Raw genomic sequence first — 57,671 nt, forward strand, 5'->3', positions numbered from 1 at the left:
GATTGGCTGAGGAATTTGATGATTATTCGACCGAATAAGCGAAGATTTTTTCAAAAAGGTTTGAGGGCTATGGCTGTGATCCAAACAGCTTTCTAATTCCCCTATTTTTTCAACAGTAAAATCAATCAATCTGGGAGGGCGAGGTACACCTCGCCCTCCCTCCCCTCGTAAGTGATTATCATTATCAAGAGCAGGGAGTTCAACAGCTCATTCTCAACAATCCTGTCAATAAGCTGACATCTTGGCGTAGGTTAATGGGGTAGAAATCTTGACTTATCAAGCTTCCAGCTTACTCGTCACCCCTTCAGTACAGAGCCTCTATCTCATAGATTACGCAGCAACTTGGTTTTTAGGGTGCGTCGCGACGCACCCTACAACACTGACTTACAAAACTTCATCACAATCAATCAATCCTTGCGCGGGGGGTTTGGGGGAGACGCTTGTCCCCCAATGGGGGGCTTGGGGGGAAACCCCCCAAACTGGGTTTTTCTACAAACGACTGCTCTTCGCTCAAGTCAGTAACATTCAGCTTAAATGAGGAATCGCTTTCATTGAGAACTAGCTGTAACTTTTTCAACAAGTCATCTGAGGTGTAGGGCTTTTGTAGGAAGGCTTCGACACTATTATCAAGAGTTTGAATTATTTCATGATTCGACATCAGTCCACTGCTAGCAATAATCTTGACCTGCGGATTCATTTTATGCAGGGTGCGAATTGTGGTCGAACCATCCAAAGATGGCATCATCAGATCGAGTAAGACTACAGAGATTTCTTCTTTGTGCTGTGCGTATAAAGCGATCGCTTCGATTCCGTCGTTAGCCAGGAGGACGCGGTATTTGAACGCTTCTAGTAAAGTTTTTATAATCTCTCTAATCGAGGTTTCATCATCAGCAACAAGGATTAATTCCCCATTACCTATAGGTAGAGTATCGACTCTATCTTGTGGGGTTTGGATTTCAGTTTTCTCTAATGCTGGCAAGTAAATCTTAAATTGTGTTCCTTTTCCGACTTGGCTATGAACATTGATAAATCCACCATAGCTTTTAACAATACCCATTACTGTTGAAAGACCAAGCCCTGTTCCTTTGTCAATAGCTTTTGTTGTGAAAAATGGGTCAAAGATTCTCTCAAGTGTTTCCTCAGGAATGCCAATCCCTGTATCGGAGACTGTGAGTACAATATAAGAGCCAACTTTTGCCTCAATATTGAACTTAGTATAGGGTTCATCAATCCAAATATTTTCAGCCACGATGCTAAGCGTTCCGCCATTTGGCATCGCATCCTGGGCGTTAACACAAAGATTCATCAGGACTTGTTGGAGTTGAGTTGGGTCACCCAAAATCGGCCAAAGTTTCTGGGCTGATGTATCTACCTGAATTTCAATAGATTTAGAGAACGTATGTTTAGCAACCTTCTCTACTTCTAAAATTAAGTGAGCAACTTGTAGGATTTTGCGATCGCCAGCCATCCCTCTAGCAAATGAGAGAACCTGCTTTACTAATTCGGCTCCCCGTTTAGCATTCGTTTCCAGTATATTGAGCCACTTTTGGCTTTGCTGATCTTTGAGTTTTTGCTGCAAAAGTTGCACCGTCATTAGAATCGGGGCAAGCACATTGTTCAAGTCATGGGCAATACCACTAGCCAGCGTTCCAATGCTCTCTAGCCTCTGAGCGCGATGAAATTGGGCTTCAAGTTGTTTTTTCTCAGTTACATCTGTATTGACACTCAGGATTGATTTAGGTTGCCCATCTTCATCACGCACTAGCGTCCAGCGTGTCGCAACAACAATTTCCTTGCCAGCTTTTGTGAGTTGATGTAACTCCCCTTGCCACTCACCTTTCTGGGTTAAACTGTTCAGGTTATGTTGCAGTTGAGGCAATGAGTCCCAATATAAAAGCTCTTCAACCTCTTTACCAATTGCTTCTTCTGCCTTCCATCCGTAGAGACGTTCAGCCCCTTTGTTCCAATATAAAATTTGATTTTCTAAGTCTTGAACAAAAATCGCATCCGTTGTGATATCCAGTAGCGCTGCTTGTTCACGAATTTTTTGGTCGGAACGCTTACGTTCTTGAATTTCCTGTTCTAGACGCAGATTTTGCTCTTTTAGTGTTTTAGTCAGTTTCTGGAGACTCAAATGAAGCTGGATTCGAGCTATAACTTCTTCATGCTGAAGCGGCTTAGTGATGTAATCTACTGCACCAAGATTTAAACCTCTGACCTTATCCACTGTCTCGGATAGGGCAGTCATAAAAATTACGGGAACATCTTTTGTTCGTTCATTGGCTTTCAGGCAACGGCAAGTTTCAAAGCCGTCCATTCCAGGCATTAGGATGTCCAATAAAACCAAATCAGGGGGAGCATATTCTACTCTTTCAATTGCCGTTTCACCATCCTCAGCCACCAAAACTTTAAAACCAGAATCAGCTAAAAAATCGAACAGTACCTCCAAATTTGTGGGTGTATCATCGACGATTAAAATAACGCCTTTATTTGTAGTACCAACACTCATTCTTACCTCTTGTATTGTTTGAGAAATTCCACGATTTGTTTCCCTCTACGTCCGGAGTCTTTAGGGAATAGTCTTTCTCTTGCCTCTTCGTAAATTCATTCCAGATTCAAGTAAATCCGTAATTTTTTTTTAAGCTCTGTCTTTCGCACTGGCTTAGCGAGAAAATCATTGCAACTGACTGTTCGACTCTGCTGCTGATCAAACGTTGTTTTCCTCTATATTAGTAATATTAGCGTGGTGGGAAACTTCAGGGAAATCTAAATCCAGAGAGAAAATAGTTCCTTTTCCTAAGGTACTCTTCACGTTCAGTTTGCCATCCATCATCTGGACTAATTGATGGCTTATTGCTAATCCGGTTTCTTTCCTTCTGCCCTTGAGCCTGCTGCCTTCTGCCTTCTTGCACTAGAAAACTTTGCCTGCTCAACTTCTCACAAGTCCCTAGCCCCTGAAACGACAAGTTCTGTTTAATTGTGCCTACTTAATTATCACCACTCAGTCTTTCCTCTGATAGTGTTTAAGAAATTCTAGGACTTGCTTACTTTTAAAGGCTTTGGCGAGTTGACGAAGATGGTTTGTAAAGGGTATCCATTGCGGCTCTAACGCCTCTAGTCTTGTGGTTTGCTCGATGATACCCCTGAGGTCACCTCTCATGGCTAAATCTATTAAAGTATCTAATTCCTTAATAGGGGGAGGTATCAGTTTTTGATTTTGAGTTTCTGAGCTTGAATTAGCCTGATTTGCAGCCTGCCTTTCGTCTCTTGTTTCTTCATAAATCCATTCTAATTTTAAGTGAAGTCGTAATTTTTCTAAAAGGTCTGACTCCCGAACTGGCTTGGGCAAAAAATCATCGCAGCCGACTTCTCGACTCTGCTGCTGATCAAAATTAAAAACGCTAGCGGAGATGGCAATCACTACTACATTTATTAAATCTGGTAACATCCTGAGGCGACGGGTTGCTTCAAAGCCATCCATCACATTCATGACCAAATCCATGAATATTACGTTGGGCTTAAACTCACGCGCTTTATTCAAGCCATCTCGACCATCAATCGCTTCAACAACTTCAAATCCTATAGGCTCTAATAGATTGACTAAGACAGAGCGGTTTGCCCACTTGTCATCTACTACCAAAACCTTCGGCTTAGAACCTTTAAAACCAATGATGTTGCCTTTATGCGTCTTGGCAATATCAGCGCGATGGGGTATCTCAGGCAAATCCAGATCCACCCAGAAAACACTTCCTTGTCCTAAGGTACTCTTTACTTTCAATTCACCGCCCATCATCCGGACTAGTTGACGGCTAATTGCTAGTCCCAGTCCCGTTCCTTCTGTTTTACGCCTATCTTCACCCACCTGCTGGAATGGCAAAAAGATTTCTTCTAATTGCTCTGGTGCAATGCCAACTCCTGTATCTTCTACTTGAAACCGGAGTTTACCCTCCTGATACCCAACTTTGAATGTTATGCTGCCTTCTTCTGTAAACTTGACAGCATTGCTAAGTAAGTTAATTAAAACTTGCCGCAAGCGTTTATCATCAGCTCGAATCGCTTTTGGAAGTGGAGAAAGCGTTTGGTAGAGTAATGAAGTTCCCTTTTGCTCTGCCCGAACCCGACATATTTCAGCAATTCCCTCAAGAAATTCAGGAAAATTGAAATCTTTTGGATAAAGTTCCATTTTCCGGGCTTCAATTTTCGAGAGGTCTAAAATGTCATTAATGAGTGTGAGCAGATGTTCGCCACATTGATGAATGATGCCAATACCATTTTGTTGCTGGTTAGTTAATGTTTTATCTTTTTTGAGAATTTGGGTATAGCCCAAAATGCCATTGAGTGGGGTTCTCAGTTCATGACTCATGTTCGCCAAGAACTCGCTCTTGGCGCGGTTTGCAGATTTAGCGGCGGCTTCGGCTCGTTTGCGATGCCTTGCGGCGGCTTCGCTAACGCGAATTTCTTCCTGTAACTCCTGCGTTCGTTCTTTTACTTTTACTTCTAGTGTTCGGTTAGATTCTTCTAAATCATTATAGAGACGCGCATTCTCAAGCGAAATTGCAGCTTGAGAGGATAAAAGTTGTAAAACTTCCAGCCGCTCTAAGGTGAAGGCGCTAGTGGTTAAGTTATTTTCTAAATAAAGGATGCCAATGAGTTTACCTTGATGCACAATTGGTGTGCATAAAATAGATTTTGGTTTTTTGTTGCTGATATAGCTATCTGTTGTAAATACTCCCTCACTACTAGCGTCGTTCAGTACGACATTCTCCTGAGTGGTTCGCACATAATTGATGATAGATAGGGGGAGCTGCTGACTAGTTTCTATGGGTGTCGATTCCTGTCCCGTTATCTCACCCTGCCCGAAACTTGAGGCTTCTATGATTAATTGCTCGGCTTTCTCTAAAATTAAGAATCCTATTTCGGCTCCAGCATTTTCCATGACATTTCGCATTAGCTTAGTCAGGAGATTTTCGAGAACAATTTCGCCGGAGAGGGCTTGTGACGCTTTGATAACTGCGGCTAAATCCAGAGAGCCGACACTAGCTGTAGTCGTAGAGCTAACTGTCCGGTTCATCTCTAAATCTTGGCTCTCTTGCTTTGGTAATTGAGGAAAAATATGAGGGTATCTTGCTTCTAAATCATTGACTTTTGCCGTTGCTCCCCAGCGAAGATATCCATAGTAAGCATCAGCAAAATAGACCTGAGCTACTTTTTCCCTACCACACTCAAAATAAAACTTTGCTGCCAGTTCATTGATGAGTGCTTCTTCCTGAATATATCCCTGCTCCTTCGCTCCAGCAATAGCTCGGTCATAATAATCCATCGCTTGCCAATATTCACCCAAGACTCGTGATTTCTCTGCCTCTACAAGCTCGTATTTATGCTGAAAATTCATTGGAGCATGGTCTGCCCAGTTTCGCATTTTTTCCTGGTTATTCATCACTTTCCTCAAGAGGTGTTCTTGTTGTGAGTGTGGTGATGATGGATAAATCGCTAGTTGTGCTAAAGAGTCGTAGAAATAGAACAATGGGACAACTAAAGAACCTTTAACACCGTACAAATACTGTTCAGCTTTAATTGCATTTTCTACAGCTTGAGAAAACTCACCAAACAGGTAACACAAAATTAATTTATTAAGAAATACATAATGTGTTGCTGTCCGCTCTTTGGCTTCAATATGAAGTGGTAATAATTGCTCTTCATTGTAAGCCTCACCAATTAAACGGCAAGGATTTTCAGCGAATCCCAATAAGTTTGAAACTGCCTGATGAAATATTTGATGCCACGTTAATGCCGCTTCTTGATGGATGTGTGCGATCGCATCACCATATCTAGCCATTTCCTGTTCCAGGCTTTTTAACTCCGAACCGCTCCAATAGGCGTGTTGACACTTATTAGTTCCTGAATATCCAGTATGTGCTAAATCTCCATTCTCCAATCCGCTGGAGTAGGCATCTTCTAAAAGTGGTAAAGTTTCTCTGACGTGATGTTTCCAGGGTATAATAAACGTTGCAACCTTAAACAACGTCTGGCTTCTAGTCTCATGAACAGCTAAACGTTCTAATAGGTTTAAAGCCAATTGCCCAAATTTATAACTAGCTTCAATATCTTGTAACAACCCGCTGAAAACTACTCCATAATCAGCAAACCCACTAGCTGATAAAGGATTATTTCCATATTGAACGGATAAATTGACTTGCTGGCAAGCCATCAAGATAAATAGTTCAGGTGCAGATTGGTAGGCAGCAGGAACTAAACTGGCTATGAGTCGAAAGGCTGCCAGCTTCTTTGTATCTGTCATTGGCGGCAGATGAATTAAATCGTCTATGCCTTTCCCTGCCAAATTTTCTGTTGTTGTCTTGATAGCTTGCTGAATATCTAATGAAGTCGGTGATTCAGGGAGTTTCACGTCCAGTATGTCCAGAACTTGCAGACCAAGCTTCACGGCTTCGAGTAGTTTTCTTTGAACTTCACAGGTTTTAATTTGTACCTCATAAGTTTTCACTTTATCCAACTGCGTTTTGGCTTGTTGCAGCACTACCGCCGCTAGTTGCTCCATTTGCTCAAAATCACCATTAAGAAATGCTACTTCTGCGGCTTCCTGATGTAGAGCTAAAGTGAGTTCATAACGCTGATGCCAGCTAGAAGCTTGCAGTAGGCTCAAACCCACCTTTAGATAGCGGATAGCAGACTCATAAGCTGTCGCTGCTTTTGCCTTCTGACCAGCTATGAGATTCAGTTCAGCTAGCTCATATTTTTCTAAATCTAAGGTAAGTAAGTCGCTACCGGAATTGAGTTGGTTGACTAAAGCAAAGATATTGTTCTTTCGTTCTTCAATCGTAGTTTTTCGTAGTAGTAACTGACCGATTTTTAGATGAGTTTTTTTTTGGAGCGAATTTGGGATGAGGCAATAAGCCGCTTGTTGCACACGGTCATGCAGAAATTTATAGCCAACTTTTAATTGCTGAATCTGCTGAGTAGGAGAGACTTCTAAGTCAAACGCCAGTGGAATTTTATAAGCCTCAGAAAGAGGTAGAATCAAACCGGATTGTAGTGCTTCCCACAAATCCTTTGCGGTTTCTGACTGAGATTTCTCACTGACAATAGCTAAGATATCTAAAGTAAACTTGTCTCCAATGCAAGCCGCTAACTTCAAGACATTCTGTGCCTTGTGTGACAGCTTTTGAATTTGGCTGACCATCAATTCGACAACATTCTCTGAGATATCAATGTTTTGTAAGCCATCGATGTCCCACTCCCAAGACCCTTGGGTGAAATTAAAATACAACAAGTTTTCCTGGTAGAGAGATTTGAGCAACTGAGTTAAGAAGAAGGGATTCCCTTGAGTTTTCTTAAAAACTAACTCAGCTAATGGCTTTGACTTTTCTAGATCAGTACGGAGAGTATCGCTGATTAATTGCTTAACATGAGTAATCTCCAAAGGTTGGAGAACGATATTATTGACAGCTACACCAGATTTTTGAATTTCCTCTAAGGTCAACATCAGCGGATGAGTCGCACTAACTTCGTTATCTCGGTATGCACCAATCAGCAACAGATATTCACTACCTGAGTCACAGGTAAGTAGTTTAATTAACTTCAGAGACGCTAAATCTACCCACTGCAAGTCATCGAGAAAGAGAACGAGAGGATGTTCTTTTTTCGTGAATACATGAATGAATTTTTGAAATATTCGATGGAATCGGTTTTGGGATTCAGTCGGTCCTAATTGCGGAACCTGTGGCTGAGAACCAACAATGCGTTCAACTTCAGGAATAACATCAATGATAACCTGACCATTAAGACCAAAGGCTGCTAAAAGCTTAGCTTTCCAAACTGCTATTTTGTCATCACTTTCCGTTAACAACTGCTGCATCAATTCTTGAAAGGCTTGAATCAAAGACGCATAAGGAATATTTCGCTTGAATTGGTCAAACTTACCGGAAATAGAATAACCTCGCTTACCCACAATGGGTTTATGTACTTCATTGACTAAAGATGATTTACCAATTCCCGAATAACCGCTGATTAATACCATCTCAGTCGCCCCCAGACTGACTCGTTCAAAGACAGCCATCAAAGTACTAACTTCTCTATCGCGACCATAAAGTTTTTGCGGTAGGAGAAATTGGCTATATAAATCTAACTGACCAATACTGAAGTGGGAAATTTCACCAGACTCTTGTAGCATCTTTAAGCAAGTTTCTAAGTCAGCTTTTAGTCCTAAGGCATTTTGGTATCGGTCTTCAGCCATTTTGGCTAATAATTTCATTACGATGTCAGAAACTGCTTGGGGAATCTCTGGATTCAGTTCTTTTGGCGATACTGATGTTTTTGCAATATGGCAATGAACTAATTCCAAAGGGTCAGTCGCCTGAAATGGAACCTGTCCCGTTAGCATTTCATAGAAGGTAACACCTAAGGAGTAAAAGTCACTTCGATAATCAATTGAGCGATTCATCCGTCCGGTTTGCTCCGGTGACATATAAGTGAGAGTTCCTTCAATCTCTCTGGGATTGCTAATCGCTTGATTTTCTCTGGATAAGCGTGATGAAATGCTAAAGTCGATCAGTTTAACTTGGTTGCTTTGGGTGTTGACTAAAATATTGTGAGGCTTAATGTCTTTATGAATAATATTGTTTTGATGCAACACTGAGAGTGTGGAAGCAATTTTAATAGCAATTTGTAGAAATGATATTGATTTAAATTTATGGGTGTTGATGGTTGTCTTGAGGCTCTCTCCTTCAAAATCTGATAAAATTAGCAATAATGTATTTTGGTAATGGTCTAGGGCTATCGGTTTAATGATTCCTTCTGCGTTAAGAGATTGAAGAATTTTATATTCATGTCTTAAACGAGTGACTTCTTCCAAAGTAGGATATGGAGATTTGAGAGTTTTAATGATTACAGATGTAAAGTCTGTCTCCTTCAATGCACGATAAACACAAGTCGTAAACCCTTCATAAATAGTTTCAATAACGTTATAACCAGCAAGTACCGTGTTCATCGTTGTCTTCTGAGATTAATAGGGGCAAGAGACGATAAGCTAGTAGATTCCCCTCAGCTATGTTGCGAGAGTTTCCAATCGCCACCGCCTTCCCACCGTAAGATTCTCTAATGCAGTCTTCTTTCGATCGCCAATCCCCAGCCTCTGGTTCTTTATTGATAGTCTTCTAGCGGGAAAGGTGTAAAATTAAGCGATCGCATCTACAGCTTACGCTTTCTGCTTCAAGGTGTGAGGATGCGATCGCCTAATTTCAGTAAAGATACTAAAACTTTTACTACTAATCAGCAACACGGGTAAATGCCGATGGTTGCAATTGGCAAAGTAACAAACCAAACCAGCGTTTTGAGTCAGTCCAGACTTTGATTGGTTTTAAACCCTTTGCTTGGAGTTCCTGTTGTATAACATCCAAGTCAAACTTGCGAGAGATTTCCGTCATTATGGTTTCATCAGTTTCAAAAGGAACTGTCAGGTCAATTTCTTCTAATCTAACCTGATGTGTCTTCAAACTTCGCAGATGCATCTCAATTTGATTGAGCTTTTCATTATAAAATGCCCAATGTTTAAAGAGTTGGGTATCAAAATTACCATTAAAGCGTCGGTTCAGATGCTCTAGTATATTCAGATTAAATTCAGCCGTTACTCCCTGACTATCGTTGTAAGCCGCTTCTAACAACTCTTTTGACTTTTGTAAATCAACTCCTAGCAAGAAATACTCCCCAACATTTAGAGCCGTTGTAATCTGTGAGAAAAAGACATCACACTCTTGAGGATTAAGATTACCCAACGTACTACCCAAGAAAAAAATCATTCGCGCTGGTAGTTGAGTGGGTATAAGCTGTTTAAGCGCCAATTCATAAGTGCTAACTAAACCTTGCACTTGAAGCGAAGGATAATCTAATAGCAACTGTCGCGCACTGCTTTCTAGAATTCCGGCACTAACATCGATTGGTAAATAGCGTAATGGATAATCCAGTGCTTCGTAAGCATCGAGCAACAGGCGAGTTTTTGTTGAACTACCACTACCCAATTCTACTAATTCACAAGCACCAGTGATTTGAGCAATTTCACCAGCATACTGCTGTAGAATCGACGCTTCTGTCCGAGTGGGGTAATATTCTGGCAAGTCACAAATTTGTTCAAAAAGCTCGGAACCCCGGTCATCATAGAAATAGTGTGGTGGTAGTGATTTAGGAGTTTGAGTTAACCCTTTAATCACATCATTACCAGAATTGATGTGAGCATCTGAGGAGGCTATAGGATTAACTAACTGTTTAATCTGTAAGCGTTCTTCTGGTTTAGCGTGTTGCTTACGGTAAGTTTCACTTAAGCTAGCTGCACTCTGATTGAGATTTCTCATTGCATTTCTTCCCTACAATTACATTACAAGTTGACTGAAACACCTTGCTTACTAGGTTTCAGCTCAAGCCCTTAACTTGTTTGTTGTCTTTAGCTCAACAGGGTTATGACTCCGTAAAGACTAAATTAACGGTGACTAAACAAGGCTAATTACGCCACAAGCAATTAATACTGCCAGTACAGTGCAAAGCCGAAAAATCTGGCATAAACTTGGATAATACCAAGATAAACATTTCAAAGTATCGTCCATGAGTGGGTTGCTCAACTACCAAAACTAGGCATTTGTCATCAATTTTTCGCCCAGTATCCGGCTATTACTGCATCAAAGCTACCTACTGGAAATCCAGTGCATCTTGATTAAACTGCTGAATATTTAAGAAAGCCTGTTTCGCTTGGTGGGAGAATAAGGTGATAGGGAGCGTCCTCAAAGGTAAGTCTCTAATAAACGCTCTCATTAATGGGGTAATGAGGTGATGGAGAGGCAGGTTGAGGAGTGCAAAAATTCTTAATGAATGTTGCATTGGAAATTCCTACAACTATTTAAAAACCTGTACAGTCATATAACATTTCTGTGTTGATTTATTTCTCTTAAAAATGTTATTTCACTCCTACTTCAAACAAGGAGTTTTTTTGTAAAGCATTCAATAATAATTTATAGTAAATATCGGTATATTTGCATGGTGTGATTAACCTATAGCTATCAGGCTTTGTTTTACAAGGCGGTAGGTTACATCTGTAAACAAAGCTACTTATAGTAGGTACATCACTAGGATTTCAGGTCATATTTATTTTCTAAAGTCTAATTGTATTTAGCGAGGGAAGGACTAAACCCACCATGATGGATTCCAAAATAAATCTGTTGAAATCAAATCTCAGTAATGGGTTTGTAGGCAAAGTCTCAGGGGAATCGCTTGTTGGGAATCAGCTATTGCAATCACAAGTTCCCCAAATTAGTGTACAAGAACTGAAGGAACTACTTGATGCTCGGACAAAAAGTTTAGTGCTAGTGGATGTTCGTAACCCCAATGAACACGAAATTGCTCAGCTTCCGGGGTGGGTTCTCGTTCCTTTTCCACAAATCCAAAATGGAGAAGGCATTGCAAAAATTAAACAATTGCTGGAAGACAAGCGTAATGCTAGCCCAGACAATACTCCTCACTTAATTGTCATCTGTAAGATGGGTGTGCGCTCAGCAAAAACGCTTGCCCTACTTAAGGAAGAAGGAATATCTGGTATTAATGTCACAGGTGGTCTTGACGCATGGAGCCAAGAAATCGATCCAGCGATTCCTCAGTACTCCCTAGAGGATATGTCTCGACCTCAACTCATCCCGGTTAAGTCACGATCTAAAATGCCACTGTTATTGTCTAGTTGTGGCGTTGTCATCGCAGTAGGAGTAGTCGCTTCTGTGTTTGCTGTGCGTCAAGACCCGGATTTGCTTAGACCAGTCATTGAAGCTGGTGTACCGTTAGAGTATGCGTCAGATTTGCCAATTTTGGGGTACGCGGTTCAGGAAGCCAAGGTACCTCAGATCAATGTTAAACAACTCAAGCAGTTGATCGATCGCAAGTCGAAGAATTACGTGCTAGTGGATGTTCGTGACAAAAACGAGTATGACGTTTCTCATCTTCCAGGGGCAGTACTTGTACCATTAACAGACATTGAAAAGGGAAAAGGTACTGCCAAAATTAAGTCACTGCTCAAAGGTCGCCAATTGATAACCTATGGCACATCGAGCAAAGATTCTGCTAGGGCACTAATCTTGCTAAAAAAGGCGGGAATCAAAGGAACTCAAATCAAAGGCGGAATTAAGACATGGAAGCAAGAGATTCAGAAGGCAGAAGTCAGGAGGTAGAGGGCAGAAGGTAACCCACGCTTAGAAACGTGGGATTGAACTCTTGATGCCTTGTTTCTTTGTGCTGTGCATCTCGAAAAGAATAATTATCAAAAGTGGGCTTTAAACCCCACAACTAAAGTTTCACTTGGTGCTTCTTTCCTTCTGCCCTTTACATCCTGCCCTAGAGCCTTTCTTTGTAACCGCTCCATGACACGTAGCGATTAGTTGGCTCCATCAGCATCATAAGCACAGCGAAACCCTGCCAAAATCTGACGGATGCTTGGATAATACCAGTTGCGAAAGCTCGATCGCATTGCCCACGGACGAGTTGCCCAACTACCTCCTTTCAAAACTCGGTGCTGTCCGTCGAAATACACCTGGGAATAGCCTCGATAAGGATAGCTAACGAATCCTTCATAGCCATCAAACCAACTTGATGTCCACTCCCAGACATTCCCTAGCATGTCGTAACAACCATAGGCGCTTTGTCCTGCTGGATACGCATTGACGGGTGTTGTTTGTCGGGTGGTTTGATCATGGTTGCAATGGTGAGTTTGAGGTGATGCTTCTCCCCAAGGGTAGGTACGACGGCACCCAATCTTCGCCTCCCAACTAGCGGCTTTTTCCCATTCTGCCTCTGTTGGTAATCGCTTTCCAACAAAGCGGGCATAGGCATCAGCTTCGTACCAACTAACACCGCAGACAGGGTGATTATCCCAAGTTGGGGCAAATGACCAGTAGAGGGGTTCTTGCACGGGATTCTCTTGCAACCATTGCCATCCAGCCGTTGACCACCATTGAGAATTTTGGTAGCCACCTGCCTCTATAAATACTCGGTACTGTTTGCAGGTAACGGGATAGCGGTCAATCCAGTAGGTATCCAGGTAGACACGATGAAGTACGCGCTCATTATCCAAGGCATCAATAGAGTCGTTCCCCATCTCAAACTCACCTGCTGGAATTTCAAGCATCTCAGTTGGGGGTTGCAAGTCTGAAGGCAAAGGTTTGGCACGTCCCCTCACCCACATCTCCTGATGCCGTTCTAAATGATGCCAGCGTTGTAGTTGCAAAATAAAGGCAATGATTTCACTATGCTGGCTCTCATGTTGAATCAAAAAGCGCCACAAGCGTTCTTGCTCCGCTAAAGGCGCAGTTTCCAGGTAGCTCAATACTTGACTTCTGACAGTATCCAGATAATCGCAAACGTCTGAAAAGGTTGGTAGGTTCTCACGTTCGCACTTGGGTAAACCATCAGCCGCAAACAGCTTATGATATTGGGGAAACATCGGTGCTAAGCCAGCACCACGCTCTAGTATCCAATAGGCTTCAATGAAGGCAATGTGACCTAAATGCCAACCAACGGGGCTAAAGTCTGGATGAGCTTGCCGACGAAAGGCTGTATCATCAATGCCTTCAAAGAGAGCTAGAGTACCGAGGCGACACTGATGCAGGGTAGATGCGATCGCGTCTTTACACGAGTTGATCGATGTAGACTTCAAGATTTTCTCCCACACTGAGAATGCTACTCTCTGGACAACTGTACCAATTACCAGTGAATAGAGGTTCAGAAGCAATAATTACTGCATTTGGGTACATCGGGTCATCCCTCAACCAGTAGAGTGAAGGTGTAGAGGTGCCATGAGCATAGCGACTGGCGATCAGATGATGTCCATCACTGATAACCACATTGGCAGAAAAGCTCACAGAATGGGCTTTTGCTAACTCAGTTAGGGTCATCAATGTTGTTTCTAATGCCTTGGCGATTGTGGTATCTGGCAAGGCTTGCAAAGTGTTGACAATCAGGGCGAAGATGTGTTCAGAGTCAGTAGTGCCGTTGATGGATTGGTAAACAGCATCACTTAGGCGATCGCGTATTGGTCGATACAGTGTCGAACGGAACTTTTCGATATAACCGTTGTGGATAAATAAAAGGCGATTATCCCGAAACGGCTGACAGTTACTCAAATCTAACGCTTGACCTGCTGTTGCACTACGGACATAGCCCAGAACACATCTGGATAAGGCATAACGGCTCAGTTCAGGAAGGTTCGTATCATTCCAAATTGGTAGTAGGTTTTTGTAGGTGAAGGGGTCAGTATCCGCTTCGGTATGATACCAACCAACTCCTAACCCATCGGCATTGACGGCACCAGAAGTCATCTCTTTGGGTTCGTAACTCTGGACAACCAGCGAATGTTCTGGTTTATACAGTAGCTGGTCAAGTTGAATCGCTGGCCCAAGGTAGCCAAGTAATCGGCACATTTTGAAGAGTTTGCTCCTAAATCACAATGAAAATCATCCAAAGGTGGATGTGAGGCGTTAAAACCACAGTAAATAAAGATGCTTGGTTTCTATGAAACGACTTTTCGGAAAGGCTTTGAGTTTATCCCACTGGTGTTGAACCTATCAGAGACTTTGATGTTGTTATTCCTCTCGTTGGAAGCATCCGATGAGAGCAACCCCGCTTGTAGAGTGCAATCAATCGCGCCCCTGAACCACGACAGTTTAAATCTGTTCACTCTCGCGATCTTTACACAAGTTTGTATAAACTGACTACAATTGCTACCTAAGGCATATCCCGCTTCTTGTTTGAGTGAAATAAGAGACCTAACCCCCAACCCCTTTCCTACAAGGGAAGTGGAGTAATACCAATTTCATTAATGACTGCTACAAATCGCGCCTCCTGCTTCCCCTGTCTCCTCTACTCTTTATCTGTCGCAAACATTTTTGAAATTGGTATAGTTGTAGCGGCACGACCTAGAAGGAATAGATTTAGCAGTCCTCGACTGTCCTTTGCATAGCTAGCCAATGCTCAATTTGTTCGTTATCAAGTAGCTTGAGGATGTGGGCAGTAATCTAGAGGTAGAGTAGGGCAACTCAATCTTGTAATTCTCCCTAGTAACATTCATAACTACAGGTGAGATTGTGAAAAATGTTTGACTTCTTTCTGTAATCTTCTCAATCATTGACCGTCGTTCCAGGGATTTTAAAGTACTTATTAGTTTTGAATCAGAGCCTAACTGAATATTATTTCGCAACTCTTCTCGCAAAACTGGAGTGCGCTTCCTCGCTAGATAGCGGATAATCTCCATTTCTGAGACATCTAATCGATTTAACTGCTCAATTAATTTTGCTTGCAAAGGCTCGGCAACAAGTACAGCGTTCCAAGTTAAAAATTCAGATACACTGTGATTAAAAAAATCTTTAATTGTTGAAACAACTGTATTTAATGCTAAAGGATTTCCTCGATAGAGTTGAATGAGTTTTTCCCATTCTTCATCCTTGCCAGATAAACTATTTGCTGCCAATATTTTTCGGGCTTCTTCCGGTAGTAACCCCCTTAGTTTAAATGAGGCAACGTAGGAGGTTTCTTGTTCCAGTAACTCCATTTGTAGGGGTTTTTCCCAACTATTAAGCACCAAACAGCTTTGATGCCGTTCTCGTGCAACCTGTGTCAGGAGTTCGCTGTAATCCTCATATCCTTCACGATACTGTCCAGCATGAGCGCAGCGGCGCATCAGCATTTGAGTGTCATCGAATATCACTAGGCAGCGATGCTGTCGTAGACACTCTATCAAGCGAGAAATTAAAACTTTGGTGTCTTGTTGTAAGTTGCATTGCTGCTGGTTGGACAGAAATTCGATGAGGTTGATAAGCAACTGATTGAGTGGTGGCGAATGGCGTAGCGATCGCCAGATAATGTAGTCAAATTCTCCCTGAATTTCTTGCGCTAGCTTTGCCGCTAGAGACGTTTTCCCAATCCCACCCATACCCAAGATCGTTACAAGCCGACACTGCTGTTCTCCAATCCATTGCTTGAGGATGTCTAGTTCAGTGGTGCGTCCATAGAAAACCGAGTTATCCGGTGCATCACCCCAATCCTGGCGATGCTTAGGAGTTTTGTATCCGGCTGCTTCGAGCCATTTGGAGATGTCTCTCCAATTTTTCAGTGTGTTTGATTCTCGACTCGTGAGTGTTTCGACGTATCGATACAACCCCTTAGTTAGTTCCACGCAGAGGGTTCCAGGTGCCCAATGGAGAGCCGCAGCAATGTTTTTCGGAGAGTGACCGCACAACAATCCTCGCAAGATAGCTTTTCCAACTGGTGTCAGTTTGGTCTCCCTCCCTGTGCCCCTAGGTTTTTGCTCAGCCAGATCTATATACAATTTTTCTAAATTCCAGAGCTTTGCTGCTTCTAGAAATAGCTGATCTTCAAATCGATTGTCGTTAGATTTCATGATGGGGAGTCCTGATTAGTCTCACCGAAAGGCTTTATGCTCTTTTTGCCGGGATGCACCCCTACATGCTAAGTAAGCAAGTTGGTGTAATCACACCTAACTAGAGTTTCTGACTTTGGTATTTATGTCAGAGGTTTAATTGTTAGCAAACATCGTAATCAGCGAGTTGTATTTGTTTTGTGTCTAAAAATAAATTTGTCAACCTCTATAGAGGTCTCCGACCTAATTCAGTAAATTATGCAGCTTTTTACAAAAGTTTATATTTAGAGGCAAGAAGATAAAACATAACCTAATGATCAAGCCTAATAAAGCACTAATGCTAATTAGGTGATTTCATCCTGAGGCATCGTTAATCTAAGAGCGGGATTGAAAAAACCACCAGACCGCTGAGAGGGAACCTCAGGAGCAAGTGAAGTTTATGAAGCAATCAGGCTTTCTAGACACCTAAAAGCTGATTAGAACATCAGAGACAAACTTCTCTTGCCATGCTCTAAGTTCATTCGTTGTTGAGTGAAGGAATGAGCAAGGATGGCATTCTCCAGAGCATTCCCCATGATTTCCTCGATAGGCAACGACAAGCCTAGACGCACGAATTAGTTTCAGGTGTTTTTAATCACTTTCATTGATGGAGAAAAATTATGGTAGTTAATGGTGATTTTGAGACTGGTGCATTAACCAATTGGAGCGTTGTCGGCAATGCAGAGGTGATTGAGGGCGGTGCTTCGATCAACACTGACTTCGGCTCGGCTCCTGATAACGTAGTCGAAAACTTCCTGAACTTGACATCCGGAACTTTAGACAGCATCACAGACCCATTCAATGCCACTAATGGATCAGCGATTGAATCTTCCGCATTCGAGGCTACTGCTGGGCAAATTTTGAGCTTCAATTGGGAGTTCTTGACCAATGAGGGAATAGGAAGCTTCTTCAACGACTTTAGCTTCTTTTCGCTCGATTCACTCTCTGACAGCGAGTCAGCTGATGCCTCTCTCTTAGCCGATACGAATGGAGCATTTGGTTCCCAAACTTCCACCGTCAATTTCGAGGCTGATGGCTATTATCAAATTGGCTTCGGAGTTGTAAACCAAGGAGATACTGCTGTTAGCTCACAACTGCTGCTTGACAATGTGCGTTTTCTTAACACGGGGTTTGAGACTGGTGACTTCACCGATTGGAACACCTTCGGCGATGCCAGCGTCCAGACAGATTTTAATGACACCCTCCCAACTGAAGGACTTTACCAGGCTGTACTCACTACTGACGCTGGATCTATAAGCGATGCCGAGCTTGAAGCCGGACTGGGGTTGATCACTGGAGCTTTGGATGGACTCGGCAATGGAGATGCTACCGAAGGGTCTGCGATCGAACTCACACCAATTGATGTGACAGTTGGGGACACTTTGACCTTTGATTGGGACTTCTTAACAGGTGAGTTTACGGGACCGAACGCCTTCTATAACGATTTTGCTTTTATCTCAATCGTCGATGAGAGCGGAAGCACCTTGTTCACTGATACTTTGGACAGTGTTAGTCTTGGCGCAACACTTGGCTACGAGACTTTCAACTACACGTTCGATACCGCTGGCACTTTCACAGTGAGTTTTGGAGTGTTAGACGTTCAAGATACTGCTGTTGCATCGACACTGCTAGTTGACAACTTGCTACTTTTATAGAGCTGTTGTTGATAGCGTTTGTATCCGTTGCCAGTCATTTTGTAGTGCGGTCATCTTGCTCTCTTTTGGTGAAATAGGGGAGCAAGATGCTTCCACTACTTATATTAATGACAGAATACTGTCTCAGTGTGTAAGCCCTATTCATAATAGATTCGCGATCGCTTTAGCTATCTGCATCAATCCGCAAAGCTGTGAGCATGACCTGTAGTTGAGTATAGATGGTCGAGAACACTCAGCCGTTGTAGTGTTCAGGCTCATGGGAGATGTTCACGATGAGTAATCAAAAACCCTTTACCCCTAAACTTATCCTTCCTGTTGGCACCCAAGTTGTCACTCGTGTTGAGGTGATTGCTTCTGGTGAACTTGTGCATCCTAGTGGAGTTGTTGGAGTTATTGTACAAGCGCCAGTTGACTATTCCCATTCCTATCGAGTGCAATTACCTGATGGTGCTGTTGTTTCCTTGCGACGGGAAGAACTCACTACCCGCAAGCAATGGCAACAGGAAAGTCTGCAACCCGCTTTAGGGTTAGGGGATGATTTATCACTTTACGATTATGTTATTTATCGCTGTGTCGTTGGTTCCAAGGCGTATGGTCTAGATCATGCTGGTTCTGATACAGATCGACGGGGTATCTACTTGCCACCAGCAAAATTACATTGGTCACTCCATGGCATTCCTGAACAACTCGATAATAAGCAAACCGAAGAATGCTATTGGGAAATCCAGAAATTTCTGACCTTAGCACTGAAGGCAAATCCTACTGTTCTAGAGTGTCTTTACACTCCTCTTGTGGAAACTGCAACACCACTGGCAGAAGAACTGTTGTCAATGCGCGAATGTTTCCTCTCCCAACTGGTTTACCAAACCTATAATGGCTACGTGATGTCTCAGTTCAAAAAGTTAGAACAAGACCTCCGTACCAAGGGGGCGATTAAGCAGAAGCACGCAATGCATCTAGTTCGCCTCTTACTCTCAGGCATTGCGGTACTTAAAGAAGGCTTCGTACCAGTGCGGATTAAACAACACCACCAACAACTGCTAGCAATCCGACGTGGTGAGATGCCTTGGGAGGAGGTGAATGCTTGGCGCTTAAGCTTACACCAAGAGTTTGAACGGGTCTTTACAACAACATCTCTACCAGAACGTCCAAATTATGAACAAGCAAATGCTTTCTTACTTAAGGCACGTCGAAGCATGGTGTAGGCTGAATCAAGGCTACACGAAGAGAGCATTAGCGAGCTTAGATGATTACTCTTACGTCAAAAAGCTCTTGGTAGTCTTGCCTATGTTTCGACCCAAGAGCTTTTTCGTTGTAACGTTCACAGTTCACTCCTCACTAGAAGAGAGAATACGGCCTCATTGACTCGCCTGATGCCTATCAGAAGTGGGACATCTTTGTAAACCTCGATAGTGCAAAAGGATACAATCATATTGTGCGATCGCCCAAAAATGAAGCAGGAACACATGACCCATGCTCCTGCTTAAATACTTTATTGGGGTTCGACCCTTAGCCAAGCAAAAAGGCTAAGTGCTTACATTAATTGAGTTGATGCTAAGACAAGTCCCACAGGTGTCCTTAGAGACGTTGAGCGAGAAACTGTCTCTTGTAACTCTGACACTCTTAGTACAACTCTTCTTCTTGGTGGGTCATAATCGTGCAATCAGATTTTGGATAAGCGACACAGGTTAGAACGTATCCAGCCTCAATCTGATCATCATCCAAGAAAGACTGATCAGATTGGTCAATCTCACCCTCAGTTATTTTGCCAGCGCAGGTAGAGCAAGCACCAGCGCGACAGGAATAGGGGAGGTCAAGACCTTGCTCCTCAGCCGCGTCAAGAATGTACTCATCATCGGGAACTTCAATTGTTGTGTTCAGCCCTTCGGCTTCGTTAATCAACGTAACCTTGTAACTTGCCATTTTTGTGATTCCTCTCAGTTGACTTGACACGGCAATGTAAAAACTGTGTCCAGCGTACTTCGCCTGTAGAAAGCTTAGTTTGCCGTGTTCGCTTCATTTCTGATACTACGAGAAAAAGCTTTCATAGATTAGACAGGATTAGGAATGAAAGTGTGAAATCCGTATTAAATTAGTTATCCTTATGACCCAGAGGGAAGCTCGTCTCGTTAAAAGTCACCTTCACAGTAACTCGCAAGCTCAGCTCTGACAAGAGTTTCCCAATTCTTAACCTTCACCGTTTCTTTGCCTAAGCTTTCTATAAATTAGTATTAGTTATGGTTATAGCTAAAATCAATGATTTGTTCTTAGACATGGGTAAGACTTGACGGTAAATGAAAGTTACTCTGGTTTAGACTCTCGACTCAAATCCCGCAAAAGCGACAGAGGAGTAACGTTGAGCCGCCTCGATAAAAGCTGTAATATCTGCCTCTTTTGTATTGAAAGCCGTCACTAACCGGATTGTCGTGAAATGCTCTCCCTGCTTACAGTAGAACTGAAAGCCCTCTGCTAAAAGCTCTGTAATCAAGGTATTAGGAAATTGAACAAAAATTTCGTTGGCTTCAACTGGGTAGCAAAGCTTTACATCCAGTAACTCGGCTAAGCCTTGGGCTAAGTTCCTTGCCATTCGGTTAGCATTCTCCGCATTCCTCAACCACAAATCATCGTTGATGTAAGCCTCTAACTGCGCCGACAAAAAGCGCATTTTCGAGAACAAATGCCCACTGCGTTTGCGGCGGAAGGCAAAGCTTTGAGCCAAGGCTTGATTAAAAAAGACTACGGCTTCAGCACCAAGAGCGCCATTCTTCGTCGCCCCAAAAGAGAGGACATCAACGCCAGCACGCCAAGTTAAGTCAGCAGGAGAACAGCCCAAACTGGCTACAGCATTGGCAAAACGCGCCCCATCCATGTGAAGGTAGAGACTATGGTGCTTTGTAACCTCGGCAATTGCCTGGATTTCATTGAGGCTATAGACTGTTCCAGCTTCAGTTGCTTGGGTGAGGCTTACAGCAGCAGGTTGCACATGATGAACAATCCCAGCACCTGCGCGATCGAGTACGGTTGCTAAGTCAGTGGCGTGAATCTTACCATCAGAGCTAGGAAGTGTTACCAGCTTCGCCCCACCTGTATAGAATTCTGGTGCGCCACATTCATCGACATTAATATGTGATTCAGCCTGACAGTAGATTGCCCCAAAGGGTGGAGTCATGACAGATAGAGCAAGAGCATTGGCGGCTGAACCAGTTGCAACCGGAAAAATTGTCACCTCTTTCTCAAACAGTTCACTGAACTGGGTGGCTAAGCGCTGAGTATATTCATCTTGACCATAAGGCAGCGCTGCACCGTCATTAGCCGCATTCAGCGCTGCCATGATTTCCGGTGATACACCTGTGACATTATCGCTAGCAAAGTTCATGACTTGAGTGTCGTCTCCTGCTGAGTGTGGAGTTAAACTTCCATTATCGAAGCTAAACATTAACCTGAGTTTGACTTACTCGCGGTTCGCTCACAACCTTCTGTGAACTGAGTGACGGATTGCTCAGAGCGATCGCATTTCTCAACTAATTGCCTTTGATATTGCACTAAATCTTGGGTGAAGGACGCACGGTTGTGCGCCCCTACGAAAGTGGTACAAGTTTGGTGGTACAAGTTTGAATTAAGAAGACGAGCGCTTCATCAAGAAATAGTTTTACGTTGTTAGTTCGTCGTGTTCTGGTGTCACGTCGTAAATAATCGCGAATGTCGCGTTTGGGATAAGGCGTTGTAAGATGTTGAGATGAGCCTCAGCATCATTGCGGCGACGAAAACGTGCGACGATGGTTGATTCCAAGTTAGGCAGTGAGCGGATGATGCACCAGGGATTTAGCCGATTAAAGTAGCTCATGCAACCCTCCCGGTGATTCCTACGGTACGTTTGTAGATTTGAGATGCGCGTTGATGGAGTGCAGCACTGATGGCAGCATTTTCTGACGCGACACGAAATGCTTCTGTCGCTTTGGTTTTGTTCATTGGTAACCTAGTAGTAGTAGATTAGACAGCGATCAGCCAAGGAGAAATTACACACTGGGGCGATCGCATTTTTTGGCTGTCGGGTATGACACTCATAGGAGGTCAATGAGAACAGCAATGAGACAAGCGAACCTGTGAACATCCAACAGCTTGCTAGCTAGCAAGTTGGCTGGATAGACATTACGCAATATCAAACGGAGGAGAAGGCATCTGTCCGCTACTCCGGTTTATGTTTAAACATTTATGTTTAATATCTTAGGATGTCCGAGGAGAAAGATCAACTAACGCTAGCGAATTTGCGAAAACGGGCTGGGCTAACTCAGCGCCAAGTTGCAGATGCCCTAGGTATAACCAACAAAACGGTTAGCGAATGGGAGAGAGGCATAGGTGAGCCTCATTTAACCATTTCTGAAACTCAGCGTTTGATGGATGTTCTGCAATGCACATTTGAGGAACTACTGGAGGCGACAAGTCAGTCACCCCAGAAGTAGAAACCTAATCCCCTTTCGCACTACTCTAACTAAGATGAGGCTGCGGGTTTGAGTATGCCATCACTTTAGCATTCACTTCAAAGACTAATTTGGGGCGATCGCCTTTCTAGAAACCTTAAAGCGATCGCTCATCCAATCATCCTGTGAACGACTGCATCAATAGCCGACAATAATTGCCCAAAGACAAACACCCAGCACGACAGCACCTAGATGTTGAGCAAAAAGCGATCGCGTTGGTTGGCAAGCAATTTTTTGCGTGAGAAGCATCGTCAACAGCACGCCCACAATTAGCGTTACACCCTGCAAAAACTCAATTACCGCTGGGTGAGCAACAAGTATCGGTAACCCTTCACCGCTAAAGCCAAACGTCGCCAACGTCACTGGCAAAATTCGTCCACCTTCCCCTAAACCCAATCGCAAATAGTGAGCCAAATTACCAGCCAGCACCAACGGCAAGTACCCATAAGCCAATTCCACAAACGAGCGAGGCTTAGGATTCGGGATTTTGGACTTGAAAGCTTGGATGAGTCGGTAAATTAGCTGTATCCCGCCATAAGCAATTAAAGGAATAGCGGCTGGGATGCATAAGGCTGCAATAGACAAACCGAAGTGGGGCAAAAACTGATCTAAGTCTAGCGATAATCCCAACTCCTGTTGCAACTCTGGTAGGCGATGGAGAAATACGCCACCTAAAAGCAACAATAGCAGCGCCACTTCATAAACACGAGGCACATGGCTTGTCCAAAGTTCAATTCCTGGTGGACGCAGATTCACCTCAACTGAGCGATGAGGACACGCTTTTAGGCAAGTCATGCACAGCACACAGTCCCGGTTATCTTGCAACTGAGCAGGGTGAGAGTACAAAGGACACCCTAGTGTTGCCATTCCTTCACCTTTTTGTGGGCCGCCTTTATAACATTGGTAAGTCGTGCATTCTGCTGAACAAGTACCTTGCTGCGCTCTTAGCTCAGTCATTGATAACTTGGCAAATAACCCATTCATCCCACCAATTGGACAGAGATAGCGGCACCAAAACCGACGCTCAAAGATTGCGGAGAAAATCATTGCCCCCGCCGTAATCAGTAGGAGCAAACAAGCAGACAGATAAGCCGTATTTTCTAAATCCCAGAGTTCTTCCCACAAGAAAATTAAGGTAAATAATCCAAATAAAAACCAGCCTCCCCATTTCTCTGCCGTCTCTCTGGGCCAACGCTTCAACTGCCGGGGCCAAAGCCACAAAGAGAGCTTCTGGGTGACTTCGCCATAAATCATGAAAGGGCAAACCGCGCACCAGATGCGTCCAACGAAGGGAAAACCAATCAGGATTAACGGCCACCACCATGCCCAAAACAGGTTTAAAGTAAAGTTTTCCTGGCGATTTTGGGGGCCAATAAATCCCAGTAAAACAATTAGGGGAAAAAGCCACAACGTTAAGCCGTAGTTGATGCGATCGGGCCACCAGTCACTCCGCAAAAATCGCCTCAAGCGAGGGTAGCCATTGAGAAGATTGAACCGAAATTGTTTTTTCTTGCTCTGAGACGGCCAAACAATTTCTTCTGTTAGTTCTTTTGCTCCAGCCGACTGAACGATCGCACGTTCCACAAGATTTTGTAATTCTCGCAAATTACCTGGAAAATCATACGCCTGTAGCTGGCGCAGGGCTTCTGGAGTGATACGGGGTTTTGGTATTCCCCTCGCTCGACACAAGAGACTGAGATAGTATTCCATCTGGTCGCCAATGTCAGCTTTTCGCACTCGTAGGGGCGGGACTTTGATTAAATGGCCAACATGACGCTCAATTTCGGGCATGGTTTTTTCAGAAACCATGATGATGTGTGCCCTGCAATTGATTACGCTCTCGGCTGGGGCATCTTCTAAACGGGTGACTGGTTTGTAAGTGCCAGTTTCTAGTAGCGTTGCCAGTTGGGGTATTAGCTCAGAGGGAAGTTCCTGAATGTTGTTGAGAATCAACGTCCCTTGTCCGAGAGCTTCTATTAATCCTGGCTTACCACCAGCACGCCCGAACAATTCTGCTCCACTTGCTTGTACAGTACTGCAATCCACTTTAATGATAGGTTCACGTCGGTATGCCGAGCCAAAGTGAATTAGAGCGGCGATATTATCTTTTTCTACTCCAGGTTCACCGAAAATGATGACTGACTTGCGATCTTCTGCGGCTTTCTTAATTTGCTGCCGCAGCCTTACTGCATAGCGACTTTTTCCAATAATTCCGCGTCTAGCTTTGTTGACTAGATAAGGACGCAGGATAGCTTGACGCTCTTGTTCGTAGCTGAGTTGAGAGGACAGTTTGGCTAGTTCAGCCGCCAGTTGTGGCGAAAACGCTTGGGAAATTTCGGGGTATTGTTCGATTAACTCTCGAAATTGCTCAGCCGGTACTACCCATAGATGACACTCGCTACGAGTTATTGTTGTGCGCTGAGCAAGCTGATTTAATAGCAGCTCTTGTAAGTAAATGACTGCGCCAGGGAGCCAACTCACTCCCCAAACAGAACTGATTTGGTTAGTGCGATCGCTTTCGAGTTGTCCTTGTCGGAGAATGTAGAGGCTTTCTACAGGAGTATCTTCAACAACCAGACGTGTGTTGGCTGGCACTACCTGTTCTTCCATAACTTGTGCGATCGCATTCAGTACCTGCACCGATAGAATACCGAGAGCGGTTCGTTCTTGTAGCCAAGTCACCAAGTCTGGAAAGGTCATAGTCAATCCAATAAACCCTGGTTTTAATTTTATCTACAAATAATAACTATCATTAATGAATAAATCCGTTATCAAAGATAAAAAACTCAAATGTTGGAGTTATCTAATCTCTGGGTTCCCTTGTCCCTTTTGGGTCTGATTATCTCGGCAGCTATTTTCTTTAGTCGCAGCAGTTGAACTTTATATAGAGTCCGGCAAGCTTGTGTGTAATATAGCAATTCTCGTTTAGCATGAGGTACATTTAAGTTTCTTGCCAATTCCCAATTCCCAATCTCCGAAAACCCAAAAATTTGTACCCCATCAACCTGAAAACTGCTATATCTAAGATACATCGAGTAAAAATAGTGATAATAAGCCCAAATATAGAAGTAGGGCAAACAAGACTAAGACAAAAGGAGGTGCGAACAAAATTGGAAAGCTCATTTCTTCAAGTAATGTTGGCAAGAATCCATGATAGCAAGTTGTCTCACCGCAAGTATCATAATTAAACAAAATAACAAAGATTTGAAGACCAAGAATTTTTATTAGAAAATCACTATTAATTTTTACCTTTGTTCGTCTTCTTTTTGTGCGAAATGTAGCATTGAAAAACATCAGGATCGTAGTAATGATGTAAAAGAAGCCTGAAAATGCTAAGTAAAAAAAGACTGCTATCCATCCACCTGATGTCATCAAGAAAAGTGGGATACTAATCAAGGCGTAAACTGAATAAAGAAAAAAAACTACCCAAATGTTAGTTTTAATCATTGGGTCTACATCCATTAAAATTGTAAAGACAGCTTCCGTTACCACCATCCTGTCTAAGTACGGGGCGGTAAGGAAACAGTAGTATCTAAAGCTTGTTACCTAATGAATGTTTACCATAGCTGCCACACTCATGTGATATTCAGAGTGCTTCGATTGGCTACGGAAACTTAGTGTGTGGGATTAATGTTCTCGCCAAAAACCGAATAGAGTGACTATCGACTAGTTGTACAAGCCTTACAAAATTTGTTTTGAGCCTGAAGTAAACCTGTTAAAAATTTCAAGAAGACTCCTTGGCTAAGTTCTATGTTTAGTGGTAGCTGCACTCAACCTACTAAGACAGGTCATCATCAGTAACATCCCATCCTAAGGTACTATTTTCGCAAATATGTACATGCTAATACCTACAGATATAGCCAGTACTATCCGGATTCATTTATGAAAATTTATTGATTTTCCTGAAAAGGATGTCAAGGTCACGCGCTCTCTATTACTACTAAGAAGCGGGTACTATTTATTTCTCTTGGTTAAGGATAATGAAATGGTCTACTGATAGAAAAAACAGTAGGTTCTGGGTTGCCTTAGTAGCGGTAGCGAGGATTGCGGCAAATTACCACCAAAGTCTATAGAATCTCAACCATACAGCAGACAAAACCCTTGTTATATTTTTCTCTATTTAAAGTGGCAGTACAGGGAGGAAGCGTGTAAACTAAGGCAAGACTTGCGCCATCAGGATAACGACGCACTACCTAATAGAGTTTAAAAGCTAATTTTTAATACTAAAAATGCCTGCGTAGGTCTTGTGAGTGGAATCAGTAGGAGGAAAAGCAGCAAGTAGTTGCTTCCGATAAACAAGCTCTGAGGATTATGCTTAAGCTAGGGTGCTATGCAGAAATCCCGAAGCCGCTACCAATCCCCATAAGAGGACTGATTGATGAGCGACCCACTAAACAGACAATTTTCAATTGTATATAAGCTAGCCATGTCTATTGAGGGCTGCCTTTGGAGCGACGCATCTACCAGGCGCAACCTGTCGTCTATAAGACACATGGCTGACAGACGGATAGGGGGATGGGATGATGGAGGGGAGTCTCTATGTGCATTATCCCTACCTCCCCATCGCTCTGGTTGTCTGGCTTTAAGTTGGTAGCCGAGACATTTGTTGAGCTTCTGTAAAGTGTAAAGCCGATTGCTTCATCCTTAAGAGCAAATCCGGCATGATGAGCCTTAGAAGAACTTACTTCGGTTCCTCCGAATGGTAGTGAGGTGCCTGACCAGGAGTGTTTATGTTGGAATGTTGGGAACCTCTGTGTTTTGACAGACTGCTTATGCTCAATGGGTATCCCGATTTATGGAAGTCAAAGCTGATTTGGCTAGATATCACAGCCGAATCACTAATTGCCTTGTTTTATTACGCAATTTCAATCCTGCTGCTTTACTGGGTGACCCAGCGCCGCAACTTGCCTTATGTCGGAATCTTGATGATACTTGGGGTGCTTACAGTTGCTGGTGGCACAACTCGTTTAATCGACTTATGGACTCTTGGGCACCCAAGCTCAAGCTATGGGCTAGGAGCGGGAATAGAAGTAATTACGGCGACCATTTGGTTGTTGACGGTGTTGTTACTTTCCAAGGTCTCAGCACAACCACGCCGGGAGAATCCAATTAGCGATCGCAAAACTCTCTCTGCCAGTGGATCTGTTCCTTTAGCCAAGCTAGACGCAGTAGTCTCAACGCTTCCATCCGAGGCTTACCAATTACATCCAACCCCAACAATTCAACGGCAAGCCGAGATAGAGCAACGTTTCAACGAACAGATAGCAACATTAGCACGAGACACTGAGCCATTAAGAAACGAACTCAATAGGCGATCGCGTTTTTCCTTCGAGTCCGCCACACAACCCTCACAAGTGAGCCATCTGTTGCAATCCTTAACACAAGCAATCAATGAAGCCTCAGAGGTTGACTCAGCCCTCAATGTAGTACTTCGCCAAGTGTGCGAACTTACGAACTGGGATTATGGCGAAGCTTGGCTTCCTTGCTCTGACAATTCACGATTAGACTGTAGTCCGGCTTGGTATGGTGACCCCACAACCCTGTATCAGTTCAGACAGGCAAGAGAAATACTAACCTTTCTTCCAAATACAGGCTTACCAGGGCGGGTATGGACTTCGCAGCAGCCAGAGTGGATTGAAGATAATTCTGCTCAACCCGATGCAGCATTGATTTCTCCCCAGGCAGATGTAGTTAGACTCCATGAGTTTGGTGTTCCGATTCTTGTTGGTGAACAGGTATTTGCGGTTCTAACCTTCTTCATTGCCCAATCCCGCACGATAGACAAGCCATTGGTTGAACTATTGACAACCATTGTGATGCAATTGGGCTTAGTGCTTCAGCGCAAGCAGCTAGAAGAAGAACTGCGCCAGGAAAAAGATTTTACGAAAACACTGATTGAAACGAGTTCTGCCTTCTTTGTTGCCATTAATGCCCAAGGCAAGACAATCATGATGAATCAAGCGTTCCTCAAGGCTTTGGGCTACACCTTGCCAGAAGTTTTGGGCGCTGATTATTTATCAACATTTGTTCGAGAGGCTGACCGCGAAGCACTCTCCCAAATTTTTAAGCAGCTTGTGAGATTAAAGCAGCCAATCTTGCAGGAAAACTACGTGCTAACGAAAGAAGGTCAAGAACTGTTAGTCGAATGGCGTGGTAGCCCAATCTTCAACAACAGTGGCAAACTAGACTTCTTTTTTGGTATAGGAATTGATATTACGGAGCGTAAGCAGTTAGAAGAAGAACTGCGGAAGAGCGAGGAACGGTATCGTGCGATCGTTGATGATCAAACAGAACTAATCTGTCGGTTCTTGTCGGATGGCACACTAACCTTCGTCAATGATGCCTACTGCCGCTATTTTGGCAAAACCTCTCAGGAACTTCTCGGCAGCAGTTTGTTCCAATTGATTCCTTACGAGTATCAGGAAAAGACTCAAAAGTACCTTGCTGCTCTTAGTCTCAAAGGCACAGTCGCGACAAGAGAATACCAGGTTGTGACGCCCAACGGTAAGATTCACTGGCAACAGTGGACTGATCGAGTGATTGTGGGTCAAGAGAGATATCCTGCTATTCTTCAGAGGACAGAGGAAGAACATCTCCCCTTAGTTGAGTTTCAGTCAGTGGGACGGGACATTACAGAACGTCGGCAGATAGAGCAACAAAGCGCCCGGTTGGCTTCTTTTCCGCTACTTACTCCCAATCCAATTGTTGAAACGGATTTAGACGGTTACGTTCGTTATCTCAATCCAGAAGCCATGCGGGTGTTGCCTGATTTACAAGACCTTGGTGTTCAGCATCCATTTCTGGCAGGAGTCCCATCAATTGCGACAGTACTGCAACACGAAGGTTCTTTCAAACGGGAGGTCAAAATTGGTGAAGCGTATTACGAACAAGTTTTACACTACATCGACGCAATTGATTGCCTTCGCATCTACGCCTTTGATATCACCGATCGCAAACTTGCTGAGGAGCGATTGATTCATAATGCCTTTTACGATCAGTTAACAGGGCTAGCCAACCGGGCTTTATTCATGGATCGCCTGCGGCAAGCGATGCGACGGGCAAAAGAGTCTACTGAGGGCAACGTCTCAAGTCAGCCTTATCTATTAGCTGTTCTATTTCTAAATCTCAATCGTTTCAAGTTAGTCAACAACAGCCTGGGTAACCAAGTGGGTGACCAGTTGCTCCAAAACTTTGCAAGTCGCCTCCAAACTTGCTTGCGTCCTACTGATACGGTAGCGCGTCTGGGAGGAGATGAATTTGGTATCCTCCTCGAAGGTATTCAGGATGTCAGTGATGCTACCCGTGTGGCTGAGTCGATTGATAAGACCCTAAGTGCGCCATTCTATCTAGATGAGACTGAAGTGTTTATGACACTCAGTATTGGTATTGCTCTGAATACAAGCAATAACGATAGTAAGGTTAATTCAGAAGACGATACCGCTACGCCAAGGCAAACTGACTATCGCCTCTTACAACCCGAAGACTTACTCCGGGATGCTGGCATTGCCATGTATCGTGCTAAGGCACAAGGGAAATCCTGTTACGAGGTGTTTGACGCGGCAATGCATCGCTGTGCCTTGGAGAGATTGCAAATTGAGACGGATTTGCGGCGGGCAATTGAACGGCAAGAGTTTCGGGTTCACTATCAACCAATTGTCTCTCTCTCTACGGGGAAAATTAGCGGTTTTGAAGCCTTGGTACGCTGGCAGCACCCGCAACGCGGCTTAGTATCCCCAACAGAATTCATTCCCACAGCCGAAGAGACGGGACTGATTACCCCCATTGGCTGGTGGACATTGCGGGAAGCTTGCCGCCAACTGAGAATTTGGCAGGAGCAATTTCCCGCAGCCCAGCCCTTGACGATTAATGTCAATCTTTCAGGCAAACAGTTTGTGCAACCAGCGCTGTTGGATGAAATCGACAAAATTCTTCAGGAGACGAATCTTGTAGCTGGCAGCTTGAAGCTGGAGATTACGGAAAGCCTTGTTATGGATAGCCCCGACTTAGTTAGGGATTTACTCCTAGAACTGAAGAAAAGAAATATTCATCTTTGTATTGATGATTTTGGTACTGGCTATTCTTCCCTCAGTCGGTTGCACCACTTTCCTATTAGCACACTCAAGATTGACCGCTCATTCGTGAGCCGAATTGGCGCCTTAGGTGAGAACTCAGAGATTGTACAAGCGATCGTGACCCTTGCCCAAACCCTGAGTATGGATGTTGTTGCAGAAGGAATTGAGCTATTAGAGCAGGTTTCCCCCTTGATTGCACTGCAATGTGAATATGGGCAAGGATATTTCTTCTCCAAACCTGTTGATAGTGAAGCGGCTAGGGCAATGCTGATTGCGGAATCGCATCAACGGGGCTGGCGACTAGAATCGGGAGAAGATTCCGACTAATCCTCTAAGATATAAGGCTGGGTTTGGCTCAGCCGTTAACTGCTAAAGAAACCAAAGTGCTGTAAGCCTTCCAAGATACCAGCCGCACAGTGTCCTTGAGCTAAGTACCGATAATCAGCAGGGTTTTCGTCGTACCACTGCTGGAGTTCTGGTCGCGCATTGCCAACAATAATTCCTCGTGAAGAGCCGACACTAAATAGAGCAATGTCATTTCCTGAATCGCCACACACAACGGTTCGTGTGGTATCAATTCCCCACTTTTGTTGAAGAAACTGTACCGCTAGCCCTTTGTCGGCATGGCGAGGAAGAATGTCGAGGTCTTTACCACCGCTAAAGATTAACTTAACATCAAGTCCACGCTCAGAAAGTTGTAATTTCAAGCGGGGTAACACTTCTACAGCCGCTTCTTCTGTCACTAGATAGCTAACTTTGAAGGGACGCTGTTCAGAGTCTTCTTGCGGAACCAAGTCAGAATAATGGGCAGCCGTTGCCACAGCGAGTTCTCGATCCCAACCTTCAGAAAGTTTTGCTGACCAAGCTGGATCAGGGTTATCGTCTCGATCATCATCATAAATTTCTGTACCTACAGAGGCGATGAGTGCATCTGGGTCTAGGAGTTGCTTCTCGGCTTTCAAGGTATTGTAGGAACTACGCGATCGCCCTGTGGCATAAACTATCTTTGTCCCATACTCTTGCCGATGTTGGCTCAACTTCTGGTTGAGTTCTATCAAAGCGTGGTCGTCGCCCACTAAAGTATTGTCTAAATCAGTTACGAATAGAAATGCTGCCACGGCAACCTCGCTCATCACTTGCTGTCTTGCTACTGCATTATTGTCCTATACGACAGTGTCATACTTTCGTCTTGAGCAAATGTCAAGTCGCTGTGGTTCCCTTGCTTCTTTGCCAGCCTACTACAGAGCGTGTCTTCCCTAAGAGGTAGCTAAAGTTTAAGTCATCCCATCTAAGGCAGAAGTTTTTGGCAAAGTTTCAGGAATCTCTGAGACGGGCTTTGTAGTAAAGAATTAACGTAGCCTTGTTAGAGCTTATCAAACCTAAAGCCAAACCATTTTACTTTTGCAATACGCTACACATCGCAGAGGATTGGGAGTCTTCTGAAACGCTGATGTGTAGCACCCAAAGATAAAAATGGCAAAAAATTTTGACCTAAGTCTCTAGGATTTCCTCTAATTTGTTCTATATCGGTGGTTGTGCAATTTCTGCAGCCACCGATTTTTTTTCGTAAGGCTTTCTCCTTGCGGTTAGTCCGGGAGAATGTCAAAGTTCAAGTTATAGCAGTAGCCAATGAGGTTAGGACATCGACAGGAGGCTATGAGCCGTAGCCGGAGGCTATTTGGCTGAAAGCTGACCGCTGAAAGCTGACTGCTGAAGAGCTATATCTGAAGCCCTATATTGAATGCCCCTACATACCCTTGTGCATCTTCGGTTAGCTGGATCATCAATAGCTCACCATCATCTCGATAGATGCCGTCTCGGTCATTGTTCACGGTGCGTTGCCCCTTAGCGGTATATGGGGGCTGCGCGTGGATTTGATCAGTGAGGGAATCATCGAAGTAAAGCTGTGACGTAAACTCATAACCTTGTTGGGACGCAGAATCAGTGCGAATCTTGAAGTGAATATGAACCGTTCTGCCTGGATACCAACCGGGATAGATTGTAACGAACTCGACTGTTCCATTGGTGTCCGTCACCTGATAGCCACGCAGGAACTTTTTCCCGACGGTACTGAAACTTGGGTCTGTTACATCCGAATAGACGCCGATCGCGTCACAGTGCCAAATATCCACGGCGGCACCAGTCAGAGGTGTACAGGAGCGACCATCAATCTGAGAGACATGAAACACCAAACGCAACGGTACTCCCTGCTTTAGCAAACCGTCCGAGGGATCTGACCGAATGTCGGAGCGGTTGAGCTTCTCATCAATGAAATACGGACCTTCTGTTTGTTGAGGTCTTACTACACAAGAAGGTGTCGTCGCTATCGCTGTCTGAGTTGGTGTCTGAGCTGACGTGCCCGTCAGTTTTACTGAGGCGGACTGTCCGCGTAAGCATCCGACGAGCGATACGGCTGCTGTTGCTCCTAGGAAGCTAAGCACCTCTCGTCGCTTAAATATGGAAGCTACTGGGATTGTTGTCACACGGTCTTTTTTCATCTCATTTACTTACTAGATACTCTCTATAAACCTCCAATAGTGTTCGGATAAGCTCTAAACTGAAGCTGATATAGGTTGGGTTTCATTACCTTAACCCAACCTACAATTCTTCTTAACCGAGGAGTATTGGCTCTTGGATGAGCGATCGCGTCTGGAGCAATCCGTCTACTGCGGGGTTCGCATTCCTTGAGGGCGGGATTGACGACGTTGCTCAAGTTGCTGACGCTGCTCGGCGGTTAGGATTGCATCCATCTGCTCTTTGGCGGTTTGACGTACTTCCTCCATTTGGGCTTGTTGTTCGTCAGTGAGATTGAGCGATTGAAAAACCCGACGGGGATGTTCTCCGTTCTCTCTGGCAGCCTCTACAAGAGAACGTTGTTCCGCTGTCAAGATGTTGTCGATCTGCTCTTGCTTAGCTTGCTTGATCTGCTGCATTTGCTCTTGCTGCTCTTGTGTCAAGTTCAGCCAGTTCTGACGGGATTGTGTCGGTGCAGGCGGTGTATTAGATTGAGCAAACACGACTGGAACAATTGCAGTAGAGAGTGCCAGAGAAAGTGTGCCAGCTACCAGTGGCAATAGTTTGATGTTAGAGAGTCGGTTTTTCAGACTTAGACCAAATTTAGGGTTCATAGTAGTCCTTAGGTATTGACAAATCGAACTATTGGGCTGTTCGACATTTAAATCCTAGAAACTGGTATCGGTCTTCCGCATGGATCGAACTTCCCAATTTGACCTAGTACCAAAGTCCTAATCCCTTTATGAGTTTGGTCACAAGATGTCCTGTTCAAGTTGGGAAGTAAGGCTCTGGAAATTGAGGCTCTATCCGAAATAGATTAAAACTAAGTAATCGTTGCAAAGTCGCTCTCTGCTACCTAAGGAGGGCTGAAATCATTTCCCTTCCCCTACCATGCACCGCCGAGCGCCCTTTTCCAGCCATTCCTTTCACCTGATGCTCTATCTGGAATGGATTCTGTTGGGGATAACGCTGTTGGGAGAGATTCGACCCACCCGACATGGGATTAGTCCAACAACTCTATTATTGTCGATTCTCACGCTCATGTGCTTTGGTCTGATGGGCTTAAAGCTTCCGACGGGGAGTCCTCGTGACAAAGTGCTTTATACCGGGTTGGAGTTTGGATTACTGTTTTTAGCGTTTTTGCTGGACAGCCGACCTGACTTTTTCCCACTGGTCAGTCTAATTATCTTAATTCGCAGTTGTCTGATCTTTGAGCAAGTTGGTCGCCTGATTGTGGCAGGACTGGTATTTATTGCCTTCCTGGTGACGTTGTTTGTACGACCTGCACCGCGTCCGCCAAGACACGGACCAATACCAGAGTCTATAGCCAATACGATTTTGACGCTGAAGCTGAATGCAGCAGTCACCTTTGGACTTGCTCTCCTGTTTATCTTACTGTTGGTCAATGCTTTGCTTGCCGAACGTCAAAGCCGTGAAAAACTGCTGCTTGCCAACGAGCAATTGCGCCAATATGCCCTGCGAATTGAAGACCAAGCCACGTTGCAAGAGCGAAATCGGATTGCCCGCGAAATTCATGATGCCTTAGGACACGCCTTGACAGCACAGAGTATTCAGTTAGAAAATGCCCAGTTGTTTCTGCCACCCGATGCCGAGAAAACAGCATCGTTTTTACAGGAGGCAAAACAGCTAGGTTCTCGGGCATTACAGGAGGTGCGGCGCTCAATCTCTACACTTCGAGCCGATCCTTTGCAAGGACAATCGCTGGAAACCGCGATCGCAAAAGTAGTCAATGAGTTTCGCCAAACAAGCGGAATTCTACCAAACTATAGGATTCAACTATCTCAGCCAATTCCTACAGAAATTAGCACGGCACTCTACCGAATTATTCAGGAATCGCTGACCAACATTTACAAGCATAGCGCTGCGACCCAGGTCAGCATTGACCTTCGAGAGAATCCGGAAGCGATTCAACTCCAAATTAACGATAATGGTCAAGGGTTTAATCCAGAGCGAAATACAACCGGGTTTGGACTCCAGGGAATGCGGGAACGAACTGTGGCGTTGGGCGGACAGTTCTTCCTGGCAAGTCAATCGGGAAAAGGCTGCCGAATTACTGTGTTGATTCCGTTACCGAGGCTGGCACTATGACAGATATCAAGATTCGCCTATTACTCGTCGATGACCAGATGATTATTCGTCAGGGATTGAGAAGTCTCCTGGAAGCCAAGCCGGATTTAGAAGTCGTAGGTGAAGCGGAAAACGGACAACAGGCGATCGCTCAAGTCGAAGCCTTGCAACCGGATGTGGTTTTGATGGATGTCCGGATGCCTGTCATGGATGGTGTTGCTGCCACCCGCCTGATTTGTCAGCAATTTAGCGAAACCAAAGTGTTAGTGCTGACGACATTTGACGACGATGATTATGTCTCGCAAGCCATGCAATTAGGGGCGCGAGGGTATCTCCTAAAAGACACTCATTCCGATGACTTAGCAGGAGCCATTCGAGCCGTTCATAAAGGCTACACCCAAATGGGGCCAGGATTGATGGAAAAAGCGATCGCTCACACTCCACCCTTAACTCCACCCCAGCCTACCCAGCTTCCCCCAGAACTCACAGGACTGACGGCTAGAGAACGAGAGGTGCTGTGCCTCATTGCTACAGGTGCGAGTAATCGGGAGATTGCAGAAGCGCTCTACATTTCAGAACGAACGGTCAAAAACCACATTACCAGGATTTTGAGTCAGTTAAATTTGCGCGATCGCACTCAGGCTGCCATGTTTGTCAGTGCTTTTTTACCTCTATTGCAGCACTAACTGGAATTGAATCAGGTACGTGCAGAGCAACAGCGCTATCAAAAACGAGCTACGGTTAACTTGCCTCTTCTCCTGCTGAAGAATGAGTGCCAAATAATTTTGAAATTTACAGCAATAGTCTCTCCTACCCCACATGAGGGTATTTCATCCTTTGGAAGAACTGCTATACTCTAAAAAAGTAAAGTTTACTTTACTTAGTTGTAAGCTTTACTTTACCAATCGACGGCTCGTATCAAGACAGTCGCCTATGCGCTGCGTTCACTAGCATTGCGATGAAAATCCTTACCACCTACCACCTACTACCTGTCCCTCTCACCTATTTTCTAGATAGAGCTACGTTGATGAATCAGTTTTCCAAGAATGAAAAACCGTTTACGTACTCTTAGAACTGAACGGAACTGGTCTCAGGCGAACTTGGCAGAACGTTTAGATGTCAGCCGTCAAACGGTCAACGCACTGGAAACGGGGAAATCAGACCCCAGCCTTCCCCTCGCCTTCAAAATTGCTGAACTTTTTAACTGCCCTGTTGAAAAAATATTCATTCTGGAGCAAAGGTCTATGTTCGCCAGAAGATTCCCCCAAGAAAAGAGCTTTGAAGGGCTTAGCGAAAAAGCGATCGAAGTGCTAAGGCTAGCCCAAAATGAGTCAAAACGCTTGAGGCATAACTTTGTCGGCACTGAACAGATTCTGCTGGGACTGCTCAGTGAACGAACAAGCTTTTCCGCTCAGCTTCTCCAGTCGATGGGGGTAGACCTCTGGAAGGCACAAGTGGAAGTGCAGAAAATTATCGGCTACGGTTCAACACTTTTGGATAGGCAAAGACCCTTGACTCCCAGAGCAAAGCAGGTTCTCAAACTTGCCTCAGAGGCAGTAAAGCGGTTAAGCCATGATGAAATTGACACAGAGCATATTCTTTTGGGGCTAATCCGCGAAAAAGATGGCGTATCAACGGCTGTCCTCAAGAACCTTGGCATCAACCTTCAGGATTTGGAACAACAGGTTCTTGAACAACTACAACAGCCTCTTCGAGAGGAACCATCAGTTCTAATGAGAACGAGTCGGTTTAACTGGGCTGTAAGTAGTGAGTCATCTGAGCCAGAACGACCAGCAGACTTTACTTCTGGTGAAATTAGTGTCCGTTTGAGTACCCGCTTATTGTCTTGGATTGAACCACGGCAATTGGGGCGGGTGGTTCATCAAACAGGTTTTGCGCTACCGAATGGAGACGTTTTGGTTACCCGCCTTGCATTCATCTCACGAGAACGCTTGAAGCGGATACCACGAACCTATCCTGAACTGGTACCTGACCTAGTCGTGGAAATAAAATCTGCTTTTGACCGAGTATCCCTACTCCAAGACAAAATTCAATTGTTCTTGGAGCAAGGAGCAAAAATTGGCTTACTGATTGACCCGGATGAGCAGACTGTGACTTGCGATCGCCAAGGGAGTGAGAGGATTATCCTAAAGAATGGCGAAACCTTGACACTCACAGAACTACTACCTGAATGGGAACTTCCTGTATCTGAACTCTGGTCACCTGTATTTGATTAAGAAAATGGGGAATAGGGAATTAGTAGACCAAGCCGTGCTGAAATACCCTCCTTGCTTCCCCTGCTCCTCCTTTCCTTTACTCAAACAAAAACCCGATGCTCCAAAGAGGGCATCTGGCGACGGACTTGTTGAAGGCGAGCTGGGTTAATTTCCGCGATCGCTACTCCTGGCGTATCTCCAGCATCGTCTAAAATTAAGCCCCACGGGTCAATAATCATGGCGTGACCATGAGTATGCCGCATCGCATAATGACGGCCTGTTTGGGCAGGTGCTATGACATAGCAGGTATTTTCAATTGCTCTAGCTTGGAGAAGAACTTGCCAGTGGTCTTTGCCAGTGTAGGCAGTAAAGGCAGCAGGGACAAATAAGATGTCGGCACCCTTGTAAGATAAGTGTCGATAAAGCTCTGGAAAGCGCACATCGTAGCAGACGGAAAGCCCTAAGTTGCCTAGTTGTTCTGAAGGATAGACAGGGGGCAACTGGGTACCGGACATCACTGTAGTCGATTCTCGATACGTGTTGCCATCAGGGACATTGACATCAAACAGATGAACTTTCTGGTAACGAGCAAGTTCATTGCCACTAGGGTCGATGAGCAGAGCCGTATTATAGACCCTTGTGCTGTTTACGGGCACTGGGAAACCACCCCCTAGGATGGTCACCTGAAAACGCTGTGCCATCGTTGTGAGAAATTTCTCACTTTGTTGTGCGATCGCTTCTGCCTGAGTAATTTTTTCTTTCTCTGTGCCCAGGAAGGAGAAATTTTCAGGTAGGCTTACGAGTTCGGCACCCCGACGCACGGCAAGTTCTATGAGTTCTTCTGCCTCAACCAAATTTTTCTCTAGGTCAGGCAGACTTGTCATTTGAATTGCAGCGGCAAGATAGGACTTCATTGGTAATGGCAACGGAAAATTCTAGGACTGAGTTTTGGCAACTATAACAGGCAAAGGAGTCTACGGCTACATTGAAATTGCTCTAAGTTCGTTCCCAACTTGTTAGCAATGCAATAGGGATTTTCGAGCGATTACAGATAACGTACCGCTTGACTCCACGATTAACCACTAACGGAATTTCCTAACTGAGCTACTCAAGGCAGCAGTAGCTATCTGTATTTTATCGCTGAGTTACTTCTCTCGTTCTACAAAAAACTACTCTTGGATGCATACACTACTGTTATGTGTGTACGACTCCTAAGTGTTGTCTTAGAGTGTTTGCTCGTTGTGCGATCGCCACCCAATCTTCAGCAACAACTAACGGCTTGGGAAACAACTCTCCAGAAAGACCAACAGCAACGGCTCCGGCTGTAATAAACTCCTTGGCATTTGCTAGCGTAACCCCACCCGTAGGAATTAGAGGAATCTGACCTAATGGTCCTTGCAAACTTTTAATATAATTGGCTCCTCCTACCGCCTCAATCGGGAAAACCTTGATACAGCTAGCGCCAGCTTGCCAAGCTGTAACAATTTCTGTAGGGGAAAGTGCCCCTGGAACAATTGGAATACCTGCATCTACAGCAGCAGCAATTAAAGCCGCGTCTACGTGAGGGGTAAAGAGAAACTGTGCCCCAGCTTCAATCGCTTGTTGTAATTGTACTTGAGTTAATAAAGTACCTGTTCCGATGATGCAAGTTGGTAGTTCCAAGCGCAATTGACTAATTAATTCAGCAGCGCGATCGCTATTCCAAGTAATTTCAATTACCGACATCCCACCTGCCACCACTGCCTTAGCCATTTGAACCCCTAGAGACTGGCGAGATGCTCGAATGACTGCGATCGCTCGCTGCTGTTGCAACAGCGTTAACCAAGAGTGATTATCCATTGTTCAACTAAAGTTCAGACATTATCAAACTCCATTGAGTTTTCGCTAGAGTTAATAATATATTTTTATCGTCTATAAATAGAGCTACTTTTTGATATTTAACTTTCAGTCATTCGGTAGATGAATTGAAGCATTAATTCTTCTAAAGACTAAAAATTCAAATAAAAATAAAGTAAAAGCTTTGGTATAAGAAGTTTACATTTTTGAAGCTATAAACAGTATTTCTCACTTATCTGCCATTAGTAAGATGAAGTCTAGATGCATTTTTGACTATTATTTATTCAAGCGTTTAATAGAAATGAAAGATAGGAGATTAATTGTATGGCTCTTGTAAAACTTGCAGATGCTTATCCAAACTACAAGCAAGAAATTTTCGGCGGCGATGACATCAAAGGATATGATGTTTATACCGAAAGAGACGATAAAGTCGGTGGTGTTTATGATGCTCTTCTTGATGAAACAGGGCGCTTCCGGTACTTAGTACTAGACACTGGGTTCTGGGTCTTTGGTAAGAAAGTTTTGGTGCCTGTTGGTCGCGTCCAAATGGATTATGATCGCCACCGCGTTTATGTTACAGGTCTGACCAAAGAGCAAGTAGAAAGCTTGCCTGAGTACAACGATAACATGACAGTTGACTACGACTACGAAGAGCGGATCAGAGGCGTTTTCAGACCAACCGCAGCTAGTACAGGTGTAGCTGCTGCCGCTGCTACTCAGCCTACCTACAGCCGTGATACCTACAACTATGATCATGACCAGCATCTCTACAATCCAACTGAGCAGGGTCAGCAGAGAATCAAACTGTATGAAGAGCGTTTGTTTGCAAACAAGAACCGTCAAAAGACTGGTGAAGTTGTAGTTGGCAAACACGTCGAAACTGAGACAGCACAGGTTTCAGTTCCACTTGATAAAGAGCGCGTGATTATTGAGCGTACAACCCCAACTGATACAAGGGAAGTTACCCCCGGTAGCATTGACTTCCAGGATGGGGAAGTTGCACGGATGGAAGTTTACGAAGAAACAGCTGATATTCAAAAGAAAGCGTTTGTGCGTGAAGAAATCAACATCAGAAAAGAAGTGACTCATGAAACTGTAGATGCAACAGAAACACTTCGTCGTGAAGAGCTAGATGTTGATACTGACGGCAATCCCGTAATTAACAGAAATCGCTAGGCTTCCAAAACCCAAACTTGAATAGCTTTCCTGCACAAGCCAAAATTGTACGAGTAAGAAAGTATTCATAGCTGCTACAGGTAGAGCAAGCAACTTAGTTGGCTCTACCTGTAGTTTTCAATACGGCTTTAGTTAAATTGGAAGAGAGAGGGAACAGAAATGTCTGGGAGCAAGGCGGAGTTTATAAAAAATAAAACGAGAATCAATGACTTATTAGAAAAATTAAGAACAAAACTGCGTTCATACGCTGTGATCGATATGCGAGGGCAACTCATTGGACGGATTGAGGATTTCATACTCAACCAGAGCCGCCAGTTGAACATGGTTATGTCTCGTTCAGAGGCTCAATCTACCTCCCCTCTTTTTTTATTAAGTAGTAGATATATTCAGAAAGTTGATACACCTAATCGAGTGCTTTTTGTAGACCTCACTCAAACAGAACTTAACCAGCTACCTGTGTATCAACCTTCTGTTCAGGATGTGAAGGCGGTTTCAGAACCCTTGGTGACACCCCCAGTCACTCAGGTAAGCCACACCAGTTTAGAGAATAGTGAAACTCCACTTCCCAAGCCTGAATCTTTAACAACGGAATATCCAGAAGAATTGAATAACCAAACTATGATTGATGATTCTGACCTGAGAGAGGTAGTAGAAGAAGAAATTGTTCGTTTGCTAGAAGAACGGTTAGTTATCAACCGCAGCAAACGGAAAATAGGCGAGGTTGTTGTTCGCAAAGAAATTGAAACTCGTATTGTAGAGGTACCTGTTCAACGCGAGAAGTTAATCATTGAGCAAGTTGGCTCAGAAACTATACAACTCGCAGAAATTGACTTAGGACATGGGGAAGTTACTGGTGTTGAACTGAGAGACGCATCTCGTTCAGATAGTGCTGTACCTCAGCTAGCAGCGCCAACTTCTGATAACCGTCCGACTGTGACTGGGGAATTTCTGTCTCCGAAAGCGGCGAGTAATCTTTTAGAAGCGATCGCCCTTCAAGGACGGCATGGCTGTGCCAAAGTACGTGTGGAACTGGTTTTAGATAACCCAGAACTTCAGGAAACCTACCAGAAAATGTTTGATCGTTGCTCTAGGCAGTAAATCAGTAGCTTTCGCAAGAGGCTCCATCAGCCTTCCGCTCACAACGAGAACAGGACAGTATCTTCGCCCCAATTGTCAATCACTAGTTTGATGATAAGATTTATGAAGTAGCTGAATTACCTTGTAGATGTTACTAATCTAGATGACAATTTAGATCTCCTCCGAAAGGGGGATGATTTTTTATAATTATCTTCACCTTGAGGAAGATCGTAATTCATCATGTTACTTTAGTAGATTGTTTGTAGCGGAACTTTCAGTGAATGTTCGCGTCGAAAATAACATCAAAGGGTAGTTTTCTATACCGCTACAATAATTACATCAAGGAAGCCTAACCATGCAGACTTTACGAGTTGGATTTTTATCTTTTCACGATCATCTAGATAGAAATGCTTGGTCAGGTACGCTATTCTATATGCAAGGAGCTTTAAAGGCAAGAGACATACAGGTAGTTTCTTTGAGAGAAGCGAAAAAAAAATCCCTTTGGCAGAAGATTTGGCAAAAGATTTCGAGGTATGTAGGGAATAAAAACAGTTCTTCAGAAGAAAAACTTGGCTCACTTAGTTACATTGCTGAACGTCATAAATTTATTTCTGGAGTAGAAAAAAAGCTTGCCGAAACACCGTGCGATGTAATTTTTGCTCCTATCGCTTCGAGAGAGTTGATGTTTCTAAAAACAAGTATTCCGATTATTTACTTATCGGATATAACCTTCAGTTTGTATCATCAACTCTATGAACCAGGTTTTGATAAACAAGAATGTGATTGGGCATCAAAACAAGAATCAATAGCGATTTCAAAGGCGAGCAAGCTCATCTATTCCTCTCAATGGGCGGCTGATTCAGCCATCTCTGACTATCAGGCTGAGGCAGACAAGATCGAAATTATTCCTTTTGGAGCCAATTTAGATACTCCTCCTTTAGCTGAGGAAGCTTTAGCGAAAAAGCCAACTTCAACTTGTCGCTTATTGCTAGTTGGAAAAGATTGGTACAGGAAAGGTGGAGATATTGCCTTTCAAACACTGATTTCCCTCTTGCAAAAGGGAGTAAATGCTGAGCTAGTTGTCGTTGGCTGTATGCCTCCTGCTGAGATTAAACACGACAAGCTCATTGTTATCCCTTACTTGAACAAAAATGTACCTAAAGAACGCAATCAACTTGATAAATTGTTTTTGAATTCACATTTTTTCATTCTTCCCACTCGTGCTGATTGTTCACCGATTGTAACTTGTGAAGCCAATGCCTTTGCTCTACCTGTACTAACTACTGATGTTGGAGGAATTCCTACAATTATCAAAGAAGGGAAAAACGGTTACACATTACCACTTTCAGCATCAGGTGATGATTACGCTAATTTAATCATAGAAAACTTCTCTGAGGAGAGTGTCTATGAGAATCTAAGGCACTCTTCCAGAAAAGAATATGAGACACGTTTGAATTGGGATAGATGGGCAGAACGATTCCATCAGGAAGCAATGGATTTGCTGAATCAGACAAACCGACAAAGGGAGACAGTTGTAGTAGAACGCCTTACTAAGAGTATGGCTTCTAAATAATTCGGTGAAATGATGAGGATGTTTTACAGGTAAATCAAGGAATAGCTAAGCGCCACGGAAGTATTAGTATAGTTGTTAGAACCTTGTCCAGCTATTTTGAAATATCTTCATCATCGGTGTGAAACAGAGAATAGTTCAATAGAGCGATCGCACCAGCAGAGCCTTAAAGAACTTTGGACGTTCCACAAAACTGCCGTCAGAAGAGGTAATAAATCGCTCCAATCCCAAGTCAATGCCAATAGCACGACCGTGAACGGGTACATCAGGAATGCTCACATCCGACTGGATGGTTACAACGACTGCATTTATTGGTTGCCTCCGTGCCTACGGCAACCCGATCTCTTCAATCCCGACGCTCAATCGTTACGCGGTACAAGGGGTAGCCTTGATGTGTCCGCGTCGATTATAGCGCGGGGCTTACGGCGTTTTTGCTAAAACTATAGGATCCAGCAATTTCCCAACTCGGTGGTGGCAGTTACTTTTGGTTTTTAGAGTAAGCCGTTCTTTCAAGCAACAACCACTAATAGCCCTGATTTTCTGAGGGTACTAGACAATGACTTTAGGCAAAAGTACCCGAATGGGTGAAGCATGAAGTCAAAATCTTGTTTAGTTTTGTTAAACATCACGTTGTTTCCTGCCGACGGTTACAGCAAGTCGAGGAAACTTTTTGCATAAAAGGCACAAGAAAGGGTGATAAGTACTATAGCTACCGCAGCTACCGCGCAAAAACTGACTTTTACAAGCGTTCTAGTCTACTTTTTCCGCTGTGACATGGCTTCCACAGGGTTGCCATCTACCTCAATCTCAGGAGAGATCAGTTGGACTGCTCTCTTTTCTAACGCATTTGAATGTGATGTATGCTTCAGACGCTTTCTGAATCTCCGATTTTGCTGAACATGTGGAAGTCTAAGCAAATGGATAGAATTCTTGAAATTGTCCAACAGGCTCTCGCCACTGGCTACTTAACAGTTGAAGCCGAGAATCGATTGCGGCTGCTTTTGCAAACAACAAAGTATGGCTTAGACGATTTAAACGCTTTCATGACATTACAGCAATCCGCGATGGCAGGTCTTGTAAAGCAAGAGTCCCGTGAAGGGAAGCATACCCAGCGTCTTTATGCTTCGAGTTCTGTGGACAGCTAGCCCTGGCTTTTTGCGATCGCGCTGCATCCTGCTCTTAATTATCACACTTGGTCAGAAGACCTTCCTCAACTATCTGAGTCCTTCGTCGAGGCAGTCAGGTCGGGACTATGTCTGGCACTGGGATGGGGCTAGCAATTGTCAAAGAAAGTGTGGACTTACCCAAAAAATCAGGTGCCAGTTAGAGAAGCGACCATCTAGCGTATTGATCGCACCGCTTTCCGATAAGATGAGAAAATGCCTAGAACTAGGTAAGTAACACAGCTTGAAAAGTTCAACCGACTAGGTTGAGGAACATTTTATGAACCAAGAGATTTTTGAGAGAGTTAAGAAAATAGTTACGGAACAACTGGAAGTTGACCCAAATGACGTAACGCCTGAAGCCAACTTTGCCAACGATTTAAATGCCGATTCCCTGGATACTGTTGAACTCGTGATGGCTTTGGAAGAAGAGTTCGACATCGAGATTCCGGATGAGGCTGCTGAACAGATTGCGACCGTCCAAGCGGCTGTAGACTATATCAGTAATAAAGCAGAAGCTCCTGCTTAAGATGAGCTTTAGGATTTCACGAGAAGTTCTGCGTTTTGGGTGTGCAAACCCTGTTTTACTGGCATCATGACAAATTTTGAAAAAAAGCGCGTCGTTGTTACAGGTCTCGGTGCAATTACACCGATAGGCAACACTGTAGCTGAGTACTGGGAAGGGTTATTGAGCGGGCGTAATGGCATTGCTCCGATTACTTTGTTTGACCCATCCCGGCACGATTGCCGAATTGCTGGTGAGGTGAAAGGCTTCGATCCTCATAAGTACATGGAACGCAAAGAAGCAAAGCGTATGGATCGCTTTGCTCAATTTGGGGTATGTGCCAGCAAGCAAGCTCTGGCAGACGCTCAGTTTGTAATTAACGAGCTGAACGCAGAACAGGTGGGTGCAATTATTGGCACGGGTATTGGTGGACTCAAAGTATTAGAAGATCAGCAAGAGATCTACCTAACTCGTGGTCCGGATCGATGTAGCCCGTTTATGATTCCGATGATGATTGCCAACATGGCAGCGGGTCTGACGGCAATTCATACGGGTGCAAAAGGACCGAATAACTGCACAGTGACTGCCTGTGCAGCGGGTTCTAATGCTGTAGGGGATGCATTTCGCTTGGTGCAACGAGGCTATGCTCAGGCGATGATTTGTGGAGGCACCGAAGCCGCTGTAACACCGTTGTCTTTTGCAGGCTTCGCTGCTGCCCGTGCCCTCTCTACCCGTAACGATACGCCTGAATCAGCTTGCTGTCCCTTTGATCGCGATCGCGATGGCTTTGTGATGGGCGAAGGATCTGGTATTCTCCTCTTGGAAGAACTAGAACACGCTCTCTCCCGTGGGGCGAAAATTTATGCCGAAATCGTTGGTTACGGGATGACCTGCGATGCTTATCACATCACCTCACCTGTACCAGGTGGAGAAGGTGCAGCTAGGGCAATGCAGCTAGCGTTAAAAGACGCTGGGATTACGCCAGAGCAAGTGAGCTACATCAATGCTCACGGCACCAGTACCCCAGCTAACGATGCGACGGAAACAGCAGCAATTAAAAAAGCTTTAGGTGAACACGCTTACAAAGTAGCCGTTAGTTCCACCAAATCAATGACCGGACATCTATTGGGTGGCTCTGGTGGCATTGAGGCTGTCGCCGCAGTGATGGCAGTAGCTAATGACAAAATTCCACCAACAATCAATTTAAAAAATCCCGATCCCGCTTGTGACCTTGATTATGTACCAGGTTCCAGTCGCGATCAAAAGGTAGAAGTGGTATTATCCAATTCTTTTGGGTTTGGCGGTCACAATGTCACGTTAGCATTCAAGAAATACAGGTAGGGATGAATTTCTAGTCCCTATCGACGGCTCTACTCTGTAATCCCCAACGCTTGCTCATCGATCCCCCTAATGGGATGATGAGAGTATAGCCTTAGGGTGACCGAGAGCTGTCAAGTTCAGGACTGACGCTCTAGTATCCCCCAATTGCCCCAAAAATTTTTGGCGTCACTAGGGGGATCAACTGGGTAAAAATACCTAAAATAATCTAAAGGGTGCGTAAGTCCGAGAGTTCTAGCTCACACAAATCTTGCGTTAAACCTTAGTTCACGTTTAGTCATTAAACAGAAATTATGGCCGTTGCAACCCAACAATCTCTCGAAGAACTGTGCATCAACTCCATCCGCTTTTTAGCGATTGACGCGGTAGAGAAGGCCAAATCTGGTCATCCAGGGCTGCCGATGGGCGCAGCACCGATGTCATTCGTGCTGTGGGATCGCTTTATGCGGTTTAATCCCAAAAATCCTGCCTGGTTGAATCGCGATCGCTTCTTACTGTCTGCGGGGCATGGCAGTATGTTGCAGTATGCACTGCTCTACCTAACAGGTTATGAGGATCTTACCCTCGAAGACCTCAAGCAATTCCGCCAATGGGAGTCAAAAACCCCTGGTCACCCAGAAAACTTCATGAATCCTGGGGTCGAGATTACAACCGGACCTTTGGGTCAAGGGCTTGCCAATGGTGTTGGAATTGCAATGGCTGAAGCACACTTGGCAGCCAAATTTAATAAACCTGATTTCCCCGTCATCGACCACTATACCTACGTCATATTAGGTGATGGTTGCAACATGGAAGGCGTAACCAGCGAAGCCTGTTCCTTAGCTGGACACTTGGGGCTAGGCAAGCTAATTGCCCTCTACGATGACAATCATATTTCCATCGACGGTTCCACCGACCTAGCATTTACAGAAGATGTCGGTAAGCGCTATGAAGCCTACGGCTGGCACGTCCTGGTTGTAGAAGATGGCAACACCGACTTGGATGCAATTCAAAAGGCAATTGAAACAGCCAAATCAGTCACCGACAAGCCTTCTTTAATTAAGGTTCGGACAACAATCGGCTATGGTTCACCCAATAAAGCTGATAGCCACGATGCCCACGGTGCAGCCCTCGGTGCAGCGGAAGTAGAGGCGACACGCAAGAACTTGGGTTGGGAATACGAGCCTTTTGTTATTCCAGAAGATGCTCTGAGCCACTGGCGCAAGGCGATTGATCGCGGAGCAAAAATAGAAGAAGAGTGGAATCAACTGTTTGATCGTTACAAGGAGAAATATCCTCAAGAAGCCGCCGAACTACACCGGATGCATGAGGCTATACTCCCAGAAGGCTGGGATTCCGTTCTGCCTACATACACACCAGAGGACAAGGGGGAAGCTACCCGCGTCCAATCAGGTAAAGTCCTAAATGCTCTAGCTGGCGTTCTCCCAGAACTCATCGGTGGTTCTGCTGACTTAGCTCCTTCCAACAATACCTATCTGAAGACTTTCCCCGGAGACTTCCAAAAGGATCAATACGAGAATCGCAACCTCCGCTTTGGAGTGCGTGAGCATGGTATGGGAGCCATCTGCAACGGTCTTGCTTTGGATGGATCGGGGCTGATTCCTTACTGCGCTACCTTCTTGGTGTTTACCGACTATATGCGAGCGGCGATTCGCCTCTCTGCTTTGTCTGAAGCGGGTGTTATCTATGTGATGACTCACGACTCAATCCAGCTCGGCGAAGATGGTCCGACACACCAACCGATTGAACATATTGCCTCTCTACGAGCAATTCCCGACTTGCTAGTAATTCGCCCTGCTGATGGCAATGAAACATCCGGGGCATACAAGGTGGCGATTGAGACGGCTAGGGGAATGAAATTCGGTAATAAGACACTGCCTTCGCTCCTCGCTTTCTCTCGGCTAGCACAGCCCAATCTGCCCAATACTTCTATTGAGGGAGTAGCAAAAGGCGCTTATATCCTGTCAGATAGCGATGGCACGCCTGATCTTATTCTGATTGGGACAGGTAGCGAAACCCAACTCTGTGTCAAAGCAGCAGAGCAGTTGCGTGGTGAGGGCAAAAAAGTACGGGTCGTTTCAATGCCCTGTTGGGAGTTGTTTGAAGCTCAGGATGCAGACTATCGGGAATCCGTACTGCCCAAAGCTGTAACCAAGCGAGTTTCGGTGGAAGCAGGCACTAGCTTTGGCTGGAGTAAATACACTGGCAGTGAGGGAGTCTCAGTCAGCATTGACACCTTTGGTGCTTCCGCTCCTGGCCCAGTCTGCATGGAGAAGTTTGGCTTCACGGTAGATAACGTGGTAGCAAAGGCTAAAGAGTTGTTGGGTTAAGTGCCTTGAATAGTTGTTAGTTTTTAGACGGCTAATCAACTCAAAATGTTAATTAACAAAGCTCTCTACTCCTAAAGGTAGGGGGCTTTTCTCTTGATTTGTAATTTAGGTTACAAAGACTACTTAAGATTCCTTTTATATTTCGACGTTAAGCATGGAGCCTTGACATTCCATCAAGGTGGCTTGAAAAGGTTCTAATTATTAGGCGGCGTGGGTGTGAAGGAGAACAGAAATACGATGAAAAAGCCAAAGTGGTCAGGATTGGCGTATCGCCATTGGCATAGAGGTGTAGTAGTGGTAAAAAGTCTAGGGCAGACGATTGCGAAATCTTTGAAGTCTTTTTTACCGCGTCACTGGCCTTGGATAGCCGGAACAACGGCTGGAGTTGTCCTGCTTTGGGGTTTGGTCGGCACCTTGTCACCTGTTGTCGGGGCAACAGCAGCAACTCATACGGTGATGTCTACAACTGAAAATGTGATCTGGGGGGAGCTATTCAAGCCGGATAGCAAGCCAATTTTGAGCGTGAAATCAGGCGATCGCATCGTCATGCAGACGATTTCCCACGAAGGCATCCTTGCCGATCAAGGAGACACCACCGAGTTTTTCACAAAAGCGGGGATTACTAAAGAGAAAATCCTGCCTGACCAGCTTACTGTCAAGGCTAAGGTAGAAAAAACTGGACCAGGACCCCACGTTATTACAGGTCCAATCTTTGTAGAAGGTGCTGAACCTGGAGATGTCCTGGAAATCAAGACCCTTAAAATTGACTATCGGGCACCCTATGGCGTAATTTCTAACCGTCACAACAGAGGTTCACTACCCGGTGAGTACCCAGAAAATGATGCTCCTATCTACACAAAAGTAATTCCTATTGATGCAGAGCGTGAAATAGGCTTATTTCGCCCTTCCAATGGACGACCGAATGTAGAAATTCCCCTGAAGCCGTTTATGGGACTTATGGGAGTAGTTCCGGCTAACCGGGAAGATGCAGTCAACTCCGTACCACCTGGAATTTATGGTGGAAACATTGACATCAAGCACATTGGAGAAGGCACCAGCCTCTACTTGCCTGTTCAAGTACCAGGGGCGCTATTTTACTCCGGTGACCCTCACTGCGCTCAAGGCAATGGGGAAGTCGCTTTGACAGCGATTGAATGCTCCCTGACTCCGACATTTGAGCTAGTTGTCCATAAGGACATGAAACTAGATACACCAATGGCTGAAACACCGGATGCATGGCTAGCGATTGGACTAGATAAGGACTTGGACGAAGCGATGAAGAAGTCGGTGCGGGAGTCCCTGCGAATTATTGAAGAGAAGTACGGAATGACGAAAGCAGATGCCCTACTCCTAGGAAGTGCAGCAATTGACTTTGAAGTTTCCCAGGTGGTGGATATTGTTAAAGGCATTCATGGGGTAATTTCCAAAGACTTGCTCAAAGACCTTGAGCTTTGATGGGTCGTTGTAGAGAGTTACCTGAAACATCTCTACACGCTGTAAAGTCATAACCAAATAGCAGTTTGGCAATAACACAGTTTTGGAGAAGGGATACATAGACAGTTGGCGATCGCGCTTTTCGGCACCACCAAAGGCAGATCGCAAACAGTCCATTACCTATTATTCCTAAGCTATGTTTATTTACAGCCGTTTTCGATTCAGTACAGCATAAGGGCGCACGGCGGTGCGCCCTTACAAGCAATTTGTACTTCATCGACTGGAAAAACGCTATATTCTTCGCCAATTGCGGGGTTTAGTCCTCACAGTAAGATCACCCTTGATTGAGTTCCACGCTCTCATTTAATGTCCATGCATCAACATTCTGCCTCCTGTACTCATCACACAACCTCTATTAGTCAGCCATCTCAGACCACAAATAAGGTGAGGTTACTGGTTACAGTTCTAGTTCTCATTTGTAGCTTTGCCCTAGCAGAGCTAGCAGTAGGGCTATTTAGCCACAGTCTTGCACTCTTGGCTGATTCGGGACACATGGCATCGGATTGTTTCGCCCTAATTTTAGCCCTGCTAGCGACCTGGCTCTCTCAGAGGCGTCGATCCAGTAATTTAGAATCCGGAAACCATTGGTTTGAGGTACTGGCAGCACTGGTCAATGGGGTGGGACTGGTAGTTATTGCAGTATGGGTTGGCTGGGAAGCGGTTGAACGCCTACAGTCTCCCCCAGTTGAAATTCTCAGTCTGCCTATGTTAGCGACGGCTAGCGTCGGTTTTGGGGTTAATAGTATCAATATTTTCCTGCTGCACAAAGACAGCCACAACGACCTCAATCTTAGAGGTGCATTTCTCCATGTCCTTGCTGATGCGGCAAGTTCAGTGGGTGTGATTATTGCCGCGATCGCAGTTTGGGCACTGAACTGGATCTGGGCAGATGGGGTGATTAGCCTATTAGTGTCAGGGCTGATTATTATTAGTGCAACTCCCTTAATCATCCAGAGCCTCAACACTCTCTTGGCTAAGTCTTCTGAATGTTAATAAGCGGCTAAACGTCTGGTTCATGTAATCGGTGGCTTAGATCGCCATCGGATAATTTCCGACTTGAAAGAGCATTGAGCAAGCGGCTTAACTTAGCATGGTATAAGTTAGACGGCTGCAAATTTTCTTGCTGCAAGTACATATCAACTAATTTAGCTTCAGTCAATGTCGCTGTACTTAGGTCGGCACCGTTCAGGTTGGTACTACTCAGGTTTGCCCCGCTCAAGTTGGCAGCAAGTAAACTCGTCGGATAATAGATGTTGGCACCAAGCAAATTCGCATAACTCAGGTTAGTCCCAAACAAATTCGCATAACTTAGGTCGGCACCAAGCAGGTTTGCCCCAAACAGGTCGGCACCAAACAAGTTGGTATAACTCAGGTCAGCACCTAAGAGGTTTGCCCCAAATAGATTTGCCCCCAATAGGTTGGCAAAACTTAGATTTGCACGACTCAAACAGACATCGCTCAGGTTGGCATACCTCAAGTTGGCATTCAACAAAACAGCACCACGTAGGTCAGCATCACTTAAGGAAGCACCCAACATCTCGGCACCGCTCAAGTTGGCATAACTTAGGTCAGCATTTAACAACTCGGTACTCAACAGGTCGGCACCAAACAGGTTCGCACCACTGAGGTCGGTACCACTGAGGTCGGCATCAATTAAGCTAGCACCACTGAGGTCGGCACCATTAAAATTGACACCCAACAGATTGGCATCGTTCAAGTCGGCACAAGTCAATTGAGCGTTACGAAAATTTCTTTCTCCTGCTTGATAACGCTCTAGGAGTTCTGAGGCATCCATATTTGCGTTTGAGATTTTTGGCAGTTTAATTGTTTTCAAAAAAACTAGCGCCACCTAAATGAGGCTTAGACGCTCTACAACGTTCAGCGAGGTAAAGTAGATGCAGCGAGGCTGTACGAAGTAGTTAGTGGGATTAATGAAAGACGTATCTCTGTCGCGATTGAGCTTAGGCTCAATCGCCGCAATCTCACTTTATTCAGTTAATTTACGCAGATGAGGACTGAGATTTAGGTAATGAAAAATACTTGCAAGGTATCTAGATATATCTTGGCTGGTCTTTTAAAAAATGTAAAGTAAAGTAAACTGTCTTTATTAAGTCTTTGAAAAAAACGACTAGATACTTAAGTAGAGTACGGGCACTTGGCGATCGCTTCTACAACCCCAAGTGCCTGATTAGCATCAGAGGTTTTGATGAATGTACTCTAGAATGCCATTTGCGATCGCCTGAGCCATTTGGTTCTGAATCAGCAGGGATGATGTATCAGGCAACTGCGCTGTTTGTTCCGGACTCGGTAACTGTACCGTCCATTGAGTAGGAGAGATTCCCCGGAACTTTACTTGTTGGGGATCGATTGTATAGCCAGGGTTTAATTCAACTACCAAGCGAGTCGTTTGTTCGTCAAATTGCCCCACTCGCACAGAACGGATTGCCCCGCCCACTGGCTGCTCGATTTTTGGGCGTCCCAGGCTGATACCAGGCAAATCAATCACTAAACGAGTGGGATTAACAATTAGCTGTGCTTTAGGTTGAACCCCCTGGTCTGTCGTAAAGCTTAGCCGATTCTGATCAGCGTCAAAACGCCAAGTTAGCAGTCTCGCCGCTTCAGCAGGAGATAAAAACAGAAAAAAGCCCAAAAAACTGGGTAATAACCACTGCAGTCTCACAGTCAAACTTCCTCAAACTAGGCTAATGTTACGCAATCAATCGCTTGATGCAGGAATTTTAGATTGTCCCACACCTGTTGCACCTTAGCGTTTGCAGCGTATGGCATAACAAGGTGCCTCTAACTAGTACAGGAACTGAAATGAAGCTCAATTATCTAAAATCTCAACAGGATTAGCCTTCAATCGGAAAAATTTCTCATTTTTTTGAACTGAGACATAGCGATCGCCTACTTAACGTGGTGATACTACAGAATTTATAAAGATAACAATGCCCTAGAACCTTGTAAAATTCATCAAAATGGACTAGCTTGCTACCCCACCTCGCTACGGTACATAGAAAATGGCAAGGTCGCCCCTGCTCAAAGCTCTACGTCAAGCCTATAGAATTACTCAGATTTCAAGAAAAAGTGGTATTCCTCCAACCGAGGTAATTAGTCGTCTTAATGAAAAACTCTCTCGTCGCCGCCTGTTACAAGGTGGTTTAGCTTTAGCGGGAGCTGCTGCTGCTACGACATTTAGGCGGGATAACCAAACTGCTGTTGCTCAATCGGGAGCCTCTCCAGTCCTAGTAGTGGGTGCAGGCATTGCTGGACTAACGGCTGCCTATCGCCTGAAACAAGCTGGTGTTCCTGTAGATATCATTGAAGCCAGAAAGCAGGTGGGTGGTCGGATTCGGAGTTTACCCAAAGCGGCTGGCACCCAGATTACCGCAGAACTGGGGGGAGAATTCATTGATACAGACCATACTTGCTTGCGAGGGCTAGCTGAGGAACTTGGCTTTAATATCGTTGACCTGCTAGCGGCTGAGCAGGGGTTGATACAAGAAACGTACTTCTTTGGAGGACGCAAAGTTCCCATCGAGGAAATTATCAATGACTTTGCGCCTGTTGCTGAACAAATTGATGCCGATTTAGTAGCGATTGAGAATTTTGAGAGCTACGCAACACCTGATCCAGCTACTGCCGCTTTAGATAATCTCTCAATTACAGAGTATTTAGAGCGTATCCCGACTACCGCGACCATGCGGCAAATAATCCAGGTTGCTTATACGGGAGAGTATGGTCGAGAGGCAGAAGAACAGTCCTGTCTGAATCTCATCTATTTAATCGGCACTGAATCTGGTGAATTTGAGATCTACGGAACCAGTGATGAGCGTTACTACATTGCTGGCGGTAATGACCAAGTTCCCCGTCGATTAGGGGAGTTATTAGCAAATTCTCTTAGAACCGAAACCGTTTTAGAGTCACTTAGCCACAGTCCTGATGGTCGCTACCAGGTCGCATTACGTTCAGGAGGTAGTACTAGCGATCGCACGTATGAACGAATCTTGCTTACCTTGCCCTTTAGTGTGCTACGCTCAATTCCGCTCAATGTGGCTTTACCGCCAGCGAAAAGATTAGCCATTGACACGTTAGGCTATGGCACCAACACCAAATTGATAACTGGCTATACCGAAAAAGTTTGGCGCAGCCGCTATAGTTCCACTGCCAACGTCTATACAGACTTAGGGTTTCAAAATACTTGGGAGACTAGTCAGAGTCGCTTTACCCCTGGAAACGGCTTAATTACTAACTTCACTGGAGGACAGCAAGGTATAACCCTCGGAACAGCAACGCCAGAGTTTCATGTTCAAAGACTAATGCCGCAACTAGAACAAATTTTCTCTGGCATTAGTGCCACCCAGTTGCAGGGTAAAGCTGTACGAGCGTATTGGCCAGGAGAGCTATACAGTCGTGGCTCATACTCCTGTTATTTAGTAGGGCAATGGACACAGATGTACGGCGTAGAAGGTGAGCGCGTGGGCAATCTATTTTTTGCTGGTGAACACTGCTCCCTAGAGTATCAAGGTTACATGGAAGGTGGCTGCGAAACGGGCGAAGCCGCTGCCGCAGAAATCTTGGAAGATTTAGGGCTACAAGCTCACGCTGTCCAACAGAAAACTAGACTTTTAAAAAATCGCCGTGCGCGTTTTAGCAAAAGCAAGCGGTTGCCAATTCAGCAATGGTAAGGAGACTTTAAGGTTGGTGGCAAAATGTCAAAACCTGTTTCATCTTTTCTGTTAAATTTTCCTTTTCTTCTACCAGCAATAGTATTGATTCCTTCTTTATCAGGGAGCGCCATCTCTCTCGCTATACCGATATCGGAGGTTGAGCTTCCCCTTTGTTATATGGAAACAGTTGATGGGAGAAGGATAGATCTAAAAGATTTATGTCCTTCAGGAACGGAAGATGTTAGCAGTGCTTGCACTTCAGGCGATGCTGAAATACCAATTACTAATGTGAGGTATAACGGCAACTCACTAAGAGGTCAAGTAACCAATCGAACTTGTAAAACAGTGAATCTTGTCAGAGTCAATTATCAAGTTATTGATGAGCAGGGTAATCAGATTGATAATGGATTTATCTATGCTCAACCCTCAACAGTTGCTCAGGGAAAAACAGCCTCATTTGGAGGGAGTATTTCAGCAGGTGCTGAGGTAAATATTACTCATGTCGAATGGAGTGATAGGTAAGTAGTAGAGGTTGAAAGAATGGGAGAAGGTCGTGAGTCATACTGGAGGATAACGTGAATACCTATAGAAAATTGGCGCTTGCGATCGCTGGATTAACCTTGAGCTTCGCTGCAATAGAACCTGACTCTGTACACGCAGCAGTAATCAATTATGACTTCCGTGTGGATATAACCACTGGTTCATTAGCCAACAATACCTATGAGGGTTCCTTCAACTACGATGACTCAACCTTAACAGGAATCGGAGTAGAGGCAGTTGGAGTCACAGAGGGATTGTTCATCCTCTTTGATTTTTTCGGTGAAACCTATACTCAAACTGATGAGTTGAGTTTCCCTAATTTCCCTATAGCTGTGTTCAATAATGGTAATTTAGTAGGATTGAACTATCTAGTTGCTGATTTTGATAATTCTCTTGATGATTTTTCCGTTTTCTCTATTTTTGGTGATGACACCACTTTATTGAATGCTGGAAATCAGTTTAGCTATCAAGTTAATTCATTTGATTCCTTTGAAGGAAATGTGACGTATTCTTTAGATTCGCCTTCTACTTCGATTCCTGAGCCGGATGGCGTTCTTGGAGTGAGTTTGCTGGGTATTGCTTGGTTATTGAATAGAGCGATCGCATTCTCTCATCATGCCCAGATAACGCGGCTAAGGAGAAAGGCACCATTGATTTAGTAGCCGCTTTGAATGCACTTTGATACAAGATTTCAGATACTGATTGAACGACTCTTTGGTTTAAACCTCCAGTAAATATTTTCTTAATGGCAGAAATTGGCGAAATCCTTCAATCATTCCAACGCTTTGGTGTGCATTTGGGACTAGAGCGAATTACTAAACTTTTGGCAGATTTAGGCAATCCACACCATGCAGTTCCAGTAATTCATGTAGCCGGGACAAATGGCAAAGGTTCTGTTTGTGCTTACCTCTCTGCTGTGCTAACTGAGGCAGGTTATCGAGTTGGACGTTATACTTCCCCGCATTTAATTGATTGGAATGAGCGAATTTGTCTGAATGAACAGCCAATTTCAACTGACGCTTTGCGAGAATTCCTGCTACGGGTTAAAGCGGCAATTCCAGAGGACTGTGACGATTCACCGACTCAGTTTGAAGTCATTACAGCAGCGGCTTGGTTGTATTTTCAACATCAGCAGGTTGATGTCGCTGTCGTGGAAGTGGGATTAGGGGGACGGCTGGATGCCACCAATGTATGCGATCGCCCTCTTGTCTCGATCATCACGTCCCTCAGTCGGGAACACTGGCAAAACCTTGGCCCTACCTTAGCTGATATTGCAAGAGAGAAAGCAGGCATCCTCAAAGCAGGTTGTCCAGCTGTCGTCGGGCAATTTCCAGCAGAAGCTGAGGCAGTTGTAAAGCAGCGAAGACAAGAATTAGAATGCCCTACGGTTTGGGTAAAATCAGCTAAGCGGATTCAAGAAGGTTGGGCAGAATATGAGGGTATTAAGTACCCGTTGCAACTACTGGGAGATATTCAGCTAAGTAATTCAGCACTTGCGATCGCTACCCTAAAAATCCTCCGTTCACAAGGATGGAAGATTTCAGACGATGTAATTGCCTCTGGGATGGCAAAAGCCACTTGGCAGGGACGCCTTCAGTGGACTCACTGGCGCAATCATCGCTTACTCATTGACGGGGCACACAATCCTGCTGCTGCCGTTGCCCTGCGTCAGTATGTTGATACTCTAAATACTCCAGTTACGTGGGTGATGGGCATTCTTTCGACTAAAGACCATGCTGACATCTTCGAGGCAATCCTACGCCCATGCGATCGCTTATACCTAGTGCCAGTACCCGACCACAGTTCAGCCGACCCAGATGCCCTCGCTATCGTCGCTAAAGATCGTTGCCCAGAACTACAGGATTGCCGCACTTTTCCTAACTTAGAGGCAGGGCTACAAGCTGCAACGAGTTCAAACTTGGCGGAACCCTCAAACCGTTTAATTGTCTTGTGCGGTTCCCTTTATCTTGTTGGTTATTTTTTGAAGCAAAATCGCTTGGATATTGGAAAAGATTCTATCGAGTCTGATGGATGAATGTATTGCTCAACACATAAACTCTTAAGCTAAATGCTCCAATTTTGTCGCAACATTCACATTTAGAGGACACTCACAATCGTCTCGCTGTAGCCACCGTTGCCCTACCTGATACAGACTTGCCATCACTGGCTGAAGGTCTTGTCCTTTTTCGGTTAGAGAATACTCAACACGAGGTGGAATTTCTGGAAAAACGTGGCGGGAAACTAAGCCATAAGCTTCTAATTCTCTCAATCTTATTGTGAGTGTTTTCGTGCTAATCCCTGGTAGAGCTTCGAGAAATTCATGGGTACGACGATTTCCTGTGAAAAGCTCTCGCAGAATCAGAAGTGCCCACTTACTACCAATGATGTCTAATGTAAACTGAATCGGGCATTTTACCTTCAAGCACTCACTCGTCTCCAGCATGAGATCACTCTAAATGCAGATGTTTACAATTTGTATTCTCAACTATCTTCCTA

Annotated in this window: 44 protein-coding genes and 2 pseudogenes; 22 read left to right on the forward strand and 24 right to left on the reverse strand. The window is 44.6% G+C overall.

Translation table 11 applies throughout. The features are described from left to right. Positions 1 to 403: 403 nt before the first annotated feature. The 5 genes and pseudogenes from H6F98_RS06235 to H6F98_RS06250 form a co-directional block, all read right to left on the reverse strand. Positions 404 to 2,509 carry a response regulator gene (locus H6F98_RS06235; protein WP_199348324.1) on the reverse strand — a complete coding sequence of 702 codons (2,106 nt, stop codon included), beginning with the start codon at positions 2,507 to 2,509 and terminating at the stop codon, positions 404 to 406. 198 nt (positions 2,510 to 2,707) lie between these two features. Then, a pseudogene (locus H6F98_RS34575) lies at positions 2,708 to 2,872 on the reverse strand (hypothetical protein); the annotation flags it as partial. Between the two features lie 129 nt (positions 2,873 to 3,001). Beyond that, on the reverse strand, positions 3,002 to 9,004 hold the full coding sequence (locus H6F98_RS06240; protein WP_192217808.1) for a hybrid sensor histidine kinase/response regulator: 6,003 nt from the start codon (positions 9,002 to 9,004) through the stop codon (positions 3,002 to 3,004). Between the two features lie 277 nt (positions 9,005 to 9,281). Beyond that, positions 9,282 to 10,361 carry an L-histidine N(alpha)-methyltransferase gene (gene egtD / locus H6F98_RS06245; RefSeq protein ID WP_192217809.1) on the reverse strand — a complete coding sequence of 360 codons (1,080 nt, stop codon included), beginning with the start codon at positions 10,359 to 10,361 and terminating at the stop codon, positions 9,282 to 9,284. A gap of 331 nt (positions 10,362 to 10,692) precedes the next feature. After that, complete coding sequence (locus H6F98_RS06250; RefSeq protein WP_192217810.1) at positions 10,693 to 10,881, reverse strand: hypothetical protein; 189 nt, start codon at positions 10,879 to 10,881, stop codon at positions 10,693 to 10,695. A 314-nt stretch (positions 10,882 to 11,195) separates the two neighbouring features. Here H6F98_RS06250 and H6F98_RS06255 point away from each other — a divergent pair, with 314 nt between their 5' ends. Beyond that, the gene (locus H6F98_RS06255) at positions 11,196 to 12,215 is read left to right on the forward strand and encodes a rhodanese-like domain-containing protein (RefSeq protein WP_192217811.1); all 1,020 of its coding nucleotides are present in this window, start codon (positions 11,196 to 11,198) and stop codon (positions 12,213 to 12,215) included. 203 nt (positions 12,216 to 12,418) lie between these two features. Here the strand turns inward: H6F98_RS06255 and egtB are convergent, their stop codons facing one another. From egtB to H6F98_RS06270, 3 genes are all read right to left on the reverse strand, one after another. Next, the gene (egtB, locus tag H6F98_RS06260; RefSeq protein ID WP_192217812.1) at positions 12,419 to 13,696 is read right to left on the reverse strand and encodes an ergothioneine biosynthesis protein EgtB; all 1,278 of its coding nucleotides are present in this window, start codon (positions 13,694 to 13,696) and stop codon (positions 12,419 to 12,421) included. Next, positions 13,668 to 14,459, reverse strand: a complete 792-nt coding sequence (gene egtC, locus H6F98_RS06265) for an ergothioneine biosynthesis protein EgtC (protein ID WP_192217813.1) — start codon at positions 14,457 to 14,459, stop codon at positions 13,668 to 13,670. Before egtC ends, egtB begins: the two co-directional genes overlap by 29 nt. A 539-nt stretch (positions 14,460 to 14,998) precedes the next feature. Continuing rightward, positions 14,999 to 16,435, reverse strand: coding sequence for an NB-ARC domain-containing protein (locus tag H6F98_RS06270; RefSeq protein ID WP_192217814.1), 1,437 nt, complete (start codon positions 16,433 to 16,435; stop codon positions 14,999 to 15,001). A gap of 638 nt (positions 16,436 to 17,073) precedes the next feature. Between H6F98_RS06270 and H6F98_RS06275 the strand changes: the two genes are divergently transcribed. Further along, on the forward strand, positions 17,074 to 18,108 hold the full coding sequence (locus tag H6F98_RS06275) for a hypothetical protein (RefSeq protein WP_192217815.1): 1,035 nt from the start codon (positions 17,074 to 17,076) through the stop codon (positions 18,106 to 18,108). A gap of 272 nt (positions 18,109 to 18,380) precedes the next feature. Further along, a complete protein-coding gene (locus tag H6F98_RS06280) occupies positions 18,381 to 19,313 on the forward strand; it encodes a DNA polymerase beta superfamily protein (RefSeq protein WP_192217816.1) in 933 nt (310 codons plus the stop codon). A gap of 418 nt (positions 19,314 to 19,731) precedes the next feature. Here H6F98_RS06280 and H6F98_RS06285 read toward each other — a convergent pair whose 3' ends face one another. From H6F98_RS06285 to H6F98_RS33960, 4 genes are all read right to left on the reverse strand, one after another. After that, positions 19,732 to 20,031 carry a ferredoxin gene (locus H6F98_RS06285; protein ID WP_192217817.1) on the reverse strand — a complete coding sequence of 100 codons (300 nt, stop codon included), beginning with the start codon at positions 20,029 to 20,031 and terminating at the stop codon, positions 19,732 to 19,734. 388 nt (positions 20,032 to 20,419) lie between these two features. Further along, a complete protein-coding gene (locus H6F98_RS06290; protein ID WP_396810797.1) occupies positions 20,420 to 21,544 on the reverse strand; it encodes a threonine aldolase family protein in 1,125 nt (374 codons plus the stop codon). Positions 21,545 to 21,757: 213 nt separating this feature from the next. Beyond that, positions 21,758 to 21,952 (reverse strand): hypothetical protein, encoded by a 195-nt coding sequence (locus H6F98_RS06295; RefSeq protein WP_192217818.1) that lies wholly within the window; start codon positions 21,950 to 21,952, stop codon positions 21,758 to 21,760. Further along, the gene (locus tag H6F98_RS33960; protein WP_277927528.1) at positions 21,949 to 22,077 is read right to left on the reverse strand and encodes a hypothetical protein; all 129 of its coding nucleotides are present in this window, start codon (positions 22,075 to 22,077) and stop codon (positions 21,949 to 21,951) included. Before H6F98_RS33960 ends, H6F98_RS06295 begins: the two co-directional genes overlap by 4 nt. 260 nt (positions 22,078 to 22,337) lie before the next feature. On the opposite strand from H6F98_RS33960, the gene H6F98_RS06300 reads away from it, so the two are divergent. Continuing rightward, positions 22,338 to 22,568, forward strand: a complete 231-nt coding sequence (locus tag H6F98_RS06300) for a helix-turn-helix domain-containing protein (RefSeq protein WP_192217819.1) — start codon at positions 22,338 to 22,340, stop codon at positions 22,566 to 22,568. Positions 22,569 to 22,724: 156 nt separating this feature from the next. On the opposite strand, the gene H6F98_RS06305 is transcribed toward H6F98_RS06300, so the two are convergent. Next, entirely contained in the window at positions 22,725 to 25,286 is a 2,562-nt protein-coding gene (locus tag H6F98_RS06305; RefSeq protein WP_192217820.1) for a sigma 54-interacting transcriptional regulator, read from the reverse strand. A gap of 321 nt (positions 25,287 to 25,607) precedes the next feature. Next, positions 25,608 to 26,081 (reverse strand): hypothetical protein, encoded by a 474-nt coding sequence (locus H6F98_RS06310; protein ID WP_242058410.1) that lies wholly within the window; start codon positions 26,079 to 26,081, stop codon positions 25,608 to 25,610. A gap of 1,235 nt (positions 26,082 to 27,316) precedes the next feature. Between H6F98_RS06310 and H6F98_RS06315 the strand changes: the two genes are divergently transcribed. Next, the gene (locus H6F98_RS06315; protein WP_242058411.1) at positions 27,317 to 30,985 is read left to right on the forward strand and encodes an EAL domain-containing protein; all 3,669 of its coding nucleotides are present in this window, start codon (positions 27,317 to 27,319) and stop codon (positions 30,983 to 30,985) included. Between the two features lie 35 nt (positions 30,986 to 31,020). Here the strand turns inward: H6F98_RS06315 and H6F98_RS06320 are convergent, their stop codons facing one another. From H6F98_RS06320 to H6F98_RS06330, 3 genes are all read right to left on the reverse strand, one after another. Further along, the gene (locus tag H6F98_RS06320; RefSeq protein WP_199348325.1) at positions 31,021 to 31,791 is read right to left on the reverse strand and encodes a sucrose-phosphate phosphatase; all 771 of its coding nucleotides are present in this window, start codon (positions 31,789 to 31,791) and stop codon (positions 31,021 to 31,023) included. A 585-nt stretch (positions 31,792 to 32,376) separates the two neighbouring features. Next, complete coding sequence (locus H6F98_RS06325; RefSeq protein WP_192217821.1) at positions 32,377 to 33,156, reverse strand: intradiol ring-cleavage dioxygenase; 780 nt, start codon at positions 33,154 to 33,156, stop codon at positions 32,377 to 32,379. Positions 33,157 to 33,321: 165 nt separating this feature from the next. Next, the gene (locus tag H6F98_RS06330) at positions 33,322 to 33,786 is read right to left on the reverse strand and encodes a hypothetical protein (protein ID WP_192217822.1); all 465 of its coding nucleotides are present in this window, start codon (positions 33,784 to 33,786) and stop codon (positions 33,322 to 33,324) included. A gap of 319 nt (positions 33,787 to 34,105) precedes the next feature. On the opposite strand from H6F98_RS06330, the gene H6F98_RS06335 reads away from it, so the two are divergent. The 3 genes from H6F98_RS06335 (at position 34,106) to H6F98_RS06345 (ending at position 37,497) form a co-directional block, all read left to right on the forward strand. Next, positions 34,106 to 35,281, forward strand: a complete 1,176-nt coding sequence (locus H6F98_RS06335; RefSeq protein ID WP_242058412.1) for a sensor histidine kinase — start codon at positions 34,106 to 34,108, stop codon at positions 35,279 to 35,281. Continuing rightward, entirely contained in the window at positions 35,278 to 35,946 is a 669-nt protein-coding gene (locus H6F98_RS06340) for a response regulator transcription factor (protein WP_192217824.1), read from the forward strand. Before H6F98_RS06335 ends, H6F98_RS06340 begins: the two co-directional genes overlap by 4 nt. 360 nt (positions 35,947 to 36,306) lie before the next feature. Then, on the forward strand, positions 36,307 to 37,497 hold the full coding sequence (locus H6F98_RS06345) for a Clp protease N-terminal domain-containing protein (RefSeq protein WP_192217825.1): 1,191 nt from the start codon (positions 36,307 to 36,309) through the stop codon (positions 37,495 to 37,497). A gap of 80 nt (positions 37,498 to 37,577) precedes the next feature. Here the strand turns inward: H6F98_RS06345 and H6F98_RS06350 are convergent, their stop codons facing one another. Beyond that, a complete protein-coding gene (locus tag H6F98_RS06350) occupies positions 37,578 to 38,390 on the reverse strand; it encodes a carbon-nitrogen hydrolase family protein (RefSeq protein ID WP_192217826.1) in 813 nt (270 codons plus the stop codon). A 280-nt stretch (positions 38,391 to 38,670) separates the two neighbouring features. Beyond that, complete coding sequence (locus H6F98_RS06355; RefSeq protein WP_192217827.1) at positions 38,671 to 39,315, reverse strand: bifunctional 4-hydroxy-2-oxoglutarate aldolase/2-dehydro-3-deoxy-phosphogluconate aldolase; 645 nt, start codon at positions 39,313 to 39,315, stop codon at positions 38,671 to 38,673. A 321-nt stretch (positions 39,316 to 39,636) separates the two neighbouring features. On the opposite strand from H6F98_RS06355, the gene H6F98_RS06360 reads away from it, so the two are divergent. The 3 genes from H6F98_RS06360 to H6F98_RS06370 all read left to right on the forward strand — a co-directional run bounded on the left by H6F98_RS06360 (position 39,637) and on the right by H6F98_RS06370 (position 43,138). Further along, positions 39,637 to 40,488 carry a DUF2382 domain-containing protein gene (locus H6F98_RS06360; RefSeq protein ID WP_192217828.1) on the forward strand — a complete coding sequence of 284 codons (852 nt, stop codon included), beginning with the start codon at positions 39,637 to 39,639 and terminating at the stop codon, positions 40,486 to 40,488. A 159-nt stretch (positions 40,489 to 40,647) separates the two neighbouring features. After that, positions 40,648 to 41,586 carry a DUF2382 domain-containing protein gene (locus tag H6F98_RS33375; protein ID WP_192217829.1) on the forward strand — a complete coding sequence of 313 codons (939 nt, stop codon included), beginning with the start codon at positions 40,648 to 40,650 and terminating at the stop codon, positions 41,584 to 41,586. 334 nt (positions 41,587 to 41,920) lie between these two features. Further along, positions 41,921 to 43,138, forward strand: coding sequence for a glycosyltransferase family 4 protein (locus tag H6F98_RS06370; protein ID WP_192217830.1), 1,218 nt, complete (start codon positions 41,921 to 41,923; stop codon positions 43,136 to 43,138). A gap of 135 nt (positions 43,139 to 43,273) precedes the next feature. On the opposite strand, the gene H6F98_RS06375 is transcribed toward H6F98_RS06370, so the two are convergent. After that, a complete protein-coding gene (locus tag H6F98_RS06375; RefSeq protein ID WP_199348326.1) occupies positions 43,274 to 43,414 on the reverse strand; it encodes a transposase in 141 nt (46 codons plus the stop codon). Between the two features lie 638 nt (positions 43,415 to 44,052). On the opposite strand from H6F98_RS06375, the gene H6F98_RS06380 reads away from it, so the two are divergent. The 6 genes from H6F98_RS06380 (at position 44,053) to H6F98_RS06405 (ending at position 49,926) form a co-directional block, all read left to right on the forward strand. Next, positions 44,053 to 44,280 carry a hypothetical protein gene (locus tag H6F98_RS06380; RefSeq protein ID WP_192217831.1) on the forward strand — a complete coding sequence of 76 codons (228 nt, stop codon included), beginning with the start codon at positions 44,053 to 44,055 and terminating at the stop codon, positions 44,278 to 44,280. Next, complete coding sequence (locus tag H6F98_RS06385) at positions 44,255 to 44,536, forward strand: hypothetical protein (RefSeq protein ID WP_192217832.1); 282 nt, start codon at positions 44,255 to 44,257, stop codon at positions 44,534 to 44,536. The genes H6F98_RS06380 and H6F98_RS06385 overlap by 26 nt, the downstream gene beginning before the upstream one ends. A 42-nt stretch (positions 44,537 to 44,578) precedes the next feature. Then, positions 44,579 to 44,827, forward strand: coding sequence for an acyl carrier protein (gene acpP, locus H6F98_RS06390; RefSeq protein ID WP_192217833.1), 249 nt, complete (start codon positions 44,579 to 44,581; stop codon positions 44,825 to 44,827). Between the two features lie 66 nt (positions 44,828 to 44,893). Further along, positions 44,894 to 46,144, forward strand: a complete 1,251-nt coding sequence (fabF, locus tag H6F98_RS06395) for a beta-ketoacyl-ACP synthase II (protein WP_192217834.1) — start codon at positions 44,894 to 44,896, stop codon at positions 46,142 to 46,144. Positions 46,145 to 46,434: 290 nt separating this feature from the next. Next, on the forward strand, positions 46,435 to 48,471 hold the full coding sequence (gene tkt / locus H6F98_RS06400) for a transketolase (protein ID WP_192217835.1): 2,037 nt from the start codon (positions 46,435 to 46,437) through the stop codon (positions 48,469 to 48,471). 237 nt (positions 48,472 to 48,708) lie between these two features. Next, complete coding sequence (locus H6F98_RS06405) at positions 48,709 to 49,926, forward strand: acetamidase/formamidase family protein (protein WP_192217836.1); 1,218 nt, start codon at positions 48,709 to 48,711, stop codon at positions 49,924 to 49,926. Here the strand turns inward: H6F98_RS06405 and H6F98_RS06410 are convergent. Then, positions 49,907 to 50,182, reverse strand: coding sequence for a hypothetical protein (locus H6F98_RS06410; RefSeq protein ID WP_192217837.1), 276 nt, complete (start codon positions 50,180 to 50,182; stop codon positions 49,907 to 49,909). The two genes, H6F98_RS06405 and H6F98_RS06410, sit on opposite strands and share 20 nt — an antisense overlap. A 95-nt stretch (positions 50,183 to 50,277) precedes the next feature. Between H6F98_RS06410 and H6F98_RS06415 the strand changes: the two genes are divergently transcribed. After that, positions 50,278 to 50,958, forward strand: coding sequence for a cation diffusion facilitator family transporter (locus tag H6F98_RS06415; RefSeq protein WP_192217838.1), 681 nt, complete (start codon positions 50,278 to 50,280; stop codon positions 50,956 to 50,958). Positions 50,959 to 50,965: 7 nt separating this feature from the next. Here the strand turns inward: H6F98_RS06415 and H6F98_RS06420 are convergent, their stop codons facing one another. Next, complete coding sequence (locus tag H6F98_RS06420) at positions 50,966 to 51,799, reverse strand: pentapeptide repeat-containing protein (RefSeq protein ID WP_242058413.1); 834 nt, start codon at positions 51,797 to 51,799, stop codon at positions 50,966 to 50,968. A gap of 465 nt (positions 51,800 to 52,264) precedes the next feature. Then, a pseudogene (locus H6F98_RS06425) lies at positions 52,265 to 52,645 on the reverse strand (AMIN domain-containing protein); the annotation flags it as partial. Positions 52,646 to 52,985: 340 nt separating this feature from the next. Between H6F98_RS06425 and H6F98_RS06430 the strand changes: the two are divergent. The 4 genes from H6F98_RS06430 (at position 52,986) to H6F98_RS06445 (ending at position 57,210) form a co-directional block, all read left to right on the forward strand. After that, positions 52,986 to 54,653 (forward strand): NAD(P)/FAD-dependent oxidoreductase, encoded by a 1,668-nt coding sequence (locus H6F98_RS06430; protein WP_192217840.1) that lies wholly within the window; start codon positions 52,986 to 52,988, stop codon positions 54,651 to 54,653. 24 nt (positions 54,654 to 54,677) lie between these two features. After that, positions 54,678 to 55,157: an FxLYD domain-containing protein gene (locus H6F98_RS06435; RefSeq protein WP_192217841.1), complete on the forward strand. Its 480-nt coding sequence runs from the start codon at positions 54,678 to 54,680 to the stop codon at positions 55,155 to 55,157. Positions 55,158 to 55,210: 53 nt separating this feature from the next. Next, positions 55,211 to 55,834 carry a PEP-CTERM sorting domain-containing protein gene (locus H6F98_RS06440; RefSeq protein ID WP_192217842.1) on the forward strand — a complete coding sequence of 208 codons (624 nt, stop codon included), beginning with the start codon at positions 55,211 to 55,213 and terminating at the stop codon, positions 55,832 to 55,834. An 86-nt stretch (positions 55,835 to 55,920) separates the two neighbouring features. Continuing rightward, positions 55,921 to 57,210: a folylpolyglutamate synthase/dihydrofolate synthase family protein gene (locus tag H6F98_RS06445; RefSeq protein ID WP_192217843.1), complete on the forward strand. Its 1,290-nt coding sequence runs from the start codon at positions 55,921 to 55,923 to the stop codon at positions 57,208 to 57,210. 24 nt (positions 57,211 to 57,234) lie between these two features. Here H6F98_RS06445 and H6F98_RS06450 read toward each other — a convergent pair whose 3' ends face one another. Continuing rightward, complete coding sequence (locus H6F98_RS06450) at positions 57,235 to 57,618, reverse strand: helix-turn-helix domain-containing protein (protein ID WP_192217844.1); 384 nt, start codon at positions 57,616 to 57,618, stop codon at positions 57,235 to 57,237. Positions 57,619 to 57,671: the final 53 nt, after the last annotated feature.

It is taken from the genome of Microcoleus sp. FACHB-SPT15 (assembly GCF_014849525.1).
Classification (GTDB): Bacteria; Cyanobacteriota; Cyanobacteriia; order Cyanobacteriales; family Coleofasciculaceae; genus Symplocastrum; species Symplocastrum torsivum.

What these genes read in the sequence shown, in the direction of transcription:
- H6F98_RS06380 (WP_192217831.1), top strand. Translation starts at nt 44,053, where the DNA reads ATGGATAGAATTCTTGAAATTGTCCAACAGGCTCTCGCCACTGGCTAC.
- H6F98_RS06340 (WP_192217824.1), top strand. Translation starts at nt 35,278, where the DNA reads ATGACAGATATCAAGATTCGCCTATTACTCGTCGATGACCAGATGATT.
- H6F98_RS33375 (WP_192217829.1), top strand. Translation starts at nt 40,648, where the DNA reads ATGTCTGGGAGCAAGGCGGAGTTTATAAAAAATAAAACGAGAATCAAT.
- H6F98_RS33960 (WP_277927528.1), bottom strand. Translation starts at nt 22,077, where the DNA reads ATGAACAAAACCAAAGCGACAGAAGCATTTCGTGTCGCGTCAGAAAAT.
- H6F98_RS06360 (WP_192217828.1), top strand. Translation starts at nt 39,637, where the DNA reads ATGGCTCTTGTAAAACTTGCAGATGCTTATCCAAACTACAAGCAAGAA.
- H6F98_RS06345 (WP_192217825.1), top strand. Translation starts at nt 36,307, where the DNA reads ATGAAAAACCGTTTACGTACTCTTAGAACTGAACGGAACTGGTCTCAG.
- H6F98_RS06325 (WP_192217821.1), bottom strand. Translation starts at nt 33,156, where the DNA reads ATGAAAAAAGACCGTGTGACAACAATCCCAGTAGCTTCCATATTTAAG.
- H6F98_RS06290 (WP_396810797.1), bottom strand. Translation starts at nt 21,544, where the DNA reads ATGTTTAGCTTCGATAATGGAAGTTTAACTCCACACTCAGCAGGAGAC.
- H6F98_RS06445 (WP_192217843.1), top strand. Translation starts at nt 55,921, where the DNA reads ATGGCAGAAATTGGCGAAATCCTTCAATCATTCCAACGCTTTGGTGTG.
- H6F98_RS06435 (WP_192217841.1), top strand. Translation starts at nt 54,678, where the DNA reads ATGTCAAAACCTGTTTCATCTTTTCTGTTAAATTTTCCTTTTCTTCTA.
- H6F98_RS06285 (WP_192217817.1), bottom strand. Translation starts at nt 20,031, where the DNA reads ATGGCAAGTTACAAGGTTACGTTGATTAACGAAGCCGAAGGGCTGAAC.
- H6F98_RS06270 (WP_192217814.1), bottom strand. Translation starts at nt 16,435, where the DNA reads ATGAAATCTAACGACAATCGATTTGAAGATCAGCTATTTCTAGAAGCA.
- H6F98_RS06430 (WP_192217840.1), top strand. Translation starts at nt 52,986, where the DNA reads ATGGCAAGGTCGCCCCTGCTCAAAGCTCTACGTCAAGCCTATAGAATT.
- egtD (WP_192217809.1), bottom strand. Translation starts at nt 10,361, where the DNA reads ATGAGAAATCTCAATCAGAGTGCAGCTAGCTTAAGTGAAACTTACCGT.
- H6F98_RS06370 (WP_192217830.1), top strand. Translation starts at nt 41,921, where the DNA reads ATGCAGACTTTACGAGTTGGATTTTTATCTTTTCACGATCATCTAGAT.
- H6F98_RS06415 (WP_192217838.1), top strand. Translation starts at nt 50,278, where the DNA reads ATGCATCAACATTCTGCCTCCTGTACTCATCACACAACCTCTATTAGT.
- H6F98_RS06310 (WP_242058410.1), bottom strand. Translation starts at nt 26,081, where the DNA reads ATGGTGGTAACGGAAGCTGTCTTTACAATTTTAATGGATGTAGACCCA.
- tkt (WP_192217835.1), top strand. Translation starts at nt 46,435, where the DNA reads ATGGCCGTTGCAACCCAACAATCTCTCGAAGAACTGTGCATCAACTCC.
- H6F98_RS06315 (WP_242058411.1), top strand. Translation starts at nt 27,317, where the DNA reads ATGTTGGAATGTTGGGAACCTCTGTGTTTTGACAGACTGCTTATGCTC.
- H6F98_RS06405 (WP_192217836.1), top strand. Translation starts at nt 48,709, where the DNA reads ATGAAAAAGCCAAAGTGGTCAGGATTGGCGTATCGCCATTGGCATAGA.
- H6F98_RS06240 (WP_192217808.1), bottom strand. Translation starts at nt 9,004, where the DNA reads ATGAACACGGTACTTGCTGGTTATAACGTTATTGAAACTATTTATGAA.
- H6F98_RS06330 (WP_192217822.1), bottom strand. Translation starts at nt 33,786, where the DNA reads ATGAACCCTAAATTTGGTCTAAGTCTGAAAAACCGACTCTCTAACATC.
- H6F98_RS06385 (WP_192217832.1), top strand. Translation starts at nt 44,255, where the DNA reads ATGCTTCGAGTTCTGTGGACAGCTAGCCCTGGCTTTTTGCGATCGCGC.
- H6F98_RS06280 (WP_192217816.1), top strand. Translation starts at nt 18,381, where the DNA reads ATGAGTAATCAAAAACCCTTTACCCCTAAACTTATCCTTCCTGTTGGC.
- H6F98_RS06235 (WP_199348324.1), bottom strand. Translation starts at nt 2,509, where the DNA reads ATGAGTGTTGGTACTACAAATAAAGGCGTTATTTTAATCGTCGATGAT.
- H6F98_RS06450 (WP_192217844.1), bottom strand. Translation starts at nt 57,618, where the DNA reads ATGCTGGAGACGAGTGAGTGCTTGAAGGTAAAATGCCCGATTCAGTTT.
- H6F98_RS06295 (WP_192217818.1), bottom strand. Translation starts at nt 21,952, where the DNA reads ATGAGCTACTTTAATCGGCTAAATCCCTGGTGCATCATCCGCTCACTG.
- fabF (WP_192217834.1), top strand. Translation starts at nt 44,894, where the DNA reads ATGACAAATTTTGAAAAAAAGCGCGTCGTTGTTACAGGTCTCGGTGCA.
- H6F98_RS06275 (WP_192217815.1), top strand. Translation starts at nt 17,074, where the DNA reads ATGGTAGTTAATGGTGATTTTGAGACTGGTGCATTAACCAATTGGAGC.
- H6F98_RS06350 (WP_192217826.1), bottom strand. Translation starts at nt 38,390, where the DNA reads ATGAAGTCCTATCTTGCCGCTGCAATTCAAATGACAAGTCTGCCTGAC.
- H6F98_RS06300 (WP_192217819.1), top strand. Translation starts at nt 22,338, where the DNA reads ATGTCCGAGGAGAAAGATCAACTAACGCTAGCGAATTTGCGAAAACGG.
- H6F98_RS06250 (WP_192217810.1), bottom strand. Translation starts at nt 10,881, where the DNA reads ATGCAACATTCATTAAGAATTTTTGCACTCCTCAACCTGCCTCTCCAT.
- egtC (WP_192217813.1), bottom strand. Translation starts at nt 14,459, where the DNA reads ATGTGCCGATTACTTGGCTACCTTGGGCCAGCGATTCAACTTGACCAG.
- acpP (WP_192217833.1), top strand. Translation starts at nt 44,579, where the DNA reads ATGAACCAAGAGATTTTTGAGAGAGTTAAGAAAATAGTTACGGAACAA.
- H6F98_RS06255 (WP_192217811.1), top strand. Translation starts at nt 11,196, where the DNA reads ATGATGGATTCCAAAATAAATCTGTTGAAATCAAATCTCAGTAATGGG.
- H6F98_RS06355 (WP_192217827.1), bottom strand. Translation starts at nt 39,315, where the DNA reads ATGGATAATCACTCTTGGTTAACGCTGTTGCAACAGCAGCGAGCGATC.
- H6F98_RS06335 (WP_242058412.1), top strand. Translation starts at nt 34,106, where the DNA reads ATGCTCTATCTGGAATGGATTCTGTTGGGGATAACGCTGTTGGGAGAG.
- H6F98_RS06305 (WP_192217820.1), bottom strand. Translation starts at nt 25,286, where the DNA reads ATGACCTTTCCAGACTTGGTGACTTGGCTACAAGAACGAACCGCTCTC.
- H6F98_RS06410 (WP_192217837.1), bottom strand. Translation starts at nt 50,182, where the DNA reads ATGAAGTACAAATTGCTTGTAAGGGCGCACCGCCGTGCGCCCTTATGC.
- H6F98_RS06320 (WP_199348325.1), bottom strand. Translation starts at nt 31,791, where the DNA reads ATGAGCGAGGTTGCCGTGGCAGCATTTCTATTCGTAACTGATTTAGAC.